This is a genomic window from Natronomonas gomsonensis (assembly GCF_013391635.1).
Classification (GTDB): Archaea; Halobacteriota; Halobacteria; order Halobacteriales; family Haloarculaceae; genus Natronomonas; species Natronomonas gomsonensis_A.
Genome location: NZ_JACAWU010000001.1, coordinates 547,694 through 603,478, shown reverse-complemented (window position 1 = coordinate 603,478; position 55,785 = coordinate 547,694). Strand labels below are relative to the sequence as shown.

54 protein-coding genes and 1 tRNA gene (2 of these 55 only partly in view) are annotated in these 55,785 nt (G+C 66.7%); 24 read left to right on the top strand and 31 right to left on the bottom strand.

Going from position 1 to position 55,785, the window contains the following annotated elements; translation table 11 throughout:
- On the bottom strand, positions 1-2,294 hold the 5' portion of the coding sequence (gene cobN, locus HWX69_RS03295; RefSeq protein ID WP_178915687.1) for a cobaltochelatase subunit CobN. It extends 1,585 nt beyond the left edge of the window; only the first 2,294 of its 3,879 coding nucleotides appear in the window; the start codon lies at positions 2,292-2,294; its stop codon lies beyond the left edge, outside the window.
- Between the two features lie 34 nt (positions 2,295-2,328).
- Here cobN and HWX69_RS03290 point away from each other — a divergent pair, with 34 nt between their 5' ends.
- Genes HWX69_RS03290 through HWX69_RS03280 form a run of 3 tightly spaced genes read left to right on the top strand, consistent with a single transcriptional unit; the run spans position 2,329 to position 5,385 of the window.
- On the top strand, positions 2,329-4,446 hold the full coding sequence (locus tag HWX69_RS03290) for a VWA domain-containing protein (protein ID WP_394353422.1): 2,118 nt from the start codon (positions 2,329-2,331) through the stop codon (positions 4,444-4,446).
- A 40-nt stretch (positions 4,447-4,486) separates the two neighbouring features.
- Entirely contained in the window at positions 4,487-4,675 is a 189-nt protein-coding gene (locus HWX69_RS03285; protein ID WP_178915686.1) for a CbtB domain-containing protein, read from the top strand.
- Entirely contained in the window at positions 4,675-5,385 is a 711-nt protein-coding gene (locus HWX69_RS03280) for a CbtA family protein (RefSeq protein ID WP_178915685.1), read from the top strand. Before HWX69_RS03285 ends, HWX69_RS03280 begins: the two co-directional genes overlap by 1 nt.
- On the opposite strand, the gene HWX69_RS03275 is transcribed toward HWX69_RS03280, so the two are convergent.
- From HWX69_RS03275 to cbiT, 12 genes are read right to left on the bottom strand one after another with little or no spacing between them, the layout of a single operon-like run.
- Positions 5,382-5,678 (bottom strand): HVO_A0114 family putative DNA-binding protein, encoded by a 297-nt coding sequence (locus HWX69_RS03275; RefSeq protein ID WP_178915684.1) that lies wholly within the window; start codon positions 5,676-5,678, stop codon positions 5,382-5,384. The genes HWX69_RS03280 and HWX69_RS03275 overlap by 4 nt on opposite strands.
- 49 nt (positions 5,679-5,727) lie before the next feature.
- Positions 5,728-6,915: a PQQ-binding-like beta-propeller repeat protein gene (locus HWX69_RS03270; RefSeq protein WP_178915683.1), complete on the bottom strand. Its 1,188-nt coding sequence runs from the start codon at positions 6,913-6,915 to the stop codon at positions 5,728-5,730.
- Positions 6,908-7,279 carry a DUF3209 family protein gene (locus HWX69_RS03265; RefSeq protein WP_178915682.1) on the bottom strand — a complete coding sequence of 124 codons (372 nt, stop codon included), beginning with the start codon at positions 7,277-7,279 and terminating at the stop codon, positions 6,908-6,910. Before HWX69_RS03265 ends, HWX69_RS03270 begins: the two co-directional genes overlap by 8 nt.
- Before the next feature lie 2 nt (positions 7,280-7,281).
- Positions 7,282-8,469, bottom strand: coding sequence for a CbiX/SirB N-terminal domain-containing protein (locus tag HWX69_RS03260; RefSeq protein WP_178915681.1), 1,188 nt, complete (start codon positions 8,467-8,469; stop codon positions 7,282-7,284).
- Entirely contained in the window at positions 8,469-9,137 is a 669-nt protein-coding gene (locus tag HWX69_RS03255) for a cobalamin biosynthesis protein (protein WP_178915680.1), read from the bottom strand. The genes HWX69_RS03260 and HWX69_RS03255 overlap by 1 nt, the downstream gene beginning before the upstream one ends.
- Complete coding sequence (locus tag HWX69_RS03250; protein WP_178915679.1) at positions 9,134-9,367, bottom strand: ferredoxin; 234 nt, start codon at positions 9,365-9,367, stop codon at positions 9,134-9,136. Before HWX69_RS03250 ends, HWX69_RS03255 begins: the two co-directional genes overlap by 4 nt.
- A 2-nt stretch (positions 9,368-9,369) precedes the next feature.
- Positions 9,370-10,341, bottom strand: coding sequence for a precorrin-3B C(17)-methyltransferase (cobJ, locus tag HWX69_RS03245; RefSeq protein ID WP_178915678.1), 972 nt, complete (start codon positions 10,339-10,341; stop codon positions 9,370-9,372).
- Positions 10,342-10,343: 2 nt separating this feature from the next.
- Positions 10,344-11,204 (bottom strand): precorrin-3B C(17)-methyltransferase, encoded by an 861-nt coding sequence (locus HWX69_RS03240; protein ID WP_178915677.1) that lies wholly within the window; start codon positions 11,202-11,204, stop codon positions 10,344-10,346.
- A complete protein-coding gene (cbiG, locus tag HWX69_RS03235) occupies positions 11,204-12,226 on the bottom strand; it encodes a cobalt-precorrin 5A hydrolase (protein WP_178915676.1) in 1,023 nt (340 codons plus the stop codon). Before cbiG ends, HWX69_RS03240 begins: the two co-directional genes overlap by 1 nt.
- 1 nt (position 12,227) lies before the next feature.
- Positions 12,228-13,115, bottom strand: coding sequence for a cobalt-precorrin-4/precorrin-4 C(11)-methyltransferase (locus tag HWX69_RS03230; protein WP_178915675.1), 888 nt, complete (start codon positions 13,113-13,115; stop codon positions 12,228-12,230).
- Positions 13,108-13,872, bottom strand: a complete 765-nt coding sequence (locus tag HWX69_RS03225) for a cobalt-factor II C(20)-methyltransferase (protein ID WP_178915674.1) — start codon at positions 13,870-13,872, stop codon at positions 13,108-13,110. Before HWX69_RS03225 ends, HWX69_RS03230 begins: the two co-directional genes overlap by 8 nt.
- Positions 13,869-14,408 carry a precorrin-6Y C5,15-methyltransferase (decarboxylating) subunit CbiT gene (gene cbiT / locus HWX69_RS03220; protein WP_178915673.1) on the bottom strand — a complete coding sequence of 180 codons (540 nt, stop codon included), beginning with the start codon at positions 14,406-14,408 and terminating at the stop codon, positions 13,869-13,871. Before cbiT ends, HWX69_RS03225 begins: the two co-directional genes overlap by 4 nt.
- A 128-nt stretch (positions 14,409-14,536) precedes the next feature.
- On the opposite strand from cbiT, the gene HWX69_RS03215 reads away from it, so the two are divergent.
- A complete protein-coding gene (locus tag HWX69_RS03215) occupies positions 14,537-14,947 on the top strand; it encodes an HIT family protein (RefSeq protein ID WP_178915672.1) in 411 nt (136 codons plus the stop codon).
- Positions 14,948-14,964: 17 nt separating this feature from the next.
- On the opposite strand, the gene HWX69_RS03210 is transcribed toward HWX69_RS03215, so the two are convergent.
- The 4 genes from HWX69_RS03210 to HWX69_RS03195 form a co-directional block, all read right to left on the bottom strand.
- A complete protein-coding gene (locus tag HWX69_RS03210) occupies positions 14,965-16,128 on the bottom strand; it encodes an SPFH domain-containing protein (RefSeq protein ID WP_178915671.1) in 1,164 nt (387 codons plus the stop codon).
- A 58-nt stretch (positions 16,129-16,186) separates the two neighbouring features.
- Positions 16,187-19,120 (bottom strand): excinuclease ABC subunit UvrA, encoded by a 2,934-nt coding sequence (gene uvrA / locus HWX69_RS03205; RefSeq protein ID WP_178915670.1) that lies wholly within the window; start codon positions 19,118-19,120, stop codon positions 16,187-16,189.
- A gap of 67 nt (positions 19,121-19,187) precedes the next feature.
- Positions 19,188-20,204 carry a hypothetical protein gene (locus HWX69_RS03200; protein ID WP_178915669.1) on the bottom strand — a complete coding sequence of 339 codons (1,017 nt, stop codon included), beginning with the start codon at positions 20,202-20,204 and terminating at the stop codon, positions 19,188-19,190.
- 186 nt (positions 20,205-20,390) lie between these two features.
- A complete protein-coding gene (locus tag HWX69_RS03195; protein ID WP_178915668.1) occupies positions 20,391-20,792 on the bottom strand; it encodes a hypothetical protein in 402 nt (133 codons plus the stop codon).
- Positions 20,793-20,871: 79 nt separating this feature from the next.
- Between HWX69_RS03195 and HWX69_RS03190 the strand changes: the two genes are divergently transcribed.
- Positions 20,872-22,212: an LVIVD repeat-containing protein gene (locus HWX69_RS03190; protein ID WP_178915667.1), complete on the top strand. Its 1,341-nt coding sequence runs from the start codon at positions 20,872-20,874 to the stop codon at positions 22,210-22,212.
- A gap of 3 nt (positions 22,213-22,215) precedes the next feature.
- Here the strand turns inward: HWX69_RS03190 and HWX69_RS03185 are convergent, their stop codons facing one another.
- Both HWX69_RS03185 and HWX69_RS03180 read right to left on the bottom strand, forming a co-directional pair.
- Positions 22,216-23,586, bottom strand: a complete 1,371-nt coding sequence (locus tag HWX69_RS03185) for a ribonuclease FAU-1 family protein (RefSeq protein ID WP_178915666.1) — start codon at positions 23,584-23,586, stop codon at positions 22,216-22,218.
- Positions 23,583-23,957 carry a DUF7532 family protein gene (locus tag HWX69_RS03180; protein ID WP_178915665.1) on the bottom strand — a complete coding sequence of 125 codons (375 nt, stop codon included), beginning with the start codon at positions 23,955-23,957 and terminating at the stop codon, positions 23,583-23,585. Before HWX69_RS03180 ends, HWX69_RS03185 begins: the two co-directional genes overlap by 4 nt.
- A gap of 97 nt (positions 23,958-24,054) precedes the next feature.
- On the opposite strand from HWX69_RS03180, the gene HWX69_RS03175 reads away from it, so the two are divergent.
- Together HWX69_RS03175 and HWX69_RS03170 are read left to right on the top strand one after the other, a co-directional pair.
- A complete protein-coding gene (locus HWX69_RS03175) occupies positions 24,055-25,104 on the top strand; it encodes a PrsW family intramembrane metalloprotease (RefSeq protein WP_178915664.1) in 1,050 nt (349 codons plus the stop codon).
- A 60-nt stretch (positions 25,105-25,164) separates the two neighbouring features.
- Complete coding sequence (locus HWX69_RS03170) at positions 25,165-25,743, top strand: DUF7090 family protein (RefSeq protein WP_178915663.1); 579 nt, start codon at positions 25,165-25,167, stop codon at positions 25,741-25,743.
- A gap of 38 nt (positions 25,744-25,781) precedes the next feature.
- On the opposite strand, the gene HWX69_RS03165 is transcribed toward HWX69_RS03170, so the two are convergent.
- From HWX69_RS03165 to HWX69_RS03155, 3 genes are all read right to left on the bottom strand, one after another.
- Positions 25,782-26,519, bottom strand: coding sequence for an HpcH/HpaI aldolase family protein (locus tag HWX69_RS03165; protein ID WP_178915662.1), 738 nt, complete (start codon positions 26,517-26,519; stop codon positions 25,782-25,784).
- A 163-nt stretch (positions 26,520-26,682) separates the two neighbouring features.
- The gene (locus tag HWX69_RS03160; protein WP_178915661.1) at positions 26,683-27,384 is read right to left on the bottom strand and encodes an SDR family NAD(P)-dependent oxidoreductase; all 702 of its coding nucleotides are present in this window, start codon (positions 27,382-27,384) and stop codon (positions 26,683-26,685) included.
- 53 nt (positions 27,385-27,437) lie between these two features.
- Complete coding sequence (locus tag HWX69_RS03155) at positions 27,438-28,322, bottom strand: MBL fold metallo-hydrolase (RefSeq protein ID WP_178915660.1); 885 nt, start codon at positions 28,320-28,322, stop codon at positions 27,438-27,440.
- 85 nt (positions 28,323-28,407) lie between these two features.
- Here HWX69_RS03155 and HWX69_RS03150 point away from each other — a divergent pair, with 85 nt between their 5' ends.
- The 11 genes from HWX69_RS03150 to HWX69_RS03100 all read left to right on the top strand — a co-directional run bounded on the left by HWX69_RS03150 (position 28,408) and on the right by HWX69_RS03100 (position 40,514).
- On the top strand, positions 28,408-29,598 hold the full coding sequence (locus HWX69_RS03150) for an MFS transporter (RefSeq protein ID WP_178915659.1): 1,191 nt from the start codon (positions 28,408-28,410) through the stop codon (positions 29,596-29,598).
- Between the two features lie 346 nt (positions 29,599-29,944).
- Positions 29,945-31,054 carry a pyridoxal-phosphate-dependent aminotransferase family protein gene (locus HWX69_RS03145; protein ID WP_178915658.1) on the top strand — a complete coding sequence of 370 codons (1,110 nt, stop codon included), beginning with the start codon at positions 29,945-29,947 and terminating at the stop codon, positions 31,052-31,054.
- Between the two features lie 67 nt (positions 31,055-31,121).
- Positions 31,122-33,197 carry an NAD-dependent DNA ligase LigA gene (ligA, locus tag HWX69_RS03140; protein WP_178915657.1) on the top strand — a complete coding sequence of 692 codons (2,076 nt, stop codon included), beginning with the start codon at positions 31,122-31,124 and terminating at the stop codon, positions 33,195-33,197.
- A gap of 162 nt (positions 33,198-33,359) precedes the next feature.
- Entirely contained in the window at positions 33,360-33,962 is a 603-nt protein-coding gene (pspAB, locus tag HWX69_RS03135; protein WP_156707980.1) for a PspA-associated protein PspAB, read from the top strand.
- A 116-nt stretch (positions 33,963-34,078) separates the two neighbouring features.
- Positions 34,079-35,116: a DNA repair and recombination protein RadA gene (gene radA, locus HWX69_RS03130; protein ID WP_178915656.1), complete on the top strand. Its 1,038-nt coding sequence runs from the start codon at positions 34,079-34,081 to the stop codon at positions 35,114-35,116.
- Between the two features lie 52 nt (positions 35,117-35,168).
- The gene (locus HWX69_RS03125; RefSeq protein WP_178915655.1) at positions 35,169-35,636 is read left to right on the top strand and encodes a cupin domain-containing protein; all 468 of its coding nucleotides are present in this window, start codon (positions 35,169-35,171) and stop codon (positions 35,634-35,636) included.
- A gap of 39 nt (positions 35,637-35,675) precedes the next feature.
- Positions 35,676-36,041: a DCC1-like thiol-disulfide oxidoreductase family protein gene (locus tag HWX69_RS03120; RefSeq protein ID WP_178915654.1), complete on the top strand. Its 366-nt coding sequence runs from the start codon at positions 35,676-35,678 to the stop codon at positions 36,039-36,041.
- Positions 36,042-36,121: 80 nt separating this feature from the next.
- Entirely contained in the window at positions 36,122-36,973 is an 852-nt protein-coding gene (locus tag HWX69_RS03115; RefSeq protein WP_178915653.1) for a CBS domain-containing protein, read from the top strand.
- The gene (gene glyS / locus HWX69_RS03110) at positions 36,970-38,706 is read left to right on the top strand and encodes a glycine--tRNA ligase (RefSeq protein ID WP_178915652.1); all 1,737 of its coding nucleotides are present in this window, start codon (positions 36,970-36,972) and stop codon (positions 38,704-38,706) included. The genes HWX69_RS03115 and glyS overlap by 4 nt, the downstream gene beginning before the upstream one ends.
- A 48-nt stretch (positions 38,707-38,754) precedes the next feature.
- Positions 38,755-39,303 carry a cation:proton antiporter regulatory subunit gene (locus HWX69_RS03105; protein WP_178915651.1) on the top strand — a complete coding sequence of 183 codons (549 nt, stop codon included), beginning with the start codon at positions 38,755-38,757 and terminating at the stop codon, positions 39,301-39,303.
- Positions 39,304-39,305: 2 nt separating this feature from the next.
- The gene (locus HWX69_RS03100; RefSeq protein ID WP_178915650.1) at positions 39,306-40,514 is read left to right on the top strand and encodes a cation:proton antiporter; all 1,209 of its coding nucleotides are present in this window, start codon (positions 39,306-39,308) and stop codon (positions 40,512-40,514) included.
- A gap of 60 nt (positions 40,515-40,574) precedes the next feature.
- On the opposite strand, the gene eif1A is transcribed toward HWX69_RS03100, so the two are convergent.
- Positions 40,575-40,859, bottom strand: coding sequence for a translation initiation factor eIF-1A (eif1A, locus tag HWX69_RS03095; protein WP_178915649.1), 285 nt, complete (start codon positions 40,857-40,859; stop codon positions 40,575-40,577).
- Between the two features lie 141 nt (positions 40,860-41,000).
- Here eif1A and HWX69_RS03090 point away from each other — a divergent pair, with 141 nt between their 5' ends.
- Positions 41,001-43,460 carry a DEAD/DEAH box helicase gene (locus HWX69_RS03090; protein ID WP_178915648.1) on the top strand — a complete coding sequence of 820 codons (2,460 nt, stop codon included), beginning with the start codon at positions 41,001-41,003 and terminating at the stop codon, positions 43,458-43,460.
- Between the two features lies 1 nt (position 43,461).
- On the opposite strand, the gene HWX69_RS03085 is transcribed toward HWX69_RS03090, so the two are convergent.
- Positions 43,462-44,610 carry an MBL fold metallo-hydrolase gene (locus HWX69_RS03085; protein WP_178915647.1) on the bottom strand — a complete coding sequence of 383 codons (1,149 nt, stop codon included), beginning with the start codon at positions 44,608-44,610 and terminating at the stop codon, positions 43,462-43,464.
- Positions 44,611-44,694: 84 nt separating this feature from the next.
- On the opposite strand from HWX69_RS03085, the gene HWX69_RS03080 reads away from it, so the two are divergent.
- On the top strand, positions 44,695-45,324 hold the full coding sequence (locus tag HWX69_RS03080; RefSeq protein ID WP_178915646.1) for a rubrerythrin family protein: 630 nt from the start codon (positions 44,695-44,697) through the stop codon (positions 45,322-45,324).
- Here the strand turns inward: HWX69_RS03080 and HWX69_RS03075 are convergent, their stop codons facing one another.
- From HWX69_RS03075 to HWX69_RS18250, 5 genes are all read right to left on the bottom strand, one after another.
- On the bottom strand, positions 45,325-46,020 hold the full coding sequence (locus HWX69_RS03075; protein WP_178915645.1) for an Sjogren's syndrome/scleroderma autoantigen 1 family protein: 696 nt from the start codon (positions 46,018-46,020) through the stop codon (positions 45,325-45,327).
- A 37-nt stretch (positions 46,021-46,057) separates the two neighbouring features.
- Positions 46,058-47,410, bottom strand: a complete 1,353-nt coding sequence (locus HWX69_RS03070; RefSeq protein WP_178915644.1) for an APC family permease — start codon at positions 47,408-47,410, stop codon at positions 46,058-46,060.
- Between the two features lie 304 nt (positions 47,411-47,714).
- Positions 47,715-47,788 (bottom strand) — tRNA-Lys (locus HWX69_RS03065).
- Positions 47,789-47,828: 40 nt separating this feature from the next.
- On the bottom strand, positions 47,829-48,482 hold the full coding sequence (locus HWX69_RS03060; RefSeq protein WP_178915643.1) for a DUF7119 family protein: 654 nt from the start codon (positions 48,480-48,482) through the stop codon (positions 47,829-47,831).
- 103 nt (positions 48,483-48,585) lie between these two features.
- Positions 48,586-48,720: a hypothetical protein gene (locus HWX69_RS18250; protein WP_255453900.1), complete on the bottom strand. Its 135-nt coding sequence runs from the start codon at positions 48,718-48,720 to the stop codon at positions 48,586-48,588.
- Between the two features lie 308 nt (positions 48,721-49,028).
- On the opposite strand from HWX69_RS18250, the gene HWX69_RS03055 reads away from it, so the two are divergent.
- The 4 genes from HWX69_RS03055 (at position 49,029) to HWX69_RS03040 (ending at position 55,069) form a co-directional block, all read left to right on the top strand.
- Positions 49,029-49,370, top strand: coding sequence for a hypothetical protein (locus HWX69_RS03055; protein ID WP_178915642.1), 342 nt, complete (start codon positions 49,029-49,031; stop codon positions 49,368-49,370).
- A 102-nt stretch (positions 49,371-49,472) separates the two neighbouring features.
- On the top strand, positions 49,473-51,221 hold the full coding sequence (locus HWX69_RS03050; RefSeq protein ID WP_178915641.1) for a nitrite/sulfite reductase: 1,749 nt from the start codon (positions 49,473-49,475) through the stop codon (positions 51,219-51,221).
- A 110-nt stretch (positions 51,222-51,331) separates the two neighbouring features.
- A complete protein-coding gene (locus HWX69_RS03045; RefSeq protein WP_178915640.1) occupies positions 51,332-53,950 on the top strand; it encodes a PAS domain S-box protein in 2,619 nt (872 codons plus the stop codon).
- Positions 53,951-53,971: 21 nt separating this feature from the next.
- On the top strand, positions 53,972-55,069 hold the full coding sequence (locus HWX69_RS03040) for an aminopeptidase (RefSeq protein WP_178915639.1): 1,098 nt from the start codon (positions 53,972-53,974) through the stop codon (positions 55,067-55,069).
- Positions 55,070-55,076: 7 nt separating this feature from the next.
- Here HWX69_RS03040 and HWX69_RS03035 read toward each other — a convergent pair whose 3' ends face one another.
- A complete protein-coding gene (locus HWX69_RS03035; RefSeq protein WP_178915638.1) occupies positions 55,077-55,457 on the bottom strand; it encodes a hypothetical protein in 381 nt (126 codons plus the stop codon).
- Positions 55,458-55,546: 89 nt separating this feature from the next.
- Positions 55,547-55,785, bottom strand: the 3' end of a protein-coding gene (locus HWX69_RS03030) for a matrixin family metalloprotease (RefSeq protein ID WP_178915637.1). Its footprint extends 775 nt past the window's final position; only the last 239 of its 1,014 coding nucleotides appear in the window; the start codon falls outside the window, past its right edge; it ends in the stop codon at positions 55,547-55,549.

Genomic DNA, 55,785 nt, shown 5'->3' with positions numbered 1-55,785 from the left:
TGTGAGTAGGTCATCCCGAGCGTCTCGTCGTACTCGCCCGGCGAGTCGAGCATCGTCTGGTAGTCGACACCCAGTACGCCCGCGACGGACTCTCGCAGCGACGGTGCGCCGGCGTTTTCGAGCCGCGTCAGCGCGACGAGATACTCGATTAGGCGGTCGCCTTCGGGCGGTTCACCCATCGTGTGCAGCCCCATCCGAATCTGGGTCGTCTTCACGTCCGTGAGGTAGGCGTGGATGCGCTCTACGAGTTCGTCGATGTCGACCTCATCGCCGTCTACGGCACCTTCCGCGAGCGTCGTGCCGGCTTCGTCGGGACCGCGAACGTCGGCCTGTTCGTCTATTTCACCGGCGATAGCCAACTCGACGGCCAAATCGAGTTCCTTGACTTTCTCCCGGAGGAGCCGTTCGACCGTTTCGCCGGCCGCACTGCCGGCCTCGCGGTACTGGTCGGCCAACTCCTCCAGCTCGGCGAGGTCGTCGTAGGTCCCTGCCGAGGCCATCGGCGGCGTGAGGTAGTCGACGATTGCGGCATAGGAGCGCCGCTTGGCCTGCGTACCTTCGCCGGGATTGTTCACGATGTAGGGGTAGACGTTCGGCAAATCGGCGAGGAGCGCGTCGGGAGCGCTCTCGGAATCGAGGCCGACGGTCTTGCCGGGAAGCCACTCCAGGGAACCGTGAGTACCGAGGTGGACGACGGCGTCGGCGTCGAAGTCGTTGCGAAGCCACGCGTAGAAGGCGTAGTAGTCGTGTGGCGGCTGGAGGTCCGAATCGTGATACACTTTCGAGGGGTCCATCCCGAACCCGCGCGGCGGCTGGACGGTCACGAGGACGTTACCGAACTCGACCCCCGGGATGGCGAACGGTCGGTCGGGGGCCTCGCCCCACTCCTCTCGGACGTTCTCGCGGAAGGCCTCGTCGGCGTCGCTCCACCACGACCCGTACTGCTCCGGCGATACGATGTCGACGGAGCGCTCTCGGACGTCATCGGGTGCGACCCAGCGGTCGTCGAGCGTCAACTGCGAGGTGAGCGTCTCGACGAGGGATTGGCCCGACTCGGGGAACTGTCCACCTAACTCGTAGCCTCGGCCTCGGAGCTCCGACAGCAGATTCACCGTCGACTCCGGCGAGTCGAGTCCGAAGGCGGTGCCGATGCCGTCGTCGCTCGGCGGGTAGTTGTGCAGGACGACGGCGACGTTTTTCTCGTCGTTCGGCGTGTGACGGAGGGTCGCCCAGTTGACCGCCAGTGAGGCGGCGTGGTCGATGCGGTCCTCGATGGGGAAGTGCTGTTTCGGCGCCGACCCGATGCCCGCGGTGTCGTCGGTGCGTTCCTTCCCGGAGATGGGGTGGGTGATGACGTTGCCGTCGAACTCCGGCAGCGCCACCGACAGCGCCAACTCGAACCCCATCACGCCGGTGTCGCTGGAGTCGTATCGGGAACGCGAGCGCATCGTCGTCACCGTCTGGAGGACGGGCACGCCGAGACGCTTGAGGAACACTTCCTCTGCGTCACCGCCCTCGTCGTCGGCATCGCGGCCGCGCTCGGCCATCGACAGCGAGAACATGAACGACGAGCAGACGGCGTCGACGAGTGGTTCGTCCGATTCGCTGGTCAGCCACTCGTCGACGACCCATTCGGCGTCTTGTTGTTCGTCGCTATCTGTCACCGGGTTACAGAAGACGGGGAGGGCGTCGGCGCCCTCGGCTTCGATGGCTTCGACCAACGCGTCGACGTAGCGGGTGTTCTCGTGGGTCCAGTGGGATTCGTAGAACCACACCGCGATGGTCGGCGTTTCGGGGTCCAACTCGGCGCACAGCTCCTCGTAGGAGTAGCCGGGAAAATCGGGGTGATACACCCCTTCGGTCGGCAGGTCGACGGGGTCGTCGTAGGCCGGTTTCTCGGGCGTAAAGCGGTCGACAAGATACCGGACGGCGTTGGCGAGGTTCGCGCTCCCGCCGCGTTCGAGGTACGCCGAAACAGTCTCCCGGACGCTTCCGGGAACGGACGTATCCTCGATAGCGAAGGCGTCGCCGGTCGCCTTCACGACGACGGGGACGCCCGCCTCGTAGCAGGCCTCGATTGCGCGGTCGTAGCCGGGCATGCTGTCCTCGGCGCCGTGGAGCCACAGCACGGCCACGTCGCAGTCGGTCAGTTCGTCGCAGAACGCCTCGACGGCTTCGGGGTCGTCGAGGTCGCTCTCCGAGCGGACGACGAGGTCCGAATCGACCTCGCCGGCGGCGCGCTGTAGCGCGCCCAGTTCGTTTTCGGTCGCGGTGTAGAGTCCAACCCGTGGCATAATCTTGATAAACTCCGCTTGTGCTAATACAATTGTGTTTGATTCGGGCGAAACCAAAAGCGTTTCCACGCCGTTCGGGGCGGTGGTCGGTCAGGAGCGACTGAAGGAGGCGTTGCTGGCGGTCGCCGTCGACGACGGCCTCGATGGCCTGCTCGTCTCCGGCGAGAAAGGGACCGCAAAGTCGACGCTCGTTCGCGGCCTCGCGGAACTGTTGCCGGAGCAACGCGCCGTCGCGGACTGTCCCTACGGTTGTCCGCCGGAGGACCGCACCCGGCAGTGTGAGTCGTGCCGCGAGCGCGCGGCGCTGCCGGTCGCGACGCGGCCCGTCCCGCTCGTGACCCTCCCGCTGGGGGCGACACGGGACCGCGTCGTCGGGACGCTGTCGGTCTCCGATGCGCTGGCCGGCGACGCCGAGTTCGACCCCGGGTTGCTCGCACAGGCCAATCGCGGTCTGCTGTACGTCGACGAAATCAACCTCCTCGATGACCACCTCGTCGACGTGTTGCTCGACGTCGCTGCCTCGGGAGTCAACCGCGTCGAACGCGACGGCGTCAGCGTTGTCCACCCTGCCGAGTTCACCCTCGTCGGGACGATGAACCCCGAGGAAGGTGACCTCCGGCCGCAACTTCGGGACCGCTTCGGACTCTCCGTCGAGGTGCGAGGCGAACGCGACATCGAGGACCGCGTCGCCGTCATCGACGGCGACCTCCACGGCACGTCGCCGGCCGACGACGACACCGACGACCACCGCCGGCGACTCCACCGGGCGCGTGACCTGCTCGATTCGGTCGCGCTGACCGACGACCAGAAGCGCGATATCGCGGCGTTGTGTGTCGATGCCGGCGTCGACGGCCACCGTGCGGACATCGCGACCGCTCGTGCCGCCCGCGCGCTCGCCGCTCTCGCCGGACGCCCCACGGCCACCGACGGCGATCTCCGACGAGCCGCCGAATTCGCGTTGAGCCACCGAATGCAGTCGGCGCCGTTCGAGGACGCACCCGACGCCGAGGACGTGATAGACGACCACTTCGAGGACGGCGAAGACGACTCGGACGCGGAGGAGTCGGCGGATGAGGGCACCGGTTCCGAGTCCGAATCGGACTCCGATACCCGGCCCGAGAGTACCGACGCCGGCGACGACGCCGAAACGGAAGAACAGCCATCCGAAGGCCCGAGCGACCAGCCCTCGCCGGAGACCGGCCCAGAAGCGGACCCGGACGCGGACGGCGATACCGACGACGCCCTGGCCCCGAACCCACAGCCAGGGTCGGCTGACGACGGTGTCGAGACGCCGAACGATGACACCGGCGGAGGAGACGGGAATTCGGAGTCGGACGACGAGGAAGACGCGGCGCCGCTCGTCCCCGGCCAACCCCGGGAAGAACTCGCCGGGAGGTCGGAGGCGGCGGCCGCCCCCGAAATCGACGCCCCGGAGACCGACTGCGGGACGGGGTCGGGACGGGCCGGTGTCGCGCCCGCGGCGGGCAATCGTGGGACGCGGCTCCGCACCGAACGAACGGACGGGAGGGCCGGAATCGACGCCGCCGCCTCGGCACGGACGGCGGCTAAACGGGGCTCGTCGCGAATCGAGCGGCGCGACCTCCGGCAGTCGGTACGGTCGGGCGACGGCGAGGCGCTGGTCGTCTTCGCCGTCGACGCCAGCGCCTCGATGCGACCGGCGATGCGGGCGGCGAAGGGCGTCACGCTCGAACTGCTGGAGGATGCCTACACCGAACGCGATAGCGTCGCAGTCGTCGCCTTCGCGGGCGAGGACGCCGAGGTGCTGTTGCCGCCGACGGACTCGGTGACGCTCGCGGCGCGGCACCTGAAGGAACTGCCGACCGGCGACCGGACGCCATTACCTGCGGGGCTGCGGACGGCGAGGGAGGTCGTCGACGCCGCCGACCCGGAGGCAGCCGTCGTCGTCGTCGTCTCGGACGGTCGGGCCAACGCCGCGGAATCACCGACCGCCGAGACACGGCAGGCGGCCGAATCTCTCGCAGAGACGGACGCCCGCGTCGTCTGTGTCGACGCCGGTGAACGGCGGGGCGTACTCGGTGAAATCCTCGCTGCAACCGGCGGCGAACGCGTTCCGCTCGACGCCCTGACGCCCGAACGGGTCGAACGAGCCGTCAGCGACGCCCGTCGATAGTTTTACAACCTTGCTTGTTTTTTAGGCAAATAGAGTTTCAATGTCGGCAGCCAACGACTCCGTTCGGAACCGAATCGACACCGCCCGTGGAACGCTCTCGCCGACGCAGGCCGGCCTCGGTCTGCTGGCGGTGACGCTTGCGGTGTTCCTACTGGCGTTCGCACAGGAGCCACTCGTCCACGACGCGATGCACAACGGCCGCCACGTCGCGGGCGTCGTCTGTCACTGATGTACGACGCGCTCCGACGCGGGGCTATTGCCGGTGCGGTCGGCGGCGGCGCCTACGGCCTGTACGTGGCGCTGGTCGGCAACCCCCTCGTCGAACACGCCGAGGAACTGGCTCATCACGGACACGGCCACGGGCACGAGGCGACTGTCGTCGCCGACGGCGTCACGAGCGTCGTCTCCGTCGGCGGCAGCGCCGCCCTCGGCCTGCTGTTCGGCCTCGTCGTCTTCGGTTTCGTGGGGTATCTCCTCGAACCGGCACTCCCCGACCGCGGCGGGAGCTACCTGCTCGGCCTCGGCGGCTTTCTCACGGTGTCGGGCGTCCCGTGGCTCGTCTTGCCTCCTGCTGCACCGGGCGTCGAGACGACGGTGGCGACCGACTTCGCGCTGTCTCTCTACGTGGGACTGATGGCCGTCGGTGCCGTCGCCTGCCTCGCTTCCGGGTGGGTGTATCACCGCCTCGCCGAGTACGGTCGACCGGTCGGCACGGCGGCGGCACTCGCAGTGTTCGTCACGACCGTCGGTGTCGCCGCCTTCGCGGCGCCGTCACCGGGCTACGAGAGCACGCTGCCCGCGACGTTCGAGGCCGCCTACGTTGGTAGCGTCGTCGTCGGGCAACTCGGATTGTGGGGCATCGCTGCTGCCACCCACAGTCGGCTCGACACCGCCTTGAGGCCCGATGCTCACGGCGTCGCGCCGACCGCGGCCGACTAAAGTCCGATCTCCAGTTCTATCTCGTCGTAATCGACGACCGGCCGGTGTGCGCGTCCGTCCCGCTCGAACTCGACGAGTCCCTCGCCGCCGAGCGTCCAGAGGTTGTCGTGGACCTGCCGGACGTCTCGGTCGACCAGCCGAGCGGTTTCGCGGATGCTCGACGGTTCCTCGCGGGCGATAGTTCGAAGCAACTCGATGGTCGTCGGGCGACAAATCAGCGACGCCTCCTCGGAACTCAGGGTTCGCGTCTCGGTGCCGTCCGGGCTGGAGAGCCGAAGCGTAATCTCGCTCATGCCGCGACGTGTGAGCGGCGAGCGTATAATGTCGTGGCTCGGGACAACATTACGCGACGTGGAGTGCGTACCGACCGCGAACGGTCCCGTCGTCGTGGTACCGAACCGGCTCCTCGACGAGCGCACGGCTGTCACCCACGACGGCGGCGGCCGTCACGACGCCGTCGGTCGTCGTTGAAGCCCGGAGGCCGTCCGTCACGTCGAGGGACCGCCAGCCGTGAACCGAGGGGTCACGCTCGCGGAAGTGCTGTGCGACCGGTACGAGCAGGCGGCTACCGTCCGCCGCGATGCCGTGAGAGAACCCGCCGACCTCCTCGCGCCACCGTTCGGTCCCCGACCGCGAGTACCCGAACGCGGTCTGTTCGTTGGGGTGGCGTTCGTCGGTCTCCCGGCCCTCCTCGGGGAACGTGTTGCCGGTCAGAAAGACGACGCCGTCGACGCTCGCGTGGACGTGATTGGGGTAGGTGTACACCTCGTCGCCACTCGACCGCTGTGTACCGAGGTCGGCACTCCATACGGCCTCGCCGTCGCGGAGTCGGTAGCCGCGGTAGTCGGCGTGACTCGTGACGAAGAGGCTCCCGTCGGCGGCCGCCACGTCCCCGATTCGGCGCGTCGCCGTACGGTCGGCGTCCCAAACCCACCGTTCGGAACCGCTGCTGTCGAGCACAACGACTCCGTCGTCGTGCTCGCCAGGACAGCGATTGTACGCCACGGCGACGCCACCGTCGAACGCAGCGAGGGAAATCGGCGATGCGTCGGCGTCGTAGCGCCAGCGGACGGTCCCGTCCGAGGCGAGGGCGTACACCGAACTCTCGAAGTGACGCGCCCCGTCCCGCCGTTCGTAGCGCCGAGCGGCGACGTAGGCGGTGTCGGCGTCCGTGACTGCGTCGACGACCATCGGCAGAAAAAATCGCGTCTCCTTGGTCGGGTCACCGACAGCGTCGGCGGCGTCGTGTCGCCACCGCTCGGTGCCGTCTTCGAGCAGTCGAACGGTGCCGCGCTTCGACCGCTCGCCGACCAGCACGCCCGACCCGAACGGGACGAGCGTGATAGCGCTGGCCTCGCCGTCGACCGACCAGCGCTCGGCGCCGGCATGGTCGAAGGCGCGGACGGTGCCGTCGACGAGGCCGACGACCGGTCCCGAATCGGTCAGCGTGATGCCGGAGCGGCGCCCGGCCTGTCGGGAGCCACAAGGGTCGATGTCGCCGAGCGGGATTCGGGCCGCCGTCTCACTCATCGACCGGGAACGCCTCGTGGAGCGTGTGATGGCTCTCGCCGAGGTCCTCGAGGAGGCTCTCGCCGTGATTCAGCAGTCGGTCCAGCGACGCTTCGGCGTCCCGAACCGCGACGAGGCGGCCGCGGAGGTAGTCGTATGAGGGGTCGTCTGCTTGCGTCGCGGCGACCTCCTCTTCGAGTTCGACCAACGCTGTGTCGAGGTGTCGCGCGCAGTCGGCGAGGGTGTCCGCGTCGGCGAGCGCCGCGATGTGGGGTGCGGGCTCTTCGCCCAACTCCTCGCGGGCGTGTTTTCGTGCGGCGTCGTCGTCGACGCCGAGGCTGTTCATCAGGCCGAGTCGAAGCGCTTCGATTTCGTGACAAGTCATGGCTACAGGGTCTGTGAGACCAATTGGGAGACGATACGGTCGCGGTCGAGCGAGGAGGCGATGCGGTCGGCGTCGTCCGGCGACACCTCGCCGTACCAGACGCCGTCGGGGTAGACGGCGACGTTCGGGCCGTCGCCGCACTGGCCGAGACACGACGAGCGCGTGATTCGGGCATCGACGTCACGTTCGCGGACGGCCTGCCGGAGTCGTTCCAGTACCGTCGCCGCGCCGTCGCCCGCACAGGTGCGGTTCGTACAGACGGCGACGTGCTTTTCGGGAGCGTCGTGGACGTGGGGTTCGTCGTCGACATCGGAGCGGTCGGCGTGGGCGGCCCGGTGGGTCATCGCTCGTAGCATCGCACGCGCGCCGCCCGAGTCGTCCTCGAAGCCGTCCATCTCGACTTTGTACTTGCAGGTGTCACACGACATCGACACGTCGCCAGCGCGGGCCTCCTCGAATCGGTCGGCCAACACCTCCAACAGCCGGTCGTCGGTGCCCAGCGGCTCCCCACAGTCGGCGTTGACGTACGGGTAGTCACCGTCGAACGCCGCGGCGCCCTCGCGGATGCGTTCCGTGAGCACGCCGTCGCCGAGCATGTACGGCAGGACGACGACGGCGTCCGGGCGGCGCTTGGCGACGGTGTGGAGCGTCTCGTCCAACAGCGGTTCGGTGACGCCGATGAACGACGCTTCGACGCCGGCGAACCCACGGCCCTCGTACAGCAGGCGGGCGAGTTTGTGTACGTCGGCGTTGGAATCGGGGTCGGATGACCCGCGGGCACACACCACAACGATGACGTCGTCGTCGGTTCGGTCGACGCCCAACCCGTCTTCGACGGCGGCCGCGCGGTCGTCGAGCAACTCCACGATGGCCGGGTGGACGCCGAGGTGTCTTCCGTTGTGGAGTGAGACATCGTACTCTGTTCGGGCCTCGTTGACGACGAGCGGCACGTCGGCTTTGACGTGGCTGGCGGCGAACAGCGACAGCGGGATGACAGTCACGTCCGTCGCCGAGGGTGCGAGCGAGCCGACGGCTTCGGCGATGGTGGGGTCGGCCAACTCGATGAACCCGGCGTCAACCGGCAGGCCGAGCCGCCCTTCGAGGTTCGCCGCGAGGGTTCGGACCTGTTCGTTGGATTTCTCGCGACGCGACCCGTGACCCGCGAGGACGACGGCCTCGCTGTCCAACATCAGTACCCCTCCGCTTGCTCGACGCTCCGGCGAAGTTTTCGCCGGCGACTCGGGGCGAACAGTCCGGAGTTCTCGCTGCCGACGTACACCCACTCGCCGAACGCCGGCGCAGCGTCGTCGTCGAGACCGAACCAGTAACCGCCCGACGACGTTTCCGAAATGTCGCCGTGTGGCGCCTCGACGGCCGCCGAATCGAGCAGGCCTCGGGTTCGGTCCAGCGCCTTTCTGTCGTCGTGGACGAAGGAGACGCCGACGGTGCCGTCAGAGGACTTGAAACAGACCGTCCCACACCCCTCCAGCAGGCCGCGGAGCAGTTGTCGGTCGAATTCCGTGAACGAATCGAGACGATAGCCGCCCGATTCGCCCTCGAAGGGGAGTCCGAGCGCGGCGGCCGCGCGGTCGCCGACACCCCCGAGTGACTGTACCGTGTAGGTGTCCGCGGCGCGCGTAATCGAGGTGTCGTGGGCGTACTCGCGGTCGACGATGCGGTGGTCGACGCCGTCGGCACCCGCGATGGCGGCGAGACGCTCGGCGGCCGTCTCGTCGTTCGTCCGGACGGTCACGCCATCGCTCGTCACCTCGCCGTCGCCGATGACGCGGCCCCAGAAGTACGCCGTCTCGGGGTGGGCATCCAGCAGGTTCCGCGGCGCGCCGGTCTCGACGCTCACGGTTCCACCTCCTCCACCGAAATCGCGTCCAGCGGACAGGCGGCAGCGGCCTGCTCGGCGTCCTCGCGGTCGCCGTCGTCGAACGTTGCAGTGAGTCTACCCTCCTCACGGTCCCCACCGGGCAGCGTCACGAGGCCGTCGTCGGCCTCAGCGAAGCGTCCGTCGCGGACGAGACAGGCGAAGACGCCGTCACACGCCTCCAAGTCGACTGAAACGGTGTATTCGGTCATCGTCAGTAGTCGTACTTCGTCTCGTAGCCGCGCGGGGTGACCATCCGGCCGTCCCACACGTACGTCTCCTCGTTGCCGACGACGATGGTCGTCGTCATGTCGACGATGTCCTCCTCGCCGAGTTCGGGGAGGGTTCCGAGGTCCGTGATTCGGGTCGCCTCGTCCTCCCGGGAGGCGCCGTGGACGATGCCGACCGGCGTCTCGGGGTCGCGGTGCTCCAGCAGGATCTCACAGCAGCGCTGGAAGTTCTCCCGACGCTTTCGGCTCCAGGGGTTGTAGATGGCGATGGTGAACCCCTCCGGGGCGACGGCGTGGAGACGCGATTCGATGTCTTCCATCGGCGTGAGGTGGTCCGACAGCGACACCGAGACGGTGTCGTTGACCAGCGGGGCGCCGAGACGCGCCCCACAGGACTGCGCTGCGGGGACGCCCGGCACGACCTCGAAGTCGACCGCCGAGGCGGTGCCGCCCTTCGATTCGAGGATTTCCAGTGCCAACCCCGCGAGCGCGTAGACGTTCGGGTCGCCCGACCCGACGATGGCCACGTCGTTGCCAGCCAGCGCGCGGTCGATGGCCTCCTCGGTTCGGGAGACTTCCCCGCACATCGGCGTCGAGTAGATGTCGTCGGCTTGGTCGGTGATGTCGTCGGGCAGGAGGTCGATGTAGGTCGTGTAGCCGACGATGTGTTCGGCGTCGGCCAGCGCCGCCTTCGCGCGGGCGGTCATCCCCTCCGGTTCGCCCGGGCCGAGACCGACTGCCAGCAGTCGGCCGGGGTCGCCCTCGAAGTCCTCGACGGTGGCGCCGACCTCCTTCTCGTCGTTCGTGGAGGCGCCGCACGTCGAGGACGGCGAGGAATCAGTCTTCGAGGCACCGCACTTCGACTCCGTGCTGGTGTCGGTGCTCGAAGCGCCACACTTCGATTCGGTTTCCGTCGCCGATGCTGCTGCCGTATCCGTAGTGTCGTCGGTGCTCATTGTCAGAAGTCCTCCACCTCGCGGCCGCCGCGCGGCGTCACGAGGTACTCGCCGTGGTCGTTGCGCCACTCGTGGCTCTCGTGGGTGCCGATGAGAATCGAGGTGCCCATCCCGCCGACCTGCTCGTCGAATTGGGTGGCCTCCCCGAGTGTCGTGATGGTGTGGGTCTCGTCATCGAGGTTGCGGCCGGCCTCGCCGCGGCCGGCGTCGTTGAAGATGGCGACCGGCACGTCGTCGGCTCGCTGTTCGCGGACGACTTCGATGGCCCGCACGTAGTCGCGCCAGCAGTTGTACAGGACGATGACGAACCCCGAAATCGCGGCGGCCCGGAGTTTCTCGGCGATTTCATCCCAGCCCCGCCACTTATCGGACAGCGAGACCGTACAGAAGTCGTTACTCAGTGGCGCGCCGAGGTTCGCCGCGCCGCCGAGCGCCGCGGTCACGCCGGGGACGATTTCGATTGGAACGTCGTACGCCTCCTCCTCTTCGGCCATCAGGAAGACCAAATCGGACTTCCCGTAGACGTTCGGGTCGCCGCCGGAGACGTGGGCTACGTCCTGTCCGTCTCGGACGCGTTCGAAGGCCTCTTGGGTCAATTCGACCTGTTGGCCCATCGACGAGCGAACGATTTCCTGTTCGTCGCCGGTTGGCGTGGTGGCGGCCCCGCCATCGGTCGCCGCCTCCGGCGGAATCGTTCCGTCCTGCCGGAGGAACTCCTGATAGAGGTTCGAGGCGATGACGCAGTCGGCGGTTCGAATCACGTCGCGGGCCCGCTGTGTCATCGCGTGCGGCAGGCCCGGGCCGATGCCGACGACGTACAGCGTGCCGTACTCGTCGGTGTCTGCGTTCGTTTTCCCCGCCATCACCGACCCACCGCCACGGTCACGGCCTCGTCGAAGCGCTCCTTTTCGCGCGCCAGTTCGTGTTCGCGGCCGCCGGCAATCGCCGACGCCTCGGCGATGCCAGGCCAGCCGATGAGTTCCTTCGCTCGCGATGGGGTCGGCCCCTCGAACTCCAACAGCGTCTCCTTCTCGAACAGAACGACGCCGGCGCCTATCTCCTGGGCGGCCTCGTAGAGCCCTTCCTCGCCCTCCTTTCGGGTGGCGGTGGCGACGAACTCGACGTCCGAGAAGTCAAGGTCGAGGTCAGAAAGCGCGGCCTCCCACGCGTCCAGCACCTGCTCTTTCTTCACGCCGTCGACGGTGCCGGTTCCAAGAACGACGCCGTCGTCGTTGCGTTTCATGACGGTCACGTCGTCGCCCACGAGGACTGCTCGGGGGCCGTCGAGGCGTTCGACCGCCTCGATGTCGTCGTTCAACACCGCGAGGTTCGTCGCCACCGTCGAATCGCCGTTGACGACGTGGGCGTCGAGGGCTTTGGCCTTCGACTCGATGCCCTGTTTGCCCGCCGCTTCCGAGGCGGTGGTCATCGCCGGGACGGCGCCCATCTTCGAGAGGTCGTAGGCGACCTGATTGGCACCGTGGTGGCCGCCCGTTATCGGGATGGCCCACGTCAACGCCTCGTCGACGACGACGAGTGCGGGGTCGTCCCACTTGTCGTCGAGAAGGTGTGCTGTCTTCCGCATCGCGATGCCGGAGGCCATCAGGCCGACGAAGCAGTCGTAGGCGCCCCAGTGCTCTTCGAACACATCGCCGTGATACTCGATGATGTCGATGGCGTCGTAGTCGTCGGCCAGTTCCTCCTTGATGTCCTCCGCGACCGGCAGTTTCCGCTCGAAACTGACGATGGCGATCTCCTCTGCGACTTCGCCGTCGGAGTCGGGTGTCGAGCAGTGGCCGCCGTCGGACGCATCGTCCGACGAGGGTCGGCTCGCTTCGCTCGCCTTCCCGCCGTCGCTGCTGTCGGTGTCGTTGTCGGTGCTCATGTCAGTCGTCGCTCTCCGCGGTGTCGCTCGCGTCGTTTTCGCTCCGGTTCGCCCAGTCGCCGTACAGGTACGACCGCTCGTAGCCGGCGCCCGCGGCCGCCTCGCCGACGAGCACCATCGCCGAGGCGCGGTAGCCCGCCTCGGCCAGTTTCTCGCCGATGTCGGCGACGGTGCCCTCGATTACGTCCTCGTCGGGCCAGGAGGCGTGGTACACCACCGTGACGGGTGTCTCGGGGTCGACGCCGTCCTCCAGCAGGCGGTCCATCGTATCGCCGACGGCGTGGGTCCCGAGGTAGATACAGGTCGTCACGTCGCCCATCTCGACGAACTCCGCGATGTGGTCGTCTTCGGGGTCCAGCGTCTTTCCCTGTGGTCTGGTGAATGCGACGTGGTTGGCCGTCTCGTTGAGCGTCAACTGCGTCCGGAGGGTCGCGCTGGCGGCGAACGCCGAGGTGACGCCCGGAACGAGGTAGGTGGGAACGTCCTCGTGTTCCAAGGCGTCCATCTGCTCTAAGGCGGCGCCGTAAATCGCGGGGTCCCCCGAGTGGAGGCGGACGACCTCGCGTCCGTCCTCGTGGGCGTCACGCATGAGGGGAATCAGCTCTTCGAGGTCCTTGCCGACGCTGTTGACTAACTCGGCGTCCGCACAGTACGCCTCCAGCAGTTCGCTGTTGACCAACGAGCCGGCGTGGACCACGAGGTCGGCCGATTCGAGCGCTTCCTTGCCGGCGACGGTCAGAAGCCGGGGGTCGCCCGGTCCGGCGCCGACGAAGGGGATGCCCTCCTGTTCGTCGCCCGCGGTGTGGTCGTAGACGCGGGCGTCGCGTTCGTGGGCGTGTTTCTCGCGCTCGGCGTCGATGGCGCGTTGGGGGTCGGTGTCGTCAGTCATCGTGGATTTCCTCCCCCACCGATTCCGCCGTGGCGATTTCTTCTCGGTGGACACCGCCGTCGGCGGTCGTCTCTCGACCGAACGCGGCGGTCGCCGGCTCCTCGCCGGCGCCCGGCTTCTCGGCGTAGGCGACGGTGTAGTAGTCGCGTTCGGCCAGTCGGTCGGTGTCGTCAGTCACTACCGATTCGTGGCCGTCCATGAACAGCCGCCGGCCGTAGGTCACGTCGTAGCCGGCCTCGAGGAGCTTCTCGTGGGTCGCGGGCACGTCGGTCACCTTGAACAACACGAGTCGGTCGGGACCGACGGGGGCGGCACCGTTTGCGGCCTCCCGCAACACGAGGTCCGACCCGGCCGTGATTTCGACGTCGAGCGCCGTCGCGAACGCCGTCACCGTCGAGACGCCCGGAACGACTTCGAGGTCGACGTCGGGGTGGAACCGCTTTAGGGTTCGGCGCAGGTGGCCGAACGTCGAGTAGACGTTGGGGTCGCCCAGCGTGACGAACGCCGCGGTTCCGTCCTCGGCGCGTGGTGCGACCTCCTCGGCGGCGGCCTTCCAGGCTCGCCGGAGTTCGTCTTCGTCGCGTGTCATCGGAAAGTCCAGGTCGCCGAGCTGGGATTCGGCGACGTACTCGCATGCGACGTTGCGGGAGAGCCGACCGGGGGTGTACACCACGTCGGCTGACTCCAGCAGTTCCCGACCTCGGACCGTAATCAGCCCGGCGTCGCCGGGTCCCAACCCGATGCCGTACAGCGTCATTCCGACCCTCCGACGATGACGTACACCGGGTTGTTCGAGTCGAAACTCGTCGCACCGGCGAGTTCGTAGCCCGTCGACACCTGCACCTGCAGGACCTCCTCGAAGAGGTCCCGTTCGCGGAACGCCCGGACGGCGTCGCCGGCGATTTCGAGCCGCGAGACGTTCATCACGACCCGGTCGATTCCGGTCTCGGCGGCGAAATCGAGGACTTCCTCGTAGTTCCGCGACCCACCCAGAAACAGGGCGTCGGCGTCCTCGGGCAACCCCTCGGGGGCCTCCCTTTCGACCAGTTCGACGCCGTCGATTCCGTTGGCCGCGAGGTTCTTTTCGGTCGTCTCCAGCCGTTTCGGTTTCCGCTCTATCGCGGTCACTCGGCCGGCCTGCCGGGCGGCTTCGACTGTCACCGCGCCGGTACAGGAGCCGACCTCGACGAAGTGGTCGGTCGGGCCCAACTCCAGTTTCCCGAGGGTCACCGACCGGACCTCCGGCTTCGTCGGCCCCGCCTTCGCGTCGTGTGGAAGCGCTACGCGTGCCATAGGGCTACAACTGCAGGCGCAGGTAAAACAATTTTGCTTGTTTTAGATAAATTCTACTTTCTATTCGCGCTGGTGGGGTTGTTCCCCTCGACACAGCACATTTGGTGGTGCCCCACGCAGTCGGCGGTATGACCGATTGCGTCTTCTGTGATATCGTCGCCGGTGACGCGCCCGCCTACCGACTCCACGAGACCGACCGCACGCTCGCCTTCCTCGATATCGAGCCGCTGAACCCCGGTCACGCGCTCGTGGTACCGAAACCCCACCGCGAGACGCTGACCGAGATGGACGGCGACCTCGTCGCCGACACGTTCCGGAGCGCCCGAGCGGTCGCCGAAGCGGTCGAGACGGCGTTCGACCTCGACGGCCTGAACCTCCTGCAGGCCAACGGCGAAGCCGCCGGACAGGAGGTGTTCCACGCCCACGTCCACGTGCTGCCGCGCTACGAGAACGACGACGTGGAAGTCAGTTGGCCGGCTGGAGAGCTGACCGAAGGAGATGGAACGGAGGTCGCAGAGAAGATTCGGTCGGCGCTGTGAAGACGGCCGGTCCGCCCTCACTCGACGCTTTCGTCCAGTTCGAGGTCCTCGCTTTCGATGTCGGCGCTCTCGACGTCCGCACTCTCGATGTCGTACTCCACGTCGCCGTCGCCGGCGGCGAGTTCCTCGATGTCGTCGATGCCGAGTAACTCCCGCGTCTCGGCGTCGAAATCGAGCGACTGGAGGTTCGTCCCGCCGTCGTCGACGCTCTCGGAGAGGTGTCGACCGTAGCGACTCAGAAGCGAGGTCATCTCCTGTGGCAGGACGAACGTCGTCGACTCGCCGGTACCGATCTTTTCCAACGTCTCCATCCCGCGTTCGACGATGGCGCGTTCGCCCATCGATTCGGCGGATTTCGCCCGCAGCACGGTCGAGATGGCCTCACCCTGGGCCTCCAGAATCTGGGACTGCTTTTCGCCCTGAGCTTCGAGGATGTTCGCGGTCTTGTCACCCTCGGCGCGCTCGATGGCCGAACGTCGATTGCCCTGGGCTTCCAGAATCATCGCCCGTCGTCGCCGCTCGGCGGCGGTCTGCTGTTCCATCGCGCCCTGGACCTTCGGCGAGGGGTTGACCTCCCGGACCTCGACGGCCTCGACGCGGACGCCCCACTCGTCGGTCGGCCCCTCTAGTTCCCGCCGGATGCGGGTGTTGATGCGCGCGCGGTTCGACAGCGTCTCGTCGAGTTCCATATCGCCCAGCGCCGCCCGGAGCGTCGTCTGGGCGAGGTTCGAGGTCGCACGCTCGTAATCTTCGACTTCGAGGAACGCCCGTTTCGCGTCCATCACCCGAATGTAGACGACGGCGTCGGCGGTGACCGGCGAGTTGTCCTGCGTGATGGCCTCCTGTCGCGGCACGTCGAGCGTCTGGGTCCGCATGTCGAAGCGGTACGTCCGGGAGACGAACGGTGGGACGACGTGGAGGCCGGGTTCGAGCAGTTCGCGAAACTCGCCGAACACCGTCAGGGCGCGCTTCTCGTAGGCCTCGACGATTTCGACCGCACTGGCGACGGCAGCGATGGCGATGACGAGCAGCGCGAGGCCGGCGACGACGAGCGGGTCGAACTCGATGATGTCGAGCCAAACGGCCCCTCCGACCGCGAGAGTGGCGAGCAGCACAGCGGTCGCCCACGTCGGGAGGCCGGTGCTCTTGCGGCCGAGTTCGCGGGCGGCGCTGTCGGACATGCTCTAGTGTAGGGGACGACGACACTTGAACCCACGTAGGAACGCGGGGGGCCGGCGCTCAGTCGTCGCCGGCTGCGGGCGAGCGACCGGCGCGTGGCCCGTCCAACTCGACCGCGGGCAGGTGGTCGCGGAGGTACCGACCGGTGTGGGAGTCCTCGACGCGTGCGACCGATTCGGGGGTTCCCTCGGCGACGAGGTCGCCGCCCTTCTCGCCGCCCTCCGGTCCCAGGTCGACGATGTTGTCGGCGTTCTTCACGAGGTCGAGTTCGTGTTCGACGACGACGACCGTGTTGCCGTCGTCGGTGAGTCGATGCAGCACCTCGATGAGCTTTCGTTCGTCCTCGCTGTGGAGGCCCGTCGTCGGCTCGTCCAGCAGGTACAGCGCCTCGCCGGAGTCCTTCTTGCCGAGTTCCTCGGCGAGTTTCACGCGCTGGGCTTCCCCACCCGACAGCGTCGTCGACGGCTGGCCGAGGCGCATGTAGCCCAACCCCACGTCCTTCAGGAGTTGGAGGCGTCGGCGGATGCCGGGGTGGCCCTCGAAGAAGTCGTAGGCCTCGTCGACCTCCATGTCGAGTACGTCCGAGATGGTGGCGTCCTTGTAGGTAACCTCCAGCGTCTCGTCGTTGTAGCGGGCCCCGTCGCACTCCTCGCAGGGGACGTACACGTCCGAGAGGAAGTTCATGTCAATCTTGACGGTGCCCTGCCCGCCACAGGACTCACAGCGGCCGCCCTTGACGTTGAACGAGAAGCGGCCCTTCTTGTAGCCGCGCTGTTTCGACAGTTTCGTCTCCGCGAACAACTCTCGGATGTGGTCGAAGACGCCGGTGTACGTCGCCGGATTCGAGCGGGGTGTCCGGCCGATGGGCGACTGGTCGATGAGCCGAACCGTCTCGATTTGGTCGATGCCCTCGATGTCGTCGTGGTCGCCGGGGTTCACGTCGGTGTCGTTCATCCGCCGGACCAGGCCCTTGTAGAGGATTTCGTGGAGCAGCGTCGACTTCCCCGACCCGGAGACGCCCGTAATCGCCGTAAAGCACCCCAACGGGAAGGATACGTCGAGGTCACGGAGGTTGTGCTGGCGCGCGCCTCGGACGGTGAGGTAGCCGTCGGCCTCTCGGCGCTCTTCCGGAACCGGAATCGACCGCCGGCCGGCGAGGTAGTCGCCGGTGACCGAGCGGTCGGCGGCCATCACGTCCTCTACGTCGCCGTTCGCGACGACTTCGCCGCCCCGTTTGCCGGGGCCCGGCCCCATGTCGATGACGTTGTCGGCGCGCCACATCGTCTCCTCGTCGTGTTCGACGACGACGAGCGTGTTGCCCAAATCGCGGAGGCCTTCGAGCGTGTCCAGCAGTTTGTCGTTGTCCCGCTGATGGAGGCCGATTGAGGGTTCGTCGAGTACGTACAGCACGCCGACCAGTCCGGAGCCGACCTGTGTCGCAAGCCGGATGCGCTGGCTCTCGCCGCCCGACAGCGTCGAGGCCTCCCGGTCGAGCGTCAGGTACTCGAGGCCGACCTCGTCCATGAAGCCGAGGCGTTCGCGAATCTCCTTGAGAATCTCCTCGGCGATTTTCTGCTCCCGCGAATCGAGGTTCGCGTTGAGGCTCTCGAAGTGTTCCAGGGCGTCGCCGATGGACAGCCGGTTGACTTCCGTAATCGAGGTGCCGTCGACGAGGACGGCCCGGGATTCGGGTTTCAGACGCGTCCCGTCGCAGGCCGGACACGTCGTCGTCGCCATGTACTTCTCGATGTGCTCGCGGGTTCCCTCCGAGTCCGTCTCGATGTAGCGGCGGTCGAGGTTCGGGATGACTCCCTCGAAGCGCTTCTCCTTCCGTCGGGTGCCGTTTTTCGTCTGCCGCTCGAAGACGACCTCCTCGTCGGTGCCGTAGAGGAACTGCCGCCGTACGTCCTCATCGAGTTCCTCGAACGGCGTGTCGACGCTCACGCCGAAGTGGGCGGCGACGCTGTCGAGGCGCGTCCGGTAGTACGAGCGGTTGTAGCTCCAGGGCTCGAAGACGTCCTTGATGGGTTTCGAGGGGTCTTTGACGACGAGTTCCTCGTCGACCTCCTTCGTCTCGCCGATGCCCTCACAGTCCGGGCAGGCGCCGTGCGGGGAGTTGAACGAGAACGAGCGCGTCTCGATTTCCGGGAGGTCGATGCCGCAGTGGGTGCAGGCCAACTCCTCGGAAAACTCGACGACGAGGCGGTCGTCGCCGTCTCCTGCGAGGTCGCCGGTGCTTCGAGTCTCGGAGCCGACATCGACGCCTTCCGGCGGGTCAGGAAGCACGACTTTCAGCAGGCCGTCGGCCTCCTCCAGGGCCGTCTCGACGGAGTCGGTGACCCGGGAGCGAGCGTCGTCGCTCAGTTTCACGCGGTCGACGACCACGTCGACGGTGTGGTCGTAGTTCTCGTCGAGGTCCGGCCGCTCGACCGAGAGGTCGTACTCCTCGCCGTCGACCTCGATGCGGGTGTAGCCCTCGGCGACGAGTTCGTCGAAGAGGTCCTCGAAGGCGCCCTTCTGGTCGCGGACGACCGGCGCACACAACTTCGCACGCGTGCCTTCGGGCAACTCCAGCAGCCGCCGAACCATCTGCTGGGCGGACTGTTCGCCGACCTCACGGCCGCACTCGGGACAGTGGGGCGTGCCGACGCGCGCATAGAGAAGGCGGAGGTAGTCGTGGAGTTCGGTGACGGTGCCGACCGTCGAACGGGGGTTGTTGGCGGCGTTCTTCTGGTCGATGGAGATGGCGGGCGACAGTCCCTCGACGTTCTCGACCTGCGGTTTGTCCATCTGGCCGAGGAAGTTGCGGGCGTACGCGGACAGCGATTCGATGTAGCGGCGCTGGCCCTCGGCGTAGACGGTTTCGAAGGCGAGCGACGACTTCCCCGACCCCGAGAGGCCGGTGACGACGGTGAACTCCTCGCGGGGGATGGACACGTCGATGTCCTTCAGGTTGTGCTCGGAGGCACCACGGACGACGATGTCGTCGGTCATTGCGAAAAGGCACGAACTGGCGGGGTGAAACCCTGTCGGTTGCGGCTACGTCACCGGTCGAGTGCGGCTAGGGGTACGCCTCTTCCCGCGGTGCATACCGCCCGTTTCGGACGTTCCGAATCTCCTCGCGCTCGTAGACCGTCCGGTAGTTCACGCTGTAGACGACCGCCTGTGCGGTCGGGTCGGTTCCGCCGGGCGCCGTGAAGTTTTGGGGGTGGCCGGTGGCGTTCGTGGCGACGGTGCCGTTGACGACGATGTCGTAGCTGCCGACGATGCGACTCTCGTCGAGCGTCGAATTGTATGCGTTCTCGTATCGAATCGAGACCGGACCGTCGAGGTCGTCGGCGAAATCCAGCGCCGGGCAACCGTTGCCGGCGAGCGTGTGGTCCCGCAGGTCGACCGCTGCCCGGTCGGCGACCACGTCGCAACTTGAGGAACTATTGAGCAAATCCGTGAGGTCGTCGAAGCCGCTCGGGTCGCCGACGTGGACGACAAACCGGTCGTCGGTTCCGCCCTCGCGGAACAGGTACATCGTCCAGGTGTCGGTGCCGTCGTCGACGACGACCCGGAACGCCCGCTCGTCGGTGTCGTTGAACGACAGCGTGGCGTCGTAGAGACTCGAGGTGTCGGCCTCGAACCGCATCGTCGAGACGTTTGATGCGTCCTCGGCGACGGTCCAGTCGGCCGTCGTCGTCTCGCTTTCCGGCATGTACTCGCGGTCGGCGGCCTGTTCGAGTCGCCACCCGACGTGGGCCGTCCGCTGGAGGTCGGCCGACGCTCCCCGTTCGGCCGCGGTGGCCGACCGACTCCGCGCCCAGTCGTCGACGATGCCGTCGAACACCGCGCGGGCGCCGTCGGCGGTCGCGACCTCCGCGTCGGCGGTCCGGGTGGCCGCCTGGGCTACCGTTCGATTCGCGTCGGCGGCGTAGGCGGTGGCGGCCTCCGAATCTGTCGTCTCCCGCGAGGAGAGGTTCTCGGCGAAGATTGCGGAGTTGAGAACGAGTGCGAGCGCGACGAACGTCGCCGCGACGAGCAGCGCAACGACGACGAGCAGCTGACCTCGGTCATCCAACGGCGGGTCCATCCGGTGTTTCTTTCAGCCTAAAACGTATCAATCTATGGTGCATTTCGGGTCCTGTCTGCGGGCATTCGGACGGTTTCCGGCAGCCATTTGCCGTCGATTTCGACGTTCTCGCCGCTGTCGGACTTCGGTTCTCGTGAACGACGCTGTCGCCGAGCGTACCGGCGCGTACCTGTCGGGGCGGCACCCTCAGAACTTCTCGGCGCGGGAGCGCCATCGTTTCTGCTGGCGGCGCTCGGCGGCGTGGCGGACGCCATCGGTCACCGACGCCCGTGCCTCGCCTTCGAACGCCCGCGCGTCGGCGTACACGCCCGTCTCGAACGCCTCCAACACCTCGTACGTCCACCGTCCCGGTCCGTCCTCGCGGGGGACGACGCCGCGCGGCAGCAACTCGTCGCGGAGGGTATCGGCGAGGTCGTCGTGGCCTGCCTCCCGAAAGGCCTCCTCCGCGGCCGCGAGGTGGTCCATCGCGTGGCCCGTCTTGTGGTGAAACGCCACGAGCGCGCCGTGGGCGCGGTGGAGCCACTCCAGACCCAACTCGACGCTGTGGATGGCGTGCAGTTCCGTCTCCGTGAGGTTCGGTTCGTCCATGTGTATTGCTACCAACTACCAGAACTTAGCTTCGGTGGCGGCCGAAACCCATACGCTGCCGACGGCCCTACGGCGTGCAATGCGACGACGTGAGGCGCTTCGTGCCGGCGGGTCGGTGCTGACAGCGACGGGGTTGTTCGGCGGATTCTCCGCGTCGGCCGCGGCCGCCGATGGATTCGACCCGCTCGGCCGTCTCGAACTGCCGGGTGCGAAGGAACTCGTCGTCGACGACGGAGTCGCCTACGTTGCGGTGACCGACGGCTTCGCCACCGTCGACGTGAGCGACCCCACCGACCCGGTCGTTCTGGCCGAACGGCGCGGCCTCCTCGCCGACCACTCCGACGGTCCGATGGCGGGGATTCAGGACGGGAAGTTGGGGGGCGACTACTACGCTCTCGCCGGCCCAGCCCACCCCCGAAACGGCGTTCCCTACGCCGCCGTCGTCTTCGATATCTCCGACCCCGAATCCCCAGAGAAAGTGCTCACCCACGAGACGGAGTTCTACCACCACAACCTCGACACCGACGGCGAGACGCTGTTCCTCTGTGGCAACGACGGCGAGGGGAACCCGCTGGTCTGCGTCGACATCGACTCGGGTACGGAACTGGGTCGCTGGTCGGTCGTCGATGCCGAGGAGCGGTGGAGCGAGGTCGACCACCGTCTCCGGGAGTTCCACGACGTGTGGGTCGAAGACGGCATCGCCTACTGTGCGCTGTGGAACGCCGGAACGTGGCTCCTCGACGTGAGCGACCCCGCCGACCCGACCCCGGTGACGAACGTCCGTGGTCTCGACCCGGCCGAACAGGCCGACATCGAGACGAGGGGCGACCGCCGGGAGGCGCTGCTCACCCTGCCGGGCAACGACCACTTCGCCATGCCACAGCGCGGCGGCGACGGACGGCTCTTCGCGGTCAACGAGGAGGCGTGGGCGACCGATGCCAACGCGTCGACCAGCGAACTCGGCGGCGTCGAACTGTGGGACGCCGAGGCCGGCGAACGACTGTCCCGAATCGAGGCGCTGCCGACCGAAGACGCCACCTTCAGCGGTGTCTGGACCACTGCCCACAACTTCGAGTTCGTCGACGACCGCCTCTACACCTCGTGGTACCGCGGCGGCGTGCGCGTCCACGACGTGAGCGACCCCGCCGACCCCCGCGAGGTGGCCCACTGGCGAGAGACGGAGACGACGCAGTTCTGGACCGCCCAGCGCGGCCCCGACTGCGTCGTCGCCAGCAGTTGGCGCGACCCCTCCGCCGACGACCCCGAATCCGCGGCGGCCGTCTACACGTTCCCGGACCCAGCCGACCCCGACGCCACTCCCACCCCCGAGACGGCCGGCGACGGGTCGGGGCTGGGCTTGCTGGCAGGGGCCGTCGGCGTCGGCGCTGCGGCGGTGGCCCGACGCTTGCGCCGGGAGTGACGCCTACAGCGCGTTCTCGATGGAGCCCGCGACCTGCCGGGCGCGCTCGGCGAGCGGTTCGGTCACTTCTCCGGCGGCGACCGCCTCGTCGAGTTCGTCGTCGTCGACGCGGCGTACCTCGCCGTCCGGATGTTTCACCACGTCGACGTGCAAGTCGACGTACCGAACCGTTCCCGGGAAGATTTCGACCGGCGTACAGACGTTGACGTACGTTCCGCGGTGGTCGCCATCGGTGCCGCGATACACCGTCGCGTACCACCACCGACCCTCGACGAACGTCGTCGTCGCCACGTCGCCCGACCGGCGCTCGACGCCCAACGCGTCGTACGTGCCGCCGGCGGTCATCTCCCGTTCGACGGTAATCGACCCTTCCTCGCTGTCGAGGTCGGTCACTTCGCCGCGACCCAACACGATGGTCCGACCGCTCGGCTTGCCGTGACCGATGGCGACGGTGTCGCCCTCACGCGGGCCGAACTGTCGGGTCGTCACGCCGAAGGGGAACTCCCCCGAGGGCTCACAGACGGCTTCGGCGAAGTCGACCGCAGCGCTGGCGTCGTCTGCGCCGGCTTTGATGCGGTGATGGCCGGGCATCGTCGTCTCGACTGCCGACCGGAGGTCGTCGAGGGCGAAGCGGCACTCCCGACCGAACCACACCCACGCGCCGTCCCGGGGCGCGACGATACGCCCCGGTTCGTCGCTGTCGGCGTTCGCAACCGCCTTCATCACCGTCTCGGCGCGCTCGCTCGCCCGCTGTAGCGCCTCGCCCATCGCCTCCAGTGAGGCGTCGTCGGCGGTTCGGGACCACCGCGGCGTCCACCCCTCCGGCGGGTCGACCGGGAGCAGGTCGGCCATCCGCGCTGTCTCGCTCATCGACCCGCCGCTGCCGCGCCGCAGTTCGACGAGACCGCCGGGAACCCGGAGGTCCGTCGCCAGCGACGGCCGCGAGTCGGTCCACGGCGGTTCCGCACGCGCGACCTGTAGGCGATAGCTGTCGCCCTCCTCGACGTAGCCGTCGGTGCGGTCGTACGGGAGAAATCCTTCCGTTTCGCCCAAATCGACGACCGCACCGGAGCCCAGCGTCTCCGTGACGACGCCCCGGAAGACGGCACCCTTCGGTGCCGGGTCGTCGAAGGCGAAGGCATCGCGGCCGACGCCGAGCAACCGCTCTTGGAGTGCTTCGACGGCGTCGCCGTCGCCGCTGACTCCGATGCCCTGTCTGTCGTCGGTCGTCCGGACCGTGGCGTCGGCCGGGTCGGTCTCGAAGTCCGCATCGAACCGCTCGCGGATGGGTGGGGAGGCCTGTACGACAGCCCACTCCTCGCGGAGCAGTTCGGTCAGCGCGGTCGTGTAGATGCCGCGGACCCGGACTCTCATAGGTCGTCGCGGTCGTCGGCGAACCGCACCCGGTCGTGGACCGTTGGCCCGAGCGACAACTCGACGACGTCGTCGCTCAACACCCGTCCGTCCTCGATGGGGACGCCCCAGCCCTCGAACTTCACGTACCCGCGGAGGTCGGCGGCGTGGGTGTAACAGTCGACGTACTCCAGTCCGTGTTCGGGAAACTCGGCAGTCGAGTGGGCCTGGTCCATATCCGAGTAAACGGTGTCGAGACCTTCGAAGAACGCCTCGAGCGCCGCGGCCTCCTCGGCGGTCGCCTCGACGACCGCCTCGGAGACCTCGCGAACCTCATCGGCAGAGAGACCGAACTCCCGAAGCGCCCGCTGTGTCCGCTGATCGAAGTGCATACCCCGGCTTCGAGGGCGGGGACCGAAAGCGTCCCGGCTTTTCGTCGGCGCCGCCGAAGAGCCAAAACGTTACGACGGTTCCCCAATACGTCGTGGTATGAACGACCCGGTCGAGGAGCGCGCCGACGAGTCGCGTGACCTCTACGACATCGCGTCGTGGGAACCACGCACGGGACTGGACCGACTGGCGATAAGCACGTATCGCGGCGCGCTCAAGGCGGGCCGGGCGTCGCTCGTCGCACTCGGCCTGCTCGTCTTGGTGCTCATTCTGGGCGGCGGTGCCGGCGCCCTCATCATCGACAACCCCTTTATTCTCGGGTTAATCGGGCTCTCGGTCATCCCGGCCGGACTGCTCGCGCTGTACGTCTATCGCACCGACATCACGACCGACGAACCGGCGACACTTTTGGCGGCGACGTTCGTCCTCTCGATTCTGTTCGCCGGCTTCGCCGCCTTCGTCAACACGGCGCTGGGGTTCATCCAACTGCTCCCGCTGGTCGGGTTCGTCCTCTTTTATTTCCTCGTCGTCGGTCCAATTGAGGAGACGGTGAAACTGCTCGCGGTGCGGCTGTACGCCTTCCGCGACGACCGCTTCGATTCGGTCATCGACGGTGCGGTGTACGGCGCCGTCGCCGGCCTCGGCTTCGCCACCATCGAGAACGTCCTCTACATCACCCAGAACATCGAGACGCCGGCGATGGTACTCGCCCAGAGCGCCGGCGGGTTCGCGAGTCAGTTCTTCGAGACCATCGACGCCGGTGGCCAGATTACGGCCGTCCGCGGCCTCGCCGGGCCGGGTCACGTCATCTACTCGGCGTTTGCGGGCTACTATCTCGGTCTCGCGAAGTTCAACCCCGACGACGCCGGCCCCATCGTCGTCAAGGGACTGCTCATCGCCGCGTTCATTCATGCGACGTACAACAGCCTCGTCGGCGTCGTCCCCGTCCTCGTCAGCCTCATCGTCCCCGGCGTTCCCGTGCTGGTGTTGTTCCTCGGGTTCGTCGTCGTCTACGACGGCCTGTTCCTCTATATCCTCTATCGCAAACTCCAGCGCTACCGCGCGGCCTACTCGGACGTCCACGTCGATGCCGACTCGCCGCGAGACCTCGTCTCGGAACGTACCGAGTTCGACCCCGAGACGCGATAACCCACTGACCGAGGTCCGGCCTGCTGTGGATTTAAGACGCCGCCGCCCGCCTACGTGGATATGGAGTACGAACTCGCCATCGAGAACGCACCGGAATCGATTCCGGGCGGCACCGGCGTCCTTCTCATCCACCCCTCAACCGGCGAGACCGACCGCATCGACACCGACTTCCTGAAAACCGACACCGACCGACTGCTCGTCATCTCGACGCGGACGACGGCCCGGGAGGTCCAACAGAAACTGGAGTACTACGGCGTCGACGAGAAGAGCGCGGACATCCTCGACACGCTGTCGGTCGAGCGGGGTTACTCCCGGCGCTCCTCGGACCGCGTCCACTACGTCTCCTCGCCGGACGACCTCGCGGGCATCGTCGAGACGACACGGGAGTTCCTCGCCGAAAACGAGGGGAAACGGCGCGTCAGCCTCGACTCCATCACCGAGATGGCGTACTACGCCGACGAAGAGCGCGCCCTCGAAGCCGTCGAGGAAATCCTCGAACTCCTCGAGGAACACGATGCTGTCGGGCTGTTCCACCTCTCCGAGGAGGTCCACGACGACGCCGACGTGGCCGCGTTCAAGGAGTTGTTCGACGGCATCGTCTATCTCGACGAAGACGGCACCGTCGAAGCCGAATTCTAACCCGGGAATCCGGCAGTTCGACCGCCGTCATGTACCCGCTACAGCACGTCTTCGGCGGCCTCGAGGGACCGTCTCTGCCCCTCGACGAGGTGCGTGAAGTCGGCGCCGGCGACCATGTAATCGAAGCCGAGCGACCCCAGAGCCTGAATCTGTTCTGGGGTCGTCCCGAGCGTTCCGACGGGGACGCCCGCCGCCTCGCCGGCGTCGATGACCGTCTCGATAGCGCCGAGGAACGCCGGGTCGGTCCACTCCGCGAAGACGCCCAGCGACGCCGAGAGGTCCGCCGGGCCGACGAACAGGGCGTCGACGCCGTCGACTGCGGCGATGTCGGCGACGTTCTCGACGGCCGTTTCGGTCTCTATCTGGACGATGACCGAGACGTCGCGGTGGTCCTCGCGGACGTAGGACTCGAAGTTCCGGCCGTAGTCGGCGGCACGGGCGGCGGCGACGCCGCGGTCACCCTCCGGCGGGTACCGCGTCGCGCCGACGGCGCCCCGTGCTTCGGCGGCGCTTTCGACCATCGGCACCAGCAGGCCATCGGGCCCCAAATCGAGCAGTCGCTTGATGCGGACGGGGTCGTTCCAGGGGGTGCGGACGACGCCGGCGGTTCCGGTGGCGTCGATACCGCGCAGACAGTCGGCGACGGCTTCCAGCCCCAGCGGCGCGTGTTCGGTGTCGACAACGACGAAATCGAACGCCTCGCCGGCGGCGATTTCCGCGACGGAGGGGTCGGTCAGCGACACCCACGTTCCGACCGTCCCGTGTAGGTCGTCCATACGCCGACACCGACGCCGAGCGACAAAACCCTCCCGACCGACGAGTTTTCACCCAAATCGCAACCCCCCTAGTTCGACTGGAACCGATAGGATACCGCACACAGCGACCCGGAACGGCCCGCCAGCGCGCCCCCGTGAGAATCGGCGACTACATTCACTCCGGTTACATCACGCCCGCTCGATAGCGGTCGGGGAGGAGACCCAGCACCTTCGAGACGAGCCACCAGCGGCGGGTGACGTAGGCGACGGACTTCTCCTTCGAGATGGCGCGGGCAATCTGGCCGGCGGCGGTTTCGGGCGAACACTCCCAGAAGCGCTCGGTTTCGGGTGACATCGGCGTGTCGACGAACCCGGGGCGAACGTCGGTGACGGCGATTTCGTCGCCGGCGCGATACCGGAGCCCTTCCAGATACCGGGAGACGTAGGCCTTCGAGGCGCTGTAGGCCGGAAGCGACGGACTGCCGATTTCGCCGGCCACCGAGGAGATACCGACCAGGTGGCCGCCGTCGGTCGCCTCGAAGTGTTCCATCGCGGCGGTAGCGATGGCGGTGAAGCCACGGACGTTCACGGCGACGGTGTCGTGTTCGGGCTCCCACTCGAGGTCGGGGTTGTGCCGGCCGATGCCCGAGGAGATGACGACCAAATCGACGCCGCCCAGCGAGTCGACGAGGTCGTCGAATCGCTCGCGGGCCTCGGGCTGTGTCACGTCGATTTCGGCGACGTGGGCGCCGCCGATGTCCTCGCCGACGGCCCGGAGGCGGTCGGTCCGACGGGCCGCGAGCCCGAGGTCGTACTCTCGGGAGAGTTCCTTCGCCAGCGCCCGTCCGATACCGGAGGACGCGCCGACGATGATGGCGTTCGGCATACACGCCGGGCGTTGCGGCGCGGTGGCTTAAATGCCGGTGGAGCGCGACGGGGTCACACGGTAAACCGGAGGCCGTCGTAGGCGAACTCGACGCCCTCGTAGCCGTCGGTCGATTCGAGGGCGCGGAAGTCGTCGTACGTGCGGCCGTAGAGGTGTTCGATTTCGGTCAAGACGGTTCGGTCGGCGTCGACCCGTTCGACCCGTGTCATGACCTCCTCGTGGGTGAGTTCCTCGCTCATGATGGCGTCGTCGACTTCGGTCAAAATCCGCGTTCCGTCGGGCGTCTCCGAAAAGTACCCACACTCGAAGACCGCGAGGTCGATGTCGTCGGGCAGTGCCGCCTCCTCGAGGTGTCTGGCGTCGTCGACGGCGAACACGGCTGTCGTCTCGCCACGTTCGAGTACGAAGGCGGTCGCATCGGGGTCGCCATCGCCCGACAGCGAATAGGGAATCGCCTCGACTCGGGCGTCGCCGACGGTCAGGGGGTCGTCGTCGAGGAAGTGGGTGTCGGCGAAGCCGATGTCTTCGACGAAGTGTCTGAGGCCGTCGTACAGCTCGCAGGTGCGCTCGTAGACGCGACGCGTCGTCACCAGCGTCGGTCGGTTGCTTCGGGCGGTCTCGATGAGGCCGTGGTCGGCGTCGTCGAATATCCGCTCCATCGAGCGCGACTGGACGACGCGGAGGCCGGCGGCGTGGTCCGGGTGCCAGTGGGTGAGAAAGATGTACTCGAGGTCGTCGACGGCCTCGCGTTCGAGGTTCTCGTAGACGAATTCTGGGGCGTCGACCATCGCCGACAGCTCCTCGATGTACAGCGAGTTGCCGTGTCGGGCGTGGGGAACGCCGACTTCGCGTGCGCGTTCGCACACCCGACACCCGCAGGTCGGCGTCGGAATCGGGGAGTTACCCCCGCTGCCGAGCACCGTGACCGAGAGCGTCATGGGCGGTTGTGGGGCCGGCCGGTCAAAAAGCCGCCTGCCGACGTGAGCCACGCGAGACAAATACTTCGAGAGTCAACGGGATGGCGTGAGCCGTAGCGAACGCGCCCGACTGGCCGGCGTGGTGTTCGTCGTCCTGTTCACCCAGCTCTTGGTGTATCCGGGGGTCGACGAACTCGTCGCGGCGCTGGGCGGCGACACCACCATCGACGCCAGCACCGCGTTTCTCGCCGTCCAGTTGGTCGCGTTCGTGCTGTTTTCGGCGGTCTGGGGAGTGCTGTCCGACCGTGCCGGCCGACGAATCCCGTTCATCGTCGCGGGTGCCCTCGGCGGTGCCGTCGCCTATCTCGCCCTGCTGGCCGTCGTCGTCACCGGAATCGGCGATTTCCGGACTGCGCTCGCGCTCCGGTTCCTCGAAGGGTCGTTCACCATCGGCGCGTTCTCGCTGTCGATAACGATGCTGATGGATTTGGACGGCGGCCACGGCCGGAACATGGGGGCTGCGGGCATCGCCATCGGCGCGGGAGCGGCGCTGGGCGCACCGATTGGCGGACAGTTGTACAATTTCGGGCCCCTCGGCCCCATCGTCGTCTCGGCGGCCCTGCTGTTGGTCGTCGCGGTCGTGATGGCGACGGTTCCGGACCGCGCGCCGACCGCCCGCGGCGGCCTCGACCGCGTCCTCGACGGCGTTCGGGCGACACCCGAGTTGCTCGTCCCCTACGCCTTCGGGTTCGCCGACCGCTTCACCGCCGGCTTCTTCGGATTGGTCGGGACGTTCTACTTCCGGCAGACGTTCGACCTCGACCCGGCGGCGACGGGACTCGTCCTCGCGTGTTTCTTCGCACCTTTTGCGCTCCTGCAGTACCCCCTCGGCGTGCTGTCGGACCGCGTTGGCCGCGTCGTCCCCATCGTCGCGGGGTCGGTCGGATACGGCGCCGCCATCGTCGGCGTCGGCCTCGCGCCGACCGTCGAACTCGCCGCCGCCGGAATGGTGCTGGTCGGCGTCCTCGGCGCGCTGGTCGCGCCCGCGACGATGGCGCTGGTCACCGACATGGCCGCCGCCGGCGAGCGCGGGGCGGCGATGGGCGGGTTCAACATCTTCGGCAGTCTCGGCTTCCTGGGCGGGATTCTCGGCGGCGGCACCATCGCCTCGGCGTACGGCTTCTTCGCGGCCTTCGCGGTCGCCGGCGCACTGGAGATGGGTATCGTCCTCCTCGCGTTGCCGGTGTTGCTACGGGTCGTGCCCGACCCGACGGCGACGTTCGGCAGTCCCGAGTGATACCCACTTTTTGCACGCTCCGGCGATTCGGCGCGGAACGCGCCGAACACGCCTCCGCGACAAAAACTTGGGGAAAATATGCGCGCGTACTCCTTTCGACGGCCTGACGGCCGCCTCCAGTCCGTACGCGCTACGGTGCCTCCCTCCGGTCGGCACCGGGAACCGCCTTCAAGGGCGCTTTCCAAGCGCCCCGTTCGGCGGATGCTCGACATTGCTTCGGTTGATACACGCAATCTCCGAAGGTTCGGGTTTCGACGCCCGACCGCTGGCGCAGCGGCGGTCGCCCCGACGGTATCAAAAATACCATGCCGTCCCGCGTAGAGGGTACTGGTATCTAGGTGTTCCTATGACCGAAAAAAGCGAATACACGGGGGATTATCCCGACAAGACGCTGTATCTTCCCGGCCCGACCGAAGTGCGCGAGGACGTCATCGAGGCGATGTGTGAACCGATGTTCGGCCACCGCATGGACCGGATGACGGACCTCTATACGACCATCGTCGAGGACACCAAGGAGTTCCTCGACACCGAACAGGACGTGGTAATCCTGACGGCCTCCGGAACGGAGTTCTGGGAGGCGACGACGCTCAACCTCGTCGACGACCGGATGCTCGTTCCGACGAGCGGGGCGTTCAGCGAACGGCAGGCCAACGTCGCCGAGCGACTCGGCAAGGAGGTCGACCGCATCGAGTACGAGTGGGGGCAGGCGGTCAAACCCGACGACGTCCGCGCCGCACTCGAAGAGAGCGAAGAGGGATACGACGCCGTCGGCGTCGTGATGAACGAGACGTCGACCGGCGTCCGCAACCCGGTCGAGGAAATCGGCGACCTGCTCGGCGACTATCCGGACACCTACTTCGTCGTCGACGCCATCTCCTGTCTCGGCGGCGACTTCATCGACATCGAGGGCCACAACATCGACGCCATCTTCACGTCGACCCAGAAGGCCTTCGCCATGCCGCCCGGACTCGCGGTCTGTACCGTCAGCGAGGACGCCTACGAGCGTGAGGTCGGCAAGGAGTCGGCCTCGTGGTACGGCGGCTTCCAGCGCACGCTGGATTACTACGACCGGAAGGGTCAGACCCACTCGACGCCGGCGATTCCGCTCATGCTCGCCTACCGCAAGCAGATGAAACACATGCTCGAGGAGGGCCACGACGCCCGCGACCAGCGACACCGCGAGATGGCCGAGTACACCCGCGAGTGGGCCGAAGAGCACTTCGGGCTGTTCGCCGAGGAGGGCTACGAGTCCCAGACCGTGACCTGCGTCGAGAACACCCGCGGCATCGACGTGGCCGAAACCGTCGAGGCCGTCTCCGAGGAGTACGACATGGCCTTTTCCAGCGGCTACGGGTCGATTGGCGAGGAGTCGTTCCGCATTGGCCACATGGGCGAACACACCGTCGAGAGCATCAAGGAACTGACCGACGCCATCGAGGACGTGGCCGAGTTGTAACAACAACTGCCAGCGCCGGACAGTGTGACACCGCGATTTTTGACGGCGGGTTTCCAACCCCTCGGTAATGGACGAGCCGCAGGACAACCCCTACGTTCGGGACCCACCGCTCGATTTCGAGTCGGTCGACGAACTCGAGGAGAGCGACGCCTACGAGCAGGCCGAACTGCTTCGGGAGGCGATTCGGTATCACGACCGGCGGTACTACCAGCGGGCCGATCCGGTCATCTCCGACCGCGCCTACGACCGGCTCTTCGAACGTCTTCAAGCCCTCGAAGACGCCTTCGACCTCCCGATGGAGACGAGTCCGACACAGCGAGTCGGCGGCGAACCGCTGGACGAACTCGAAACCGTCGACCACGTCGTCCCGATGCTGTCTATCGCCTCCTCCGTCGAGGAGGCCGACCTTCGGGAGTTCGACGAACGGGTCCACGACCGGCTGGCCGAGGCCGACTGGGAGGGGTCAATCGAGTACCTCTGTGAGCCGAAGTTCGACGGCCTCTCGGTCGAGTTGATTTACGAGTCTGGTGAGTTGACGCGAGCGGCGACCCGCGGCGACGGCGAGCGCGGCGACGACGTGACCGAGAACGTCCGCACCATCCGGTCGGTGCCGCTGGAACTCGACGGCGACTACCCCGATTTTCTGGCCGTCCGCGGCGAGGTGTTCATGCCGAAGGCGGCGTTTCAGGCGTACAACCGCGAGCGCATCGAGCGCGGCGAGGACCCCTTCGCAAACCCCCGAAACGCCGCTGCTGGAACCCTTCGGCAGTTGGACCCGTCGGTGACCGCCGAGCGGCCGCTGGATTGCTTCGTCTTCGACGTGCTCGACGACGGCGGCTACGGCTTCGAGACCCGCCTCGAGGAGCACGAAACCGTCGATTCGTGGGGTTTTCACGTCGACGACCACACCCGACTGGTCGAGGACATCGACGGGGCGGTCGCGTTCCGTGCGGAGATGCTCGAAGCCCGCGACAACCTCGACTACGAAATCGACGGGACGGTCATCAAACTCGACGACAAGGCGGCCTGTGAGGTGTTGGGTGCGACCTCGCGTGCCCCGCGATGGGCCTACGCCTACAAGTTCCCCGCACGCACCGAGGAGACGACCGTCCGCGACATCGTCGTACAGGTCGGCCGTACCGGCCGTCTCACGCCGGTTGCCCTGTTGGACCCCGTCGAGGTTGGTGGCGTCGAGGTCTCGCGGGCGACCCTGCACAACCCAGAGCAAATCGAAGAACTCGGCGTGGGATTGGGCGACCGAGTACGACTCAAACGCGCTGGCGACGTGATCCCCTACATCGAGGAAGTCGTCGAGAACGAACGGGAGAGCCACTTCGAGTTCCCCGAGCGGTGTCCGGTCTGTGACAGCGCCGTCGAACGGGACGGGCCGATGGCGTTCTGTACCGGTGGCGTCGCCTGTCCCGCCCAACTGCGCCGAGCGGTCGAACACTACGCCTCGCGCGTCGGCCTCGACATCGAGGGGTTGGGCGAGAAGGCGGTGAACCAGTTGGTCGACGAGGGGTTGCTCGAACGGTTGCCGGACCTCTACGAGCTGACCGTCGAGGAGTTAGCCGAACTCGAAGGGTGGGGAGAGACGAGCGCCGAGAACCTCATCGAGGAGCTGGCGGCCAGCACGGAGCCGCCGCTGGCGGACTTCCTGTCGGCACTGGGCGTTCCCGAGGTCGGCCCGACGACGGCGGGCGATATCGCCCGCGAGTTCGGGACGCTCGACGCCGTGATGGACGCCTCCGCCGAGGAGTTACGTGCGGTCGAGGGCATCGGCGAGACGGTCGCCAGCGAAATCGAGGAGTTCTTCGACAGCGAGCGGAACCGCGAGGTCATTGCGGACCTCCGGGCTCACGGCGTCGAACCGCAGGAGGCCGAGACCGCGGGCGACGCCCTCGAAGGGTTGACGTTCGTCTTCACCGGCTCGCTGGAGGGAATGACCCGCGAGGAGGCCCAAGAGTTGGTCGAGGTCAACGGCGGGTCGGCGACCTCGAGCGTCTCGGGGAACACCGACTACCTCGTCGTCGGCGAGAACCCGGGTCAGAGCAAGCGCGAGGATGCCGAGGCCAACGACGTGCCGACAATTGACCAATCGGCGTTCGAGTCACTGTTGGCCGACCGCGGCGTCGACGTGTAGCGAACAGGCGGGACGCTCCCGGTCGACGGCCCGTGTCCCGCACTCCGGCCCCGGCGGACCGCCGTCGGTCGTCAGGTCACACGGCTGGTGGCCGCGTTCCGGTATATGAACCCTCGGCCGGACGCGCCGGCTATAAGCCGCCGGGGAACCGAGGATTCGCCAATGGGAGTGTTCGACACCATCCGGCAGGTGCTGGGGTTGAGCGCGGAGGCCGACGCGGCCCGTGAGGCCGACCCCGAGGACCTGTTCGGGATGTCGACGGCGTATCTGACGATGGAGGCCGACCTCGACTTCGCGCCGACCGGCGACGCGGCGCTGTGTTTCTCGAACGTCGACAGCACGGCGTTCCAGCGTGCACGCGAGGAAGTCGAGGCCATCCTCGCGGCCGGCGAAGCCGAGACGGGGACGACAGCCGAGTTCGTCGAGGACGCCCACGGCTACCACTGGGTCGTCCTCCACGACACCGGGTTCGAGGACCTCGTGACGAGCATCCACTTCGCTGCGGACACGCTCGTCGAGGAGGGGTTCGGCTCGCGACTGCTGGCGGCGCTTTTCGCCTTCGAACGCGACGGACAGACCGCCTACTGGGTGTACTCCTTCCGCCGGGGGTCGTACTACCCGTTCGTTCCGACGGGCGGTCGCGAGCGCGACAACAAGGTCGAGTTCAAACTGGAGAGCGTCCTCGACGGCGAGTTGTCGGTTGAGGACGACACGACCTACTGGTATCCGATGTGGCCCGAGGGAGACACACACCCGTGGGGCTGAGGCTCGGTTTCTAAACCTTCGGTCGGTCACGATTTTCGCCCCGCTCCTTGCCCGCATTTTCACTTTCACTTGGCTGTTAACGAGGCTTTATGTACCGGGCGGACACAGGGACGGATATGGCAGCATCAGGCGAAGACCTCGAGGACCTCCCGGGCGTCGGGCCCGCGACCGCAGAGAAGCTTCAGGAGAACGGTTTCGAATCGTATCAGAGCGTCGCCGTCGCGAGTCCCGGCGAACTCTCGAACACCGCCGACGTGGGCGAATCGAACGCCAACGACATCATCCAGGCCGCACGCGAGGCCGCCGACATTGGTGGCTTCGAGACCGGCACGGACGTACTCGAACGCCGGGAGAAAATCGGAAAACTCGAGTGGCTCATTCCCGAAGTCGACGAGATGCTCGGTGGCGGCGTCGAGACCCAATCTATCACCGAAGTGTACGGCGAGTTCGGCGCCGGGAAATCGCAGGTGACCCATCAGCTCGCGGTGAACGTCCAACTCCCCAAAGAGCAGGGCGGACTCCACGGCCGCTGTATCTTCGTCGACAGCGAGGACACGTTCCGACCGGAGCGCATCGACGAGATGGTCCGCGGCCTGCCGGACGACGTCCTCGAAGCGGCGCTGGAAGACCGCGAAATCGAGGGCAGTATCGATGACGAGGAGACGATGGAGGAACTCGTCCAGTCGTTCCTCGACAAGATTCACGTCGCGAAGGCGTTCAACTCCAACCACCAGATTCTGCTCGCCGAGAAGGCGAAGGAAATCGCAAGCGAATACGAGGAAGACGAGTATCCGGTCCGCCTGCTGTGTGTCGACTCGCTGACGGCCCACTTCCGTGCGGAGTACGTCGGCCGCGGCGAGTTGGCCGACCGCCAGCAGAAACTCAACAAGCACCTCCACGACATCGACCGCGTCGGCAACCTCTACAACTCCGCGGTCGTCGTCACGAACCAGGTCCAGTCGAATCCCGACGCCTTCTTCGGCGACCCGACGAAGCCCATCGGTGGCAACATCCTCGGCCACAAGTCGACGTTCCGGATGTACCTCCGGAAGTCGAAGGGGAACAAACGCATCGTCAAACTGGTCGACGCGCCGAACCTCCCCGACGGCGAATCGGTCATGCGCGTGCAGGGCGAAGGGCTGAAGCCGGAGTGACGTAGCCCAACTGCCCGGTTCCTTTTTGCTAATCGCCCTCCCAGAGCGGCGTATGGAGAAAGCCACCATAGACGACCTCGACAACTGGATGGGACCGTCGGCGGTCAAGCGGCCGCTCGGGAAGGCTCTCGGAACCGAGCACATGAGCATGCGCTTTTACGAACTCGACCCCGGCGAGAGCACCGCCTTCGGCTATCACGCCCACGAGAACCAAGAGGAGGTGTTCTACGTCGTCGACGGGACCCTGACGTTCGAGACCGAGGATGGCGACGTGGCGGTCGAAGAGGGTGAAGCGATTCGGTTCGCCGCCGGCGAGTTCCAGCGGAGCAGGAACGACACCGACGGCCGCGTCCGAACTCTCGGCATTGGCGCGCCGGCCGACGCCGGCGAGTTGACTCTGCTCCGAGAGTGTCCGGAGTGCGGCGAGCGGACCGACCAAGAAATCGACTCGGTCGACGACGGCGCCGCCCTGGTGACGCTGTGTGTCGACTGTGGCGCCGAGACTGGACGGTTTACCTGAGACGGGGAACCTAAACCGCCGGCGTTCCTCCGGTTGGACATGAGCGACACGTTCGTCTACGACGACGACTGCGGCTTCTGTACGTGGTGGGCCGACTACTTCGCCGACAAGACGACGCTCGACATCGTCGGGTTCGCGGAACTCACCGACGCACAACTGGAACGACTCCCCGACGACTACGAGGACTGCTCGCATCTGGTCACCGACGATGCGGTGTACTCCTGTGGCGCCGCCATCGAGCAGGCGCTGGCACGGGCCGACGTTCCCCCCGGCTCCCGGGACATCTTCGATTTCCTCCGGCAGTTCGAGGACTACGAGCAGTTCCGCGAGCGCGCCTACCACGAGGTCGCCGACCGACGGGGGCTGTGGGGGCAGTTCCTCTCGAAGGAGCGAATCGAGGAGTAGAGAAGACACCTCCGCGAGCGGCCGACGGACACGAATCGGTGTCGGTGGACTTAGTACGAAGGCGCGGATACTCAGTGGGTATGAACGTTGCTGACGCGATGACGCCCCGGTCGGAGGTCGTGACCGTCGAAATCCCCGGTACCCGAGAGGACGTTCTGGAGTACCTCCAGGATCGCGGATTTTCGTCGGTTCCGATTATCAAATCGACCGACGACGGCGAGGTGTTTCGGGGACTCGTCACGCGGGAGTCGCTCATCGAACAGCCCGACGAAGACCAGTTGGCGCTTCTGGTTCGGGAAGTGCCCACCATCGGGTCGTCGGCGACGCTGACCGAGGTGGCCGAGTTGGTCGTCGACTCCGGCGAGCGCCGCGTCCCCGTCGTCGACGACGGCGAGTTGGTCGGTATCGTCACCGTCACCGACATCGTCCGGGCCATCGCCGAGGGCGAGGAGGACGGCGACACGTCGGTCGGCGGCCTCGCCACCCGCGAAGTGAACACCGTCTACGAGGGAACGCCGCTGACGGTCGCCGAGCGGGAACTCTCCTACGCCGACGTGCCCTACGCCGTCGTGTTGGACGATTCGGGTGCACTCAGCGGGATGCTCACCGAGGTCGACATCATCGAGGTCGCACGCGTCGTCCAGGGGGAGACCGACCCCGGTGACGCCGTCGCCAATCAGGACGACGAGTGGATGTGGGAGGGAATCAAGGCCGTCGGGAGCCGCGCGGTGCCGACGCTGAACGTCGAGATTCCCTCCGACCCCGTCTCGGAGTACATGACCGCCAACCTCGTCACCGTCTCCCGGACGAAGACGGCACGGAAGGCCGCTCAGCTGATGATTTCCAACGACATCGAGCAGATACCGCTCGTCTCCGGCGACGAACTGGTGGGCGTCGTGAGAGACGTCGACCTCCTGGAGGCGCTTGTATGACCGAGTTGGACGACCTCGCGGAACTGGCAAAGCGCCGTGGCTTCTTCTTCCCGTCGAACGAGGCCTACGGCGGTACGGCCGGTTTCTACACCTACGGTCCGGAGGGCGCGGCGCTGAAGCGCAACCTCGAGGACACCTGGCGCGACATCTTCGTCCGCGAGGAGGGTCACATGGAACTGGAGGCGCCGACCGTGATGCCCGAGGCCGTCTTCGAGGCCTCTGGCCACCTCGACGGCTTCGACGACATGATAATCGAGTGTGTGGAGTGCGGCGCGACCCACCGCGCCGACCACCTCGTCGAGGACGCCGTCGAAGACATCGAGGACGCCGAGGCGTACGAACCCGAGGAGGTGGCCGAACTCATCGCCGACCACGGCATCGAGTGTCCCTCCTGTGGCGCGTCGCTGGCCGACACGGACGTCGAGGAGTTCAACCTCATGTTCGGCACGAACATCGGCCCCGGGTCGTCCTCGCCTGGGTACCTCCGGCCCGAGACGGCACAGGGCATCTTCGTCGAGTTCCCTCGACTGAAGGAGTACGCCCGCAATCAGTTACCGTTCGGCGTCGCCCAAATCGGTCGCGCCTACCGCAACGAGATTTCACCGCGGCGGGCGCTCGTCCGCGTTCGGGAGTTCACCCAAGCCGAGTTGGAGCACTTCATCGACCCCGAAACGGACGAACCGCCGCTTGAGCGCGTCGCGGACGTCGAGGTACCGCTGTACTCCGCCGAAGCACAGAACGCCGACGACGGCGGCGTCGAAACCTACACCGTCGGCGAGGCCGTCGAGGAGGGCGTCATCGGCAGCGAGTGGGTCGCCTACTACCTCGGTCGGGCGATGGACTTCTACGAGCGAATCGGCATCGATATGGAGCGGCTCCGGTACCGCCAGCACCTCGCGGGCGAGCGGGCACACTACGCCGCCGACTGTTGGGACGCCGAAACCGAACTCGGCGGCAACTGGATCGAGGTGACCGGCTTCGCCTACCGCTCGGATTACGACCTCTCGAAACACGGCGAGTACTCCGGCGAGGACTTCACGCTGTTCCGCCAGTACGACGAACCGAAGACCGTCGAGCGGGCGACGGTCGACCCCGATATGAGCTATCTCGGCCCCGAATTTGGCGGTTCGGCCGGCGACGTGGCCGACGCCCTGGAGTCGCTTGCGGGCCGGGACCGCTCGGCGTTCGACGGCGAGGAAGTCACCGTCGAGGTCGACGGCGAGTCCTACACCGTCCCCGTCGAGAAGACCGGCTTTTCGGTCGAGGAACAGACCGAGGCCGGCGAGCACATCACGCCGCACGTCGTCGAACCCTCCTTCGGCGTCGGCCGCCTCGTCTACAGCGTCCTCATCCATCGTCACGGCACCGACGAGGTCGACGGCGAACAGCGGGCGTTCCTCGATTTGCCCGCCGACATCGCGCCGACGACGGTCGCCGTCTTCCCGTTGATGACGAAAGACGGCCTCGACGACCGCGCCGAGGAGTTGGCCCACGAACTCCGCGAAAGTGGCTTCGAGGTCGCCTACGACGACACCGGCAACATCGGCCGTCGGTACCGCCGACAGGACGAGGTCGGCACCCCCTACTGCGTGACCGTCGACTACGAGACGCTCGAAGACGAGACGGTGACGGTCCGGGAGCGCGATTCGACCGACCAGACTCGCGTCGCCGTCGACGAGTTGCCCGGCGCGCTGCGGCGACTGGTCGGTGGCGCGACGCTGTCGGAACTGTAGGGCTGGTCCGACCTACACCTTTTATTGACCACGGACCGACGACCGGGTATGACCGTCTACGAGTCGGACTTGCCGGGCGTCGGCAAGAAGTTCGAAATCGAAATCGACGACGACGAACAACTCGTTGTCGTCACGCACAACACCGGCAAGCGGGAGGTGTTCCGGCGGCGCGGCGAGGAGGACTCCGAGAAACTGTTCGAACTCTCGGACCGACTGGCTCGACAGGTGGGGACGATTCTGGAGGGGGCGTACTTCCAGCCCGTCGCCACCGAGACGACCGAGACGATGCTCGACGACGACACGCTGTTCGAGTGGGTGAACGTCGTCGAGGGGTCGGAGTTGGTCGACAAGACGCTAGCGGAAGTCGACTTCCGGGAGACGACCGGCACGTCCGTCGTCGCCATCCAGCGCGACGACGAGACCGAATCCAACCCTAATGCGGACTCCACCATCCGGGCAGGCGATACGCTGGTCATCATCGGGGGCCGCGACGCCTGTGACCGCGTCGAGCGGTTGGCCGCCGGGACGGACGCACCCGGTGAGGAAGCCGCGGCGGCGGCCGACGACCCCACCGAAGACGCCGACACGGACGCCTGACGATGGCGGCGCTGTTGTTCGAGGCGGGTGTGATGTTCAGCGTTCTCGCCGTTGCCGGGGCGGTCGCACACCGAATCGACCTGTCGGTCATTCCCTTCTATGTCATCTCCGGGGTGCTCGTCAGTCCGTACGTCTTCGGGGCGCTCGGCCTGCCCGCCCTGCAGGACCAGGAGTTCATTACGCTGTTGGCGGAGTTCGGTATCGTCTTCCTGTTGTTCTTTCTCGGCCTGGAGTTCAGCCTCGACCGACTGCTCGAATCGAAGGAGAACATCGGGAAAGCCGGAGCGCTCGACCTCGCGGTCAACCTCCCTATCGGCGTCGCCATCGGACTCGCCTTGGGGTGGTCGGTTCTGGAGGCGTTCGTCCTCGGCGGCATCGTCTACATCTCCTCGTCGGCGGTCATCACGAAGTCGCTCATCGATTTAGGGTGGATTGCCAACGACGAAGCCCAACCGATGCTCGGGACGCTCGTCTTCGAGGACCTGTTCATCGCCTTCTATCTCGCCGTGCTGTCGGCGGTGATACTCGGCGGCGGGACGTTCATCGAGGTGCTCCAGCAGGTCGCAATCGCGATGGGCTTTCTGACCGTCCTCGTGGCCGCGGTCTACTTCGGGTCGGCGTACTTCGAGGCGTTCCTCGATGTCGACTCCCAAGAGATGTTCGTCATCCGCGCTGTCGCCATCACGGTCCTCGTCGCCGGGGGTGCGTTGGCGCTCGGCGTCAGCGAAGCCGTCGCCGCCTTCTTCATCGGCATGGGTTTTTCGGGAACCGACCACCTTCACGACCTCGAACGACGACTCATCCCCCTTCGCGACGTGTTCGCGGCCGTCTTCTTCTTCTGGATTGGGCTCAACACGGACCCGACAGTCTTCGGGAGCGTGGCGATTGCCGGGCTCCTCGTCGTGTTAGTCGTCGCGACGACGCCGACGAAACTCCTGACGGGCTTTCTCAGCGGTCGCATCTACGGCCTCGACGACCGCCGTAGCGTCCGTGTCGGCTGTGGAATGGTCACTCGCGGGGAGTTCTCGCTCATCATCGCGGCGCTCGCGGCCGGCTCCGGCGGCTCGGTCGTGCTGACCGAGACGATTCCCTCCGTGGCCGTTGGCTACGTCCTCGTGATGAGCATCCTCGGAACGCTGTTCATGCAGTACGCCGGGCTGTTCGAGCGGTTGGTTACGACCGGCGAACGGGCGGCTTCGAGTGCGGACTGAGCGTTCGGGAGTGGGCTGGAATCAACTGTCGGCCCGCGGAGGCGCGCCGAACTGAATAAATTACTCGATGTGGCCTTCGCGACGCAGTTGGGCGGCGTCTTGGCCGTCGTATCGCCACTCGACGTCCGCCTTCTCGTCTTGGAACGACCACGGCTCGATGAGAACCACGTCGTCCTTGTTGACCCACGTCCGGAAGCGCATGCGGCCGGGGATTCGGCCCATTCGCTCCTTGCCGTCGTTACACCGGAGGCGCACGCGGCGGCCACCCAGCATCTCGGTTACGACGGCGAACATCTCGTCTTCCCCCGGCATCCGGAGGTTCTTGCGTTGTGTCTCTTCTGTCACAATACAAATAGACTCTCTGAACGTTTAAAACGTCGGATTTTTCGTGGTACGGCGTCGCAACGCACGGTCACGGACGGCTGTCGTTTACTTTCACCGTGCTGGCCGAACCCTTATCCGCCGAAACGACGAACTGCCGGGTAGATGGCGACAGCGACGGACGGCCCGGAGTACATCGAGGGGCCGATGCTGGAAGACGGCCTCCTCGAGAAGCGCCGCTACCAGCTCCGGCTGGCCGACACCGCGACCCGCGACCACACTCTGGTCTGTCTGCCGACCGGACTCGGCAAGACGGCCGTGAGCCTGCTCGTCACCGCCGAGCGGCTGGCCGAGCACGGCGGCAAGTCGCTGCTGCTCGCGCCGACGAAACCACTCGTCCAACAGCACGCCGACTTCTACCGGGAGGCGCTGGCCGTCGACGACGAGGACGTGGTCGTCTTCACCGGCGACGTCCGGCCCGACGACCGCGCCGAGTTGTGGGACTCCGCGAAGGTCGTCTGTGCGACCCCGCAGGTCGTCGAGAACGACCTCGTCGGCAACCGCGTCTCGCTGGCCGACGTGACACACATCACATTCGACGAGTGTCACCGCGCCACCGGCGGCTACGCCTACAACTACATCGCCGAACGCTACCACGAGGACGCCGAGAATCCGCTCGTCACGGGGATGAGCGCCTCGCCGGGCGGCGACAAGGAGGAGATTCTCACCGTCTGTGACAACCTCGGCCTGCGGGAGGTGGCGGTGATGACCGAAGACGACGCCGACGTGGCCGAACACACCCACGACACCAGCGTCGAGTGGGAGCGCGTCGAACTTCCCGAGACGGTCATCGAGATTCGGGACGCCCTCAACGAGGTGATATCGGAGCGACTGGAGAAACTCAAGCAACTCGGTGTCACCAACTCGACGGACCCGAGTATGTCCCAGACGCAGTTGAACGCCATCCGGGCGAAACTGCAGGACCTCATCCACAACGACGACGGTGACGGCTACAAAGGGATGTCCGCCCACGCCGAGATAATGAAACTCCGGCGGGCCGTCGAGTTGGTCGAAACCCAGAGCGTCGAGTCCCTACGTCGGTACTTCGAACGCCAGCGGGACGCCGCCCGTTCCTCGGGTGCATCGAAAGCCAGCCAGCGTTTCGTGAGCGAGCCGAAGGTGAAAAACGCGATGCGGAATGCCGAGGCCTTCGAGGACCTCCACCCGAAGTTCCGCCGGACGCGCATCCTCCTGGCCCAGACGCTGGGTATCGAGGACGGCGAACGCGTCATCGTGTTCACCGAGTCCAGGGACACCGCCGAGACGCTGACGGAGTTCCTCGGCGAGCACTTCACCACCGAGCGGTTCGTCGGGCAGGGCGACAAGGAGGGCTCCGACGGGATGACCCAGAAAGAACAGAAGGAGACCCTCGACGCCTTCCGGAACGGCGAGTTCGAGGTGCTCGTCTCCACCAGCGTCGCCGAGGAGGGGCTGGACGTTCCCGACGTGGACCTCGTGTTGTTCTACGAACCCGTCCCAAAGGGTATCCGCTCCATCCAGCGGAAGGGCCGAACCGGCCGCGCCAGCGATGGCCGCGTGGTCGTCCTCCTCGCCGAGGACACCCGCGACGAGGCGTTCTTCTGGATTTCCCGCAACGAGGAGAAGAAGATGGAGGAGGAACTCCGGAAACTGAAGAACATGGAGGGCGAAATCGAGGCCGAAATCGCCAAACAGACCGGATTGGCGGAGTTCGAGGACGCGGCGGGTGACGACGAGGACGACGAGGACGAGAACGGCGACGACGAGACGGAAGCCGACGCCGAAACCGCCGACAAAACCGACGGCGACGGACAGGCCGGCCTCACCGATTTCGCCGGCGAGGTGGCCGACAGCGAGGCCGACGGCGAGACGGACGACACCGAACCGGAGAGAACCGTCGCAGCGGCCGAACCCGACGGCGAGACGGTCGAAATCGTCGCCGACCAGCGCGAACTCGATTCCCACATCGCTCGGGACCTCTCGACGCGGGATGGCATCGAAACGCGACTGGAGACGCTCGAAGTCGGCGACTACGTCCTCTCCGATAGGGTCGTCGTCGAGCGCAAATCCGTCGAGGACTTCCTCGATACGCTCGTCGGCGGCGACCGCTCGATGTTCGAGCAGGTCGGCGCGGCCGCCCGCTACTACGCCCGGCCGGTCGTCATCATCGAGGGCAAACGGCTCTACGAGGCCCGCAACGTCCACCCGAACGCGATTCGGGGGGCGCTCGCGTCGCTCGCGGTCGACTTCGGCGCGAGCGTGATGCAAACCGCCGACGAGGAGGAGACCGCCGACTTACTGGAGGTCATCGCCACGCGCGAACAGGAGACCGACGACCGGACCGTCTCGGTCCACGGCGAGAAGGGCGGCAAGACGCTGACCGAACAGCAGGAGTACGTCGTCGGCTCTATCGCGGAGGTCGGACCCATCACCGCGCGGGCGCTGTTGGAACACTTCGGCAGCGTTGAGGGTGTGATGACTGCCGAGGAAGACGACTTGCTCGACGTGGAGGGCGTCGGCGCGGTGACCGCCGAGCGGATTCGGGAAGTGACCGGCACGGCGTACGCCGACCGCCGCGAGGAATGAATCAGTCGGCCGCGACGGCGCAGTTGTTCGGCCCGAGTTCCAGCTCGAAGGCGTCGTCCTCGGCGACGGTCTCGCGGCCGAGATTCGTCGCGATGATGCGCTCGAAGTTCGCGGGCGGTGCCCCCATCGACTCCAGCACTCGCTCGACGAACGCTTCGCGTGACTCCGAGAAGACGGCGAGTCGCTCCCGAAGGTCGCCGAGTCGTGCGGTGTAGGTGCCGTCTTCGGCTGGTTCTGTTCCGGGCGGGACGTGACCCGGTACGATGACCGTCTCGTCGGGGAGCGCTGCGAGGCGTTCGGTGAGCGTCTCGTGGAGCGTTCGGGCGAACTCGGGGGCGGACTCGTCGCCCTTCTGGAGGTCGGGGCGGGGAGCGCCGTCGAGAAAGAGCGAATCCCCCGACAACAGCAGGTCGTCGACGAGCAGCGACACCGCACCCGTGGTGTGGCCGGGCGTCGAGCGCACCTCGATTGTGTGGTCGCCAACGTGAATTCGGTCGCCGTCGGCAACCGTCTCGACCTCGTAGGCGACGCCGCGGTCGGCCGCCGTCTCCGAGAGGTGTGCCCTCGCCCCCGTCGTCTCGGCGACGCGCCGGAGGCCACTGAAGTGGTCGGCGTGGACGTGCGTATCGAGGACGGCTTCGACCGAGGCGCCGTCGGCTTCCGCATCGGCGGCGTAGCGGTCGGCGAACACCCGCAGCGGGTCGACGACGAGTGCCTCCTCGCCGGAGACGACGAGGTAGCCGAGACAGCCGCTCGCGGGCCGGTGGTACTGATACACAGTCGCCGCCGTCGCGTCGCCGGAAATTCGCTGTCGGCGGTACACCCGCGCCCAGCCGTGCATGCCGCCGGCGAGATTGACCGCGTCGACGCCGGCGTCGGTGAGCATCGCCGCGACTTCGGCGCTGGCCTCACCGCGAGGGCAGACGACGACGTAGGACTCCTCGGGGTCGACTAACTCCTCGACGCCACCGGTCGCCTGGGCGCTGAGGAACTTCATGTACGGGACGTTCACCGATTCGACGCTCGGACCGTCGATTCGCCAGGCGTCGACCTCCTCGCGGTTCCGCACGTCGAGGAGAGCGACCCGCCGTCGGGACTCGATGCGGTCGGCGAGTGCCTCCGGAGCGATTTCACCTGCGGTGTCGGACATGCCTCACTCTACGTGTTTCGGTGGCATAAACCGACCCGCCGGCGCGCCGCGGAGTTATTTGTGCGTGGGACACCCACACACCGCATGGACAGTTCCGAGTTCATCGACCGGGTCCGGGCGGACAACGAGACGGCGCTGGACCGCCTCGGTTCCGAGAAGGCACTCGTCGCGACGACGCGGGCCGCACTGGACCGCGAGACGGTGCTCGAAACCGCCGCCGAAGCGGAGGCCCGCGCCGCGGCGACCTTCGAGACGTGGGCCGACGACGAAGCTAACGACGAAGCCCGGGCGGCGTTTGCCGAGGCGGCCGACCGCGAGCGCGACCACGCCGAGCGGGTGTCCGCGCTGGGCGAGGTGGACGCCGGGGACCCTTCCCCCGACGACCTCCACGACTACCTTCGGGGACTCGACGACACCGCCGCCCGTGTCGGTGCGGGACTCGTCGCTCGACCGCTCGTCGCCTCCCGGAGCCTCCTGCAGGTCATCAACTTCTTCGTCAACGAAGGTGACAACGCCGCCGAGACGTTCCGTGACCTCCGAACCGAAACCGACGAACAGGTCGAGGCGGGCGCGGCGCTGTTGGACGCGGTGTGTGAAAGCGACGACGACTGGGAGCGCGCTGCGGTGGCCGCCGGCGAGGCCATCGACGCCGCCTACGGCGAGTATGCCGACAGTCTCGATTCGCTGGGCATCGACCCCAAGCCGGTGTGTTAATCAGACCCGTCGGAGTTCCCGAAGCGTCTCGGTCGCCTCGCGGGCGGCGGCGAAGAGGTCGCGTTTCCGACCCACGTCTCGGGTCTCCTCGGCCCGTCGGGTCAGGTTGGTTATCTCGCGAACGAGCGCCGCCTCCGCCTCGCCGAGGTCGCCAGCCTCCGATTCGGCGGTCGGGCGCTCGCGGCGGGCCGGCGGGTCGACGCGGGCGGGCCGTCGGTCGCGAGCCGGTGCCGGGCGCGTCTCCTCGGCCGTCTGCGTTTCTGCGGGCTGTCGCGTCTCGGCGGGCTGGTCGGCGGCCGGTTCGGTCTCCGGTGTTTCGGGTGTGTCTGGCGTCTCCGGCTGCTCGACACCGGCGTCCACCTCGCCCTCGGCACTCGCAGTGTCGTCGACCTCCGCCTCCCCGTTGGTAGCGGCCTGAGCGTCGGCCGACTCGGCCGTCGCGGTCCCTTCGCCGTTGGCGCCCGCATCGTCGGCGAACTCGCCGTCCTCGGTGACCTCACGCTGGCAGGTCGGACAGAACTCCTTGCCGTCGTAGCGGAACACCGGTGAGTGACACTCCGGGCAGTGGCGGTTCGTCATCGTCGCGCCCTGTAACAGGAGTTCGCTCATCCGCTCCGAGGCTTCCCGTTTCTGTTTGTCGCGCTCGAACTGCTCGCGCAGCTTCTCGCGCTCGGCTTCGCGGTCGAAGTCGCTCATACCCGGACACACGCGATTCCGCCGGAAAAGAACTGCGCTAGGACTCGTGGTCGTGGAGCCGTCGCATCCGCTCGGGGAGGTCCACGCCCGCCTGTCGGAACCGCCGCACCCGAAGCCGGAAGACGACCCATCCCAGACAGAGCCACCCGAAGACGACCGCCCCTATCCACGGGAGTTCGGTGAGCAGCGCGACCCACAACACCACTGCCGAGAGGACACTGCCGACCGCCGTCACCCGGAGCAACGGCAACGGGAGCCGGTACAGCGAGTACTCGTAGCGCTGGGGGAACAGTTTCGGGAGGTTCCACAGCGCCAGCCCACCGACGAAGACGGCGAAGAGAATGGCGAGCGACAGCGAAATCGAGAGGACGACCGGCGACGGTGTGACCGGGACCAGGAGAACCGGCGGCACGCCGAGCAACAGCACCGACCGGTGTGGCGTGTCGAATCGGTCGCCGAGCGCCGCGAATGCCTCGGGAATCACGTCGTCCCGGGCCGCACGCATGATGGTTCGGGAGTAACTGGCGAAGGTGGTGTTGACGGAGGTGAGCGACCCCAACAGCGCCGCGACGACGACCAGACCGACGAGCGGCGCCGGGAGGAACTCCCCCGCGACGGCGGCGACCGCGGCGTCGAGGTCGCCGACCCCGCGCCAGCCGGCGACGCCGACGAAGACGGCCAACAGCGCGACCATGAGCGTCAGTCCGATGGCCGCCGACAGCACGAGAACCCGCGGGATGTTCGCCGCCGGGTTCTCGATTTCTTCGCCGATTTCGATGACCATGCTGAACCCCCGTAGCGGGAAGTGCAGCGAGACGACGGCGACGACGAACGGGCCGACTCCGTTCGGAAGCGGCGGCGTGAAGTTGCCCGCGTCGACGTAGAACGCGCCCGGGACGACGAACGCGAGGATGCCGGCGACGAGGACGGCGACCATCGCCATCTGGAGCCACGCGACGACTCGGATGCCGACGACGTTGATGAGGAGGAAGGCGAGCAGGATGGCGTACATCAGTCCCTCCTGTGGAATCGAGAGGAAGTAGCCGACGTACTCGGCGAAGCCGTCGGCGGTGAACAACAGCCCGGCCCAGACGCCGGGAACGACCATCCACGGCGTCGCAAACCCCCAGAACGGCGCGACGAGCCGTGAGCCGTACACGTACGTGCCGCCGGCGACCGGAATCGCACCACCCAACTGGAGAATCGTCAGCAGGCTAAAAACGAGCGGGACGCCGGCCAAAAGCATCGCGAAGACGACGCTGGGGCCGGCATCCGCCGCCAGCGGCGCTGCGAGGACGAAGATGGCGATGCCGATGACGTTGCCGACCACGAGCCCCGTCGCGCCGAGGAGCCCGACTCGCTGGTCGATGACTCCGTGCTCGGTAGACATTGACAGCCGAGCATCTCGCGGCGACGGGGTAACCGTACCGCCTCCATGCTCCGGCCGTTTATGACTGGCCGCTTTGCTCGTCGCGTGGAACCGAGCAGGCCTCGCGGTGCTCGGCACTGCTCGGTGTATTGCTCCTCACGAAAGCGGGCCGAGAGGGATTTGAACCGGAGCAGGACAGTCGGCCTCGCTCCGCTCGGCCGCTGCGACCTGCAGGGTTCAAATCCTGGGCCGCTTTGCTCGTCGCGTGGAACCGAGCAGGCCTCGCGGTGCTCGGCACTGCTCGGTGTATTGCTCCTCACGAAAGCGGGCCGAGAGGGATTTGAACCCCCGGCCATCTGGTTAAAAGCCAGATGCTCTGCCGGACTGAGCTATCGGCCCTCACGACCGACTTGCCGCGGTTCGCGGTAAATCCTTTCGATTACAGATACTCCTCGAGTGCCTCGGCGACGATGTCGCCGGGGTCGACCTCTTCGAGGGCGGCGTGGCGGCGGAGCTCCCGGTAGGTGTCCGGCGGGATGGACACCGACAGCACCCCGAGGTCGATGCCCTCGGCGGCCAGGGCGTCCTCGACCGTGGCTCCCCCGTTGACGCGGGAGGCGATGGAGCGGACCTCCCGAACGGTGAGGTCGTGGTCGAGCGCCGCCCACGCCAACAGGTACCGCGACTCGCCGGAGACGCGGGCGATGTGTTTGGCGGCAGTGGGTGCGATTTCGCCCAACGCGACGTGGCGGCGGATGGAACGCGGCAAGTCGTGGACCCGGGCCCACTTGCGGATAAACGAGATAGTCGCCTCGCCGTCGGCACGCTCGGCTGCGGCCTTGTACGAACCGGTGCCGCGAACGAGAGCTGCACAGGCGGCGGCCCCCCGAAGCATGTAGACGTTGTCCTCGCTGCCGACGGTGTTGGTGGCGAACCGGCGGACGGTGTCTGCAGCATCCGCGAGGCTCTCGGGGTCGTCGGGGTCGAACTGGACGGCACTGTCGCCGGCGACGCGTGGGTCACGGCGAATGACCGGCTCGCCGACCGGCGACTCGCGGTCGGCCGGCGGCTCTCCGTCCGAGTCTCGATTCATTGCCCTGCGGTACGGCGACCGGGATGAAAAACGTCTCGGCGCTGTGTAACACCGCTGCCAGCGCGATGTTCCGAGCCGCTACGTGGCAGTCTCGCCACGGATGTTAGTCGTCGCGCTCGTCGCGTTCGTCCGACATGTGCTCCCAGATTTCGGTACAGCCGCAGCCGTCCTGCACGTCGTCGAGGTGGCTGGTGTCTATCTCTTCGTCTTCCGGCGTGTCTTCGAGTTGCCTACTCATCGTGAATCCTCCTCGTACAGCTCGGGAGCCACGTCCGCGGAGGTGTGCTGACGCGTCCCCTCGCGCTGTCGGTCTGTCATCGTCGCTCCGTACTACAGCCACCCGTATAAGGGACTCTCAGCCCGTAATCCCTACCCGGGCTCCCGTGTTGCGGACGGTACTGCCCCTTTCTCCGACGGCGCTGTTCGAACGAAAGCGCACGAAGGCGGCCGAATCACTCGCTTGAGCACCGTCACCGAATCTCCGGACGCTCGGCAACGGCTGTGGCGGTCGACGGTCTTACACGCACGCGGGGTCTGACTCCGGGTATGCCGACCTCCGTCCACCAGCTCGACGACGGCGCGTGGCTCAGCGTCAACGACGCACGCGAGGTGAACGTCAGCGACCTCTGGTGGCTCGCCCGACAGGAGTTCTGTTCCTGTGAGATGGCCGATTTCCTCGCCGAGGGGTTCGTCGAAATCGGCGTCGACCACCCGAACGTCGAGGGCCGTATCGCCGGCCAGTGTATCGACTGCGGCGAAAGCGGCGTCACCGATTGGCTGACCTTGGGGCGGGTCGTCGACCCGGAATCGGGCCGGTTCTACCCCGTCGATACCACGAGCGTCCACGTCCCGGAGCGGCGGCGACGCTTGGCCCGCCCACCCGAGTAGTGGCGAACACGAGAAAGCGGTGATTTTCTCCGGAAGGGGTGAGACGCGGGGAGGCTTGACGAGAGGGGGCGTGGTATATGGATGGGAGCGTAGGGTACGGATATGCCGAGCAAGGTCGAGGGCTGGAAGGACGAGGTCTACGGGACGGAAATCCGGGACCACCTCCTCCAGTTCGCCGAAGCGGGATGGAGTTCCATCCCCGAAGACGAACGCGACGCCTGGTTCGAGCGGTTCAAATGGTGGGGACTGTACCACCAGCGGAAGGGCCAGGAGTCGTACTTCATGATGCGCATCGGAACGCCGAACGGTCGGCTGACGCCCGAACAACTCCGGGTCGTCGGCGAAATCGCAACGGAGTACGCCACCGGACCGGTCGAGAACCCCGAGTTCGGCGACGCCTACTGCGATTGGACGACCAGACAGTCCATCCAACTCCACTGGATTCAACTGCAGGACATCCCCGACATCTTCGAGAAACTCGAGGCACACGACCTCTCGACGATTCAGGCCTGCGGCGACTCCTGGCGCAACATCGTCGGCTCACCCGTCGCGGGCCGAGACGCCGACGAACACCTGAACGCCTGGCCCGTCATCCAGGAACTCCACGAGGAGTTCAAGGGCAACGACGACTTCTCGAACCTCCCGCGGAAGTGGAAGGTCTCTGTCACCGGCGACACCCGCGGCTCCGGACAGGGCGATATCAACGACCTCGCGTTCGAGCCGGCGGTCAAGGAAATAGACGGCGAGGAAGTCAAGGGCTTCAACACGCTCGTTGGCGGCGGCCTCTCCCGGAAGGAGGAGCGCTTCGCCCGCGACATCGACGTGTTCGCCCGCCCCGAGAACGTCACCGACGTGTCGGCCGGCATCTCGGCGCTGTTCCGCGACCACGGCGACCGCGAAGACCGCTTCAACGCCCGCATCAAGTTCCTCGTCGACGAGTGGGGCCCCGAGAAGCTCCGCCGCGTCCTCCAGGAGGAGTACATGGAGTACGAACTCCCCACGGCGGGGGAGAACCTCCGAGAGCAGTACAACTACAACGCCGGCAAGGCCGACGAACCCGGCGACTACATCGGCGTCCACGAACAGAACGACGGCCAGTACTTCGTCGGACTCTCCGTGCTCGTCGGCCGCCAGTCGGCCGACGACGTCATCGAACTCGCGGACCTCGCCGAGGAGTACGGCTCGAAGATGATCGGCATCACCCAGCGCCAGAACCTCATCGTCGCCGACATCGCCGAGGATGACCTCGAGGAGTTCCTCGACGAACCACTTCTGGATGAGTACTCGCCGGACCCCCACCCGTTCATGCGCGGCTCTATCGCCTGTACGGGCACCGAGTACTGTTCCCTCTCCATCGTCGAGACGAAGAATCGGATGGTCCGGTACGCTCGCTGGCTCAAGGAGAACGTCGAAGTTCCCGACGGCGTCGAGGACTTCCACATCCACCTCTCGGGCTGTACGGCCTCCTGTGCCCAACCGCAAATCGCCGACATCTCCCTGCGCGGGATGAAGACCCGCAAGGACGGCGAACCCGTCGAGGCCTTCGACATCGGACTGGGCGGCGGCTTGGGCGAGAACCCGCAGTTCGCCGACTGGGTCGAGATGCGCGTCGCCGCCGACGAGGTGCCGGGGTACATCGACAACCTGCTCCGGGTCTACGAGTCCGAACGCGAAGACGGTGAGTCGTTCCGCGATTTCATCGCTCGACACGAGGATGACGAACTCACCGGGATGGCCGAACCGGAGGAGACCTCCTACGAGGACCCCTACCTCGGCAACACGAAGATGACGTGGTACCCCTACGCCGAAGACACCGAGATGGACGCGGCGCCGACGCCCGCAGACGACTAGCCTTCCGGTTTCTTACAAACCTCTAAAACTGCAATAGAGGTGTCGAGAGGCGTTTTCACGCCGTGATTACGAGCGCGCGTTTTAATGGTCTCAAACCGATAGTGCTGACTATGGGTGGGGGAACGATTCACGTTCTGTACGTCGACAGCGGGCCACCGTCTGCTGACGACATATCGAGGCGACTCGAATCCGCACGCGAGAGCCTTCGGGTGACGACCGTCGATTCGGGGTCCGTCGACGCGCTGTCGACTGAGCTCGCCGACTGCGTGGTGTGTGACTGTGCGATTTCGGATCCGAACGCGTCCGAACTCTTGGAAGCCGTTCGTGAGGAGGGCACCGGGGTCCCGCTCGTGCTGTTTACCGATGACGTGGGCGAACGGACGGCCGACGAATCGATTCCGTCTTTCGTCGACGCCTACGTGCCCAAACAGGGCGAGGGCCGCGACCACGAGCGCCTGCTGGGGCGCATCGAGGACCTCGTCTCTCGGCACCGTTCGGAGACGAACTATCGGGAAGTGTTCGAGAAGGCGGCCGTCGCGATGTCGGTTCGCGACCCCGAAACCGGGCGATTCCTCGACGTCAACGAGCGGTACTGCGAACTCACGGGCTACTCGCGGGGAGAACTCATCGGCCGAACGAGCGAAGAGGTCGGCGGGCAACAGGAGGGATACACCGCCGACCGCGCCCACGAACTGCTCCGGGAGACCGTCGAGGAGGGGTCACAGACCGTCGAGTGGGTCAACAAACGGCGCGACGGTACGTCCGTCCGCGTCGAGGCGACGCTGAAGCCCGCCGAAATCGACGGACGGACGAGAGTGCTCGTCAGCATCCGCGACATCACCGACCAGCGCGAGCGGGAGGCCGAAATCGAGCGGAAAAACGACCTGCTGGAGCGGACGCAGCGAATCGCTCACATCGGCGGCTGGGAGTACGACGTCGAGGCCGAGGAACTCCGCTGGACCGACGAGATTCGGCGCATCCTCGGTGTCCCGCTCGATTTCGCCCCCGACCCCGAGGCGACGCTCGAGCGCTATCATCCGGACGACCGCCCTCACGTTCGACGGGCTATCGAGGAGGCAATCACCGACGGAGAGCCGTTCGACATCGAAGTTCGTGGTCGTGCCGACGACGGGGCGTTCCGGTGGCTCCAAATCAGGGGTGACCCACAGCGAGGTGCGGACGGTGCCCTTCGAATCAGGGGGACGGCACAGGACATCACCGACCGGAAACGCCGCGAAGATCGGCTACACGAACTGCACCGCCGGACTCGCGAACTGATACGTGCGGGAACGCCGACCGAAATCGCACACATCGCGGTCGAAACGGCCGAGGAGACCCTCGAGTTGCCGCTCAGCGGTATCCACCTCGACGACGGTGACGGAACGCTCCGGGCCGCCGCCGTGACGGATGCGGTGCGCGAACACGTCGGTGAGACTCCCGACTACGACCGTTCGAGTGCCGACTACGGCGACACGCTCGCCTGGGAGGTCTTCGAGTCCGGGGAGTCCCGACTCATCGAGGACACCGACGCCGACGGCGCCCTCGATATCGACTCCCCGATTCGGAGCGGGTTGGTTTACCCCCTCGGCGACCACGGGGTGTTCATCACCTCCTCGCTCAATCCCGAGCAGTTCGGTGAGGAAGAGCAGGCGTTCGCGGAGATGCTGGCAGCGACGACGACGGCGGCGCTGGACCGCGCCGAGCGTGAACAGCGATACGACGCCATCTTCAACCAGACCTTCCAGTTCACGGGACTGATGGAACCCGACGGGACGCTCATCGAGGCCAACGATGCGGCACTCGAGTTCGTCGATGCGACTCGCGAGGAAGCCACCGGGAAACCGCTGTGGGATACGCCGTGGTTCCAGTACGACGACAGCACCCGGGAGATGGCCCGAGAGGCAGTTGAACGGGCACAAAACGGCGAGTTCTTCCGCGACGAACTGCCGATTGTCGGCGGCGACGGCGAGGAAATCATCACCGACTTCTCCCTTCGACCAGTCACCGACGAAAACGGTCAGGTTACCCTGCTCGTCCCCGAGGGTCGGGACATCACCGAACTCAAAGAGCGGGAGGCCGAACTCGAACGGAAAAACGAGCAACTGGAGGAGTTCGCGAGCGTCGTCTCTCACGACTTGCGAAATCCGCTCGCGGTCGCGAGCGGCCACCTGGAGTTGGCGCTTCAGGAGTACGACGACGACAACCTCGAGTACGTCAAGGAGGCCCACGACCGGATGGAGTCGCTCATCGACGACTTACTGGCGCTGGCCCGACAGGGAACTTCGGTCGACGAGCGCAGGGTCGTCGACCTCGGTGCGACCGCTCGCCGCTCGTGGCGAACCGTCGAAACGCGGGATGCGACTCTCCGAATCGCGTCGAACGGCTCCTTCGAGGCCGACCCGAGTCGCCTCGGGCAACTGTTCGAGAACCTGTTTCGCAATGCGGTTGAATACGCCGGCGACGCCCCGACAGTGACCGTCGGCGTACTCGACGGCGGCGAGGGGTTCTACGTCGAAGACGACGGTCCCGGAATCCCGCCGGAGCGACGCGACCGGGTGTTCGAGGCCGGCCACACGACCAGCGAGACGGGGACGGGCTTCGGACTCCGAATCGTCGAGCGCATCGCCACCGCCCACGGGTGGGACATCGAGGTGACCGAAGGCGCCGACGGCGGTGCTCGCTTCGAGGTGACCGGGGTCGAGATGCGTGTGGACGGAAAGACCGTTTAGCACCCCGGTCGAGGTGAACGTATGGACGAACGCGTACGCGAACACGCCGAGGTACTCGTCGAGTGGAGCGCACGAATCGAGGCAGGCGACGACGTCCTCGTCGACGTCGCCGAGGACGCCCACGAGTTGGGCGTCGCCGTCGCCGCGAAACTCGGCGAGGTCGGTGCCAACGTCGTGACCACCTACGGCTCCGACGAACTCGCCCGGGCGTATCTGAAGGCCCACGACGGCGACTTCGAAGCCGGCGACCACGAACTCGCGCTCGTGGAGAACGCCGACAGCTACCTCCGGTTGGGCGGCGGCCGCAACACGACGGCGACGGCGGACGTCGACAGCGAGACGCGGCAGGCCTACACCCGCGCCCGAAGCGACGTTCGGGAAGCGCGGATGGACACCGACTGGGTGTCGACGGTCCACCCCACCCGGAGTCTCGCCCAGCAGGCCGGCATGGCCTACGAGGAGTATCAGGAGTTCGTCTACGACGCCGTGCTGCGCGATTGGGAGTCGCTGGCCGAACGGATGGCGAAGGTCAAGGAGGTCCTCGACGACGGCAGCGAGGTGCGTCTCGTCACGGAACGGGAGGACAGGCCGTCGACCGACATTACGATGTCAATCGAGGGTCGGACCGCGGTGAACTCCGCGGCGTCGGTGGCCTACGACTCCCATAACCTTCCCTCCGGAGAGGTGTTCACCGCCCCCTACGACACCGCAGGCGAGGTGTTCTTCGACGTGCCGATGACCATCAACGCCCGCCGGGTTCGGAACGTCCACCTCGTCTTCGAGGACGGCGAGGTGGTCGACTTTTCGGCCGAACAGGGCGAGGACGCCCTCCAGTCGGTGTTGGACACCGACCCCGGCGCTCGACGCCTCGGCGAACTCGGCATCGGGATGAACCGCGGCATCGACCGCTTCACCGACAACATCCTCTTCGACGAGAAGATGGGCGACACCGTCCACATGGCGGTCGGCCGTGCCTACGATTCGAATCTCCCCGACGGCGAGACGGGCAACGAATCGGCCGTCCACGTCGACATGATTACCGACGTTTCGTCGGCCTCGCGGCTGGAGGTCGACGGCGAGGTAATCCAAGAGGACGGCCAGTTCTGGTTCGAGGGGTAGCGAGCAGTCAGTCCCTGTCGCGCTCGTCGTTCGGGTCGGAGGGAATCACCCGTGCGACGGCGTCGTCGAACGTTTCGGCGTACGTCGCCGTCAGTTGACTCATCGACAGCACCGTCGTGAGAAAGCGGTCTTCGGCGCGGTCGGACAGTTCCTGCATCGAGTCGAAGCGTCCGTCGACGACTCCGTGGACACACCCCGAATCCACGCCGGTCGTGCGTTCGATGGCGTGTAACTGCATGTGCGTCATCGCGCGGGCGGCACTCGTCGTCTCCCGCTGGAGAGTCGACCCGGTCGAAATCAACTCGAAGGCCGTCCGACTGAGTTTCCGTTGGGCTTCGGTGGCGTCGGGCAGTGGGGAGAGTCGCCCGCCGGGTAGTACGTGTTCCATGGTAGCACTCCGCGTCTGTCAAGCAAGTTTCACTCCGTGCGTATAAACGTTCGTCGGAGTTCGAAATTCAATACCGGTCGTCGTCGAAGCTACTCCCACCACGCGCTCCGCCGTTCCTCGTAGCTCGCGCTCTCTCTGAGCGGTTCGGGGTACTCGCTGTCGTCGGTGTGTCCGAACCCGGTTCCCAGCCACCGGCCGACGTGCCAGCCGATTACGTCGACATCGAGGTCGGCCAACACGATAGTTAGCGAGTCGTAGTACTCCAGGGCGCCGTCGCCGTCCTCGTCGCCGCCCGAGAGGGTACCGCAGGACCCCGGGCCGGTTCGAC

Excerpts from the sequence above, each read along its gene's own strand:
- HWX69_RS03210 (WP_178915671.1), bottom strand. The coding sequence starts at position 16,128 with ATGTCCGACAGCGCCGCCCGCGAACTCGGCCGCAAGAGCACCGGCCTC.
- HWX69_RS03230 (WP_178915675.1), bottom strand. The coding sequence starts at position 13,115 with ATGACTGACGACACCGACCCCCAACGCGCCATCGACGCCGAGCGCGAG.
- HWX69_RS03105 (WP_178915651.1), top strand. The coding sequence starts at position 38,755 with ATGACCGTCTACGAGTCGGACTTGCCGGGCGTCGGCAAGAAGTTCGAA.
- HWX69_RS03040 (WP_178915639.1), top strand. The coding sequence starts at position 53,972 with ATGGACGAACGCGTACGCGAACACGCCGAGGTACTCGTCGAGTGGAGC.
- HWX69_RS03035 (WP_178915638.1), bottom strand. The coding sequence starts at position 55,457 with ATGGAACACGTACTACCCGGCGGGCGACTCTCCCCACTGCCCGACGCC.
- cobJ (WP_178915678.1), bottom strand. The coding sequence starts at position 10,341 with ATGAGCACCGACGACACTACGGATACGGCAGCAGCATCGGCGACGGAA.
- HWX69_RS03100 (WP_178915650.1), top strand. The coding sequence starts at position 39,306 with ATGGCGGCGCTGTTGTTCGAGGCGGGTGTGATGTTCAGCGTTCTCGCC.
- HWX69_RS03195 (WP_178915668.1), bottom strand. The coding sequence starts at position 20,792 with ATGGACGAACCGAACCTCACGGAGACGGAACTGCACGCCATCCACAGC.
- HWX69_RS03215 (WP_178915672.1), top strand. The coding sequence starts at position 14,537 with ATGACCGATTGCGTCTTCTGTGATATCGTCGCCGGTGACGCGCCCGCC.
- HWX69_RS03080 (WP_178915646.1), top strand. The coding sequence starts at position 44,695 with ATGGACAGTTCCGAGTTCATCGACCGGGTCCGGGCGGACAACGAGACG.
- HWX69_RS03075 (WP_178915645.1), bottom strand. The coding sequence starts at position 46,020 with ATGAGCGACTTCGACCGCGAAGCCGAGCGCGAGAAGCTGCGCGAGCAG.
- HWX69_RS03085 (WP_178915647.1), bottom strand. The coding sequence starts at position 44,610 with ATGTCCGACACCGCAGGTGAAATCGCTCCGGAGGCACTCGCCGACCGC.
- radA (WP_178915656.1), top strand. The coding sequence starts at position 34,079 with ATGGCAGCATCAGGCGAAGACCTCGAGGACCTCCCGGGCGTCGGGCCC.
- HWX69_RS03180 (WP_178915665.1), bottom strand. The coding sequence starts at position 23,957 with ATGCACTTCGATCAGCGGACACAGCGGGCGCTTCGGGAGTTCGGTCTC.
- HWX69_RS03260 (WP_178915681.1), bottom strand. The coding sequence starts at position 8,469 with ATGTTGGACAGCGAGGCCGTCGTCCTCGCGGGTCACGGGTCGCGTCGC.
- HWX69_RS03070 (WP_178915644.1), bottom strand. The coding sequence starts at position 47,410 with ATGTCTACCGAGCACGGAGTCATCGACCAGCGAGTCGGGCTCCTCGGC.
- HWX69_RS03225 (WP_178915674.1), bottom strand. The coding sequence starts at position 13,872 with ATGACGCTGTACGGCATCGGGTTGGGACCCGGCGACGCCGGGCTGATT.
- HWX69_RS03055 (WP_178915642.1), top strand. The coding sequence starts at position 49,029 with ATGCCGACCTCCGTCCACCAGCTCGACGACGGCGCGTGGCTCAGCGTC.
- cbiT (WP_178915673.1), bottom strand. The coding sequence starts at position 14,408 with ATGGCACGCGTAGCGCTTCCACACGACGCGAAGGCGGGGCCGACGAAG.
- HWX69_RS03090 (WP_178915648.1), top strand. The coding sequence starts at position 41,001 with ATGGCGACAGCGACGGACGGCCCGGAGTACATCGAGGGGCCGATGCTG.
- HWX69_RS03155 (WP_178915660.1), bottom strand. The coding sequence starts at position 28,322 with ATGACGCTCTCGGTCACGGTGCTCGGCAGCGGGGGTAACTCCCCGATT.
- HWX69_RS03060 (WP_178915643.1), bottom strand. The coding sequence starts at position 48,482 with ATGAATCGAGACTCGGACGGAGAGCCGCCGGCCGACCGCGAGTCGCCG.
- HWX69_RS03145 (WP_178915658.1), top strand. The coding sequence starts at position 29,945 with ATGACCGAAAAAAGCGAATACACGGGGGATTATCCCGACAAGACGCTG.
- HWX69_RS03165 (WP_178915662.1), bottom strand. The coding sequence starts at position 26,519 with ATGGACGACCTACACGGGACGGTCGGAACGTGGGTGTCGCTGACCGAC.
- HWX69_RS03275 (WP_178915684.1), bottom strand. The coding sequence starts at position 5,678 with ATGAGCGAGATTACGCTTCGGCTCTCCAGCCCGGACGGCACCGAGACG.
- HWX69_RS03200 (WP_178915669.1), bottom strand. The coding sequence starts at position 20,204 with ATGGACCCGCCGTTGGATGACCGAGGTCAGCTGCTCGTCGTCGTTGCG.
- HWX69_RS03045 (WP_178915640.1), top strand. The coding sequence starts at position 51,332 with ATGGGTGGGGGAACGATTCACGTTCTGTACGTCGACAGCGGGCCACCG.
- HWX69_RS03175 (WP_178915664.1), top strand. The coding sequence starts at position 24,055 with ATGAACGACCCGGTCGAGGAGCGCGCCGACGAGTCGCGTGACCTCTAC.
- HWX69_RS18250 (WP_255453900.1), bottom strand. The coding sequence starts at position 48,720 with ATGAGTAGGCAACTCGAAGACACGCCGGAAGACGAAGAGATAGACACC.
- HWX69_RS03265 (WP_178915682.1), bottom strand. The coding sequence starts at position 7,279 with ATGACTTGTCACGAAATCGAAGCGCTTCGACTCGGCCTGATGAACAGC.
- HWX69_RS03280 (WP_178915685.1), top strand. The coding sequence starts at position 4,675 with ATGTACGACGCGCTCCGACGCGGGGCTATTGCCGGTGCGGTCGGCGGC.
- HWX69_RS03185 (WP_178915666.1), bottom strand. The coding sequence starts at position 23,586 with ATGAGAGTCCGGGTCCGCGGCATCTACACGACCGCGCTGACCGAACTG.
- HWX69_RS03170 (WP_178915663.1), top strand. The coding sequence starts at position 25,165 with ATGGAGTACGAACTCGCCATCGAGAACGCACCGGAATCGATTCCGGGC.
- pspAB (WP_156707980.1), top strand. The coding sequence starts at position 33,360 with ATGGGAGTGTTCGACACCATCCGGCAGGTGCTGGGGTTGAGCGCGGAG.
- HWX69_RS03050 (WP_178915641.1), top strand. The coding sequence starts at position 49,473 with ATGCCGAGCAAGGTCGAGGGCTGGAAGGACGAGGTCTACGGGACGGAA.
- HWX69_RS03160 (WP_178915661.1), bottom strand. The coding sequence starts at position 27,384 with ATGCCGAACGCCATCATCGTCGGCGCGTCCTCCGGTATCGGACGGGCG.
- HWX69_RS03285 (WP_178915686.1), top strand. The coding sequence starts at position 4,487 with ATGTCGGCAGCCAACGACTCCGTTCGGAACCGAATCGACACCGCCCGT.
- HWX69_RS03250 (WP_178915679.1), bottom strand. The coding sequence starts at position 9,367 with ATGACCGAATACACCGTTTCAGTCGACTTGGAGGCGTGTGACGGCGTC.
- HWX69_RS03115 (WP_178915653.1), top strand. The coding sequence starts at position 36,122 with ATGAACGTTGCTGACGCGATGACGCCCCGGTCGGAGGTCGTGACCGTC.
- HWX69_RS03270 (WP_178915683.1), bottom strand. The coding sequence starts at position 6,915 with ATGAGTGAGACGGCGGCCCGAATCCCGCTCGGCGACATCGACCCTTGT.
- HWX69_RS03240 (WP_178915677.1), bottom strand. The coding sequence starts at position 11,204 with ATGGCGGGGAAAACGAACGCAGACACCGACGAGTACGGCACGCTGTAC.
- HWX69_RS03125 (WP_178915655.1), top strand. The coding sequence starts at position 35,169 with ATGGAGAAAGCCACCATAGACGACCTCGACAACTGGATGGGACCGTCG.
- uvrA (WP_178915670.1), bottom strand. The coding sequence starts at position 19,120 with ATGACCGACGACATCGTCGTCCGTGGTGCCTCCGAGCACAACCTGAAG.
- HWX69_RS03190 (WP_178915667.1), top strand. The coding sequence starts at position 20,872 with ATGCGACGACGTGAGGCGCTTCGTGCCGGCGGGTCGGTGCTGACAGCG.
- cbiG (WP_178915676.1), bottom strand. The coding sequence starts at position 12,226 with ATGAGCACCGACAACGACACCGACAGCAGCGACGGCGGGAAGGCGAGC.
- HWX69_RS03120 (WP_178915654.1), top strand. The coding sequence starts at position 35,676 with ATGAGCGACACGTTCGTCTACGACGACGACTGCGGCTTCTGTACGTGG.
- ligA (WP_178915657.1), top strand. The coding sequence starts at position 31,122 with ATGGACGAGCCGCAGGACAACCCCTACGTTCGGGACCCACCGCTCGAT.
- glyS (WP_178915652.1), top strand. The coding sequence starts at position 36,970 with ATGACCGAGTTGGACGACCTCGCGGAACTGGCAAAGCGCCGTGGCTTC.